This window comes from Carnobacterium sp. FSL W8-0810, assembly GCF_038007125.1.
Taxonomy (GTDB): Bacteria; Bacillota; Bacilli; order Lactobacillales; family Carnobacteriaceae; genus Carnobacterium_B; species Carnobacterium_B inhibens.
Genome location: NZ_JBBOWO010000001.1, coordinates 412,501 through 470,171, shown reverse-complemented (window position 1 = coordinate 470,171; position 57,671 = coordinate 412,501). Strand labels below are relative to the sequence as shown.

Annotated in this window: 39 protein-coding genes, 3 rRNA genes and 1 pseudogene (2 of these 43 only partly in view); 42 read left to right on the top strand and 1 reads right to left on the bottom strand. The window is 35.9% G+C overall.

What is annotated here, in order from left to right; all coding sequences use genetic code 11:
* From NST49_RS02285 to NST49_RS02215, 15 genes are all read left to right on the top strand, one after another.
* Positions 1–597, top strand: partial view of a metal ABC transporter ATP-binding protein gene (locus tag NST49_RS02285; protein WP_023176626.1) — the 3' portion only. The gene continues 111 nt to the left of window position 1, outside the view; 597 of the gene's 708 nt are visible here — the last part of the coding sequence; its start codon lies beyond the left edge, outside the window; its stop codon occupies positions 595–597.
* Positions 543–1,373 carry a metal ABC transporter permease gene (locus NST49_RS02280; RefSeq protein WP_023176627.1) on the top strand — a complete coding sequence of 277 codons (831 nt, stop codon included), beginning with the start codon at positions 543–545 and terminating at the stop codon, positions 1,371–1,373. The genes NST49_RS02285 and NST49_RS02280 overlap by 55 nt, the downstream gene beginning before the upstream one ends.
* Before the next feature lie 263 nt (positions 1,374–1,636).
* The gene (gene purR / locus NST49_RS02275) at positions 1,637–2,455 is read left to right on the top strand and encodes a pur operon repressor (RefSeq protein ID WP_023176629.1); all 819 of its coding nucleotides are present in this window, start codon (positions 1,637–1,639) and stop codon (positions 2,453–2,455) included.
* 403 nt (positions 2,456–2,858) lie between these two features.
* Positions 2,859–4,226, top strand: a complete 1,368-nt coding sequence (glmU, locus tag NST49_RS02270; RefSeq protein WP_341046808.1) for a bifunctional UDP-N-acetylglucosamine diphosphorylase/glucosamine-1-phosphate N-acetyltransferase GlmU — start codon at positions 2,859–2,861, stop codon at positions 4,224–4,226.
* Between the two features lie 105 nt (positions 4,227–4,331).
* Positions 4,332–5,321 carry a ribose-phosphate diphosphokinase gene (locus NST49_RS02265; protein ID WP_023176632.1) on the top strand — a complete coding sequence of 330 codons (990 nt, stop codon included), beginning with the start codon at positions 4,332–4,334 and terminating at the stop codon, positions 5,319–5,321.
* Positions 5,322–5,507: 186 nt separating this feature from the next.
* On the top strand, positions 5,508–5,939 hold the full coding sequence (locus NST49_RS02260; protein ID WP_023176634.1) for a NusG domain II-containing protein: 432 nt from the start codon (positions 5,508–5,510) through the stop codon (positions 5,937–5,939).
* Between the two features lie 436 nt (positions 5,940–6,375).
* The gene (locus tag NST49_RS02255) at positions 6,376–8,538 is read left to right on the top strand and encodes a glycoside hydrolase family 3 N-terminal domain-containing protein (protein WP_341046805.1); all 2,163 of its coding nucleotides are present in this window, start codon (positions 6,376–6,378) and stop codon (positions 8,536–8,538) included.
* Positions 8,539–8,547: 9 nt separating this feature from the next.
* Positions 8,548–11,901 (top strand): GH36-type glycosyl hydrolase domain-containing protein, encoded by a 3,354-nt coding sequence (locus tag NST49_RS02250; protein WP_341046804.1) that lies wholly within the window; start codon positions 8,548–8,550, stop codon positions 11,899–11,901.
* Positions 11,902–12,062: 161 nt separating this feature from the next.
* The gene (locus tag NST49_RS02245; protein WP_350452419.1) at positions 12,063–13,025 is read left to right on the top strand and encodes an ABC transporter permease; all 963 of its coding nucleotides are present in this window, start codon (positions 12,063–12,065) and stop codon (positions 13,023–13,025) included.
* 75 nt (positions 13,026–13,100) lie between these two features.
* Entirely contained in the window at positions 13,101–13,931 is an 831-nt protein-coding gene (locus NST49_RS02240; protein ID WP_251166261.1) for a carbohydrate ABC transporter permease, read from the top strand.
* Positions 13,932–13,949: 18 nt separating this feature from the next.
* A complete protein-coding gene (locus tag NST49_RS02235; protein ID WP_341046803.1) occupies positions 13,950–15,575 on the top strand; it encodes a sugar ABC transporter substrate-binding protein in 1,626 nt (541 codons plus the stop codon).
* A gap of 62 nt (positions 15,576–15,637) precedes the next feature.
* The gene (locus NST49_RS02230) at positions 15,638–16,240 is read left to right on the top strand and encodes a YesL family protein (protein WP_251166247.1); all 603 of its coding nucleotides are present in this window, start codon (positions 15,638–15,640) and stop codon (positions 16,238–16,240) included.
* Between the two features lie 49 nt (positions 16,241–16,289).
* Positions 16,290–17,252 carry a LacI family DNA-binding transcriptional regulator gene (locus NST49_RS02225; RefSeq protein WP_341046801.1) on the top strand — a complete coding sequence of 321 codons (963 nt, stop codon included), beginning with the start codon at positions 16,290–16,292 and terminating at the stop codon, positions 17,250–17,252.
* Positions 17,253–17,279: 27 nt separating this feature from the next.
* Positions 17,280–18,242, top strand: coding sequence for an acetylxylan esterase (locus tag NST49_RS02220; protein ID WP_341046799.1), 963 nt, complete (start codon positions 17,280–17,282; stop codon positions 18,240–18,242).
* Between the two features lie 574 nt (positions 18,243–18,816).
* Complete coding sequence (locus NST49_RS02215; RefSeq protein ID WP_341046797.1) at positions 18,817–20,157, top strand: M20 family metallopeptidase; 1,341 nt, start codon at positions 18,817–18,819, stop codon at positions 20,155–20,157.
* A 76-nt stretch (positions 20,158–20,233) separates the two neighbouring features.
* Here NST49_RS02215 and NST49_RS02210 read toward each other — a convergent pair whose 3' ends face one another.
* Positions 20,234–21,208 (bottom strand): L-lactate dehydrogenase, encoded by a 975-nt coding sequence (locus NST49_RS02210; protein ID WP_251166251.1) that lies wholly within the window; start codon positions 21,206–21,208, stop codon positions 20,234–20,236.
* Between the two features lie 530 nt (positions 21,209–21,738).
* On the opposite strand from NST49_RS02210, the gene pth reads away from it, so the two are divergent.
* From pth to NST49_RS12660, 27 genes and pseudogenes are all read left to right on the top strand, one after another.
* Positions 21,739–22,314, top strand: a complete 576-nt coding sequence (pth, locus tag NST49_RS02205; RefSeq protein ID WP_251166252.1) for an aminoacyl-tRNA hydrolase — start codon at positions 21,739–21,741, stop codon at positions 22,312–22,314.
* Between the two features lie 126 nt (positions 22,315–22,440).
* The gene (mfd, locus tag NST49_RS02200) at positions 22,441–25,983 is read left to right on the top strand and encodes a transcription-repair coupling factor (protein ID WP_341046795.1); all 3,543 of its coding nucleotides are present in this window, start codon (positions 22,441–22,443) and stop codon (positions 25,981–25,983) included.
* Between the two features lie 37 nt (positions 25,984–26,020).
* Entirely contained in the window at positions 26,021–27,610 is a 1,590-nt protein-coding gene (locus NST49_RS02195; protein ID WP_023176642.1) for a putative polysaccharide biosynthesis protein, read from the top strand.
* A gap of 10 nt (positions 27,611–27,620) precedes the next feature.
* On the top strand, positions 27,621–28,676 hold the full coding sequence (locus NST49_RS02190) for a MazG nucleotide pyrophosphohydrolase domain-containing protein (protein ID WP_341046791.1): 1,056 nt from the start codon (positions 27,621–27,623) through the stop codon (positions 28,674–28,676).
* Positions 28,673–28,942 carry an RNA-binding S4 domain-containing protein gene (locus NST49_RS02185; RefSeq protein ID WP_341046789.1) on the top strand — a complete coding sequence of 90 codons (270 nt, stop codon included), beginning with the start codon at positions 28,673–28,675 and terminating at the stop codon, positions 28,940–28,942. Before NST49_RS02190 ends, NST49_RS02185 begins: the two co-directional genes overlap by 4 nt.
* A gap of 117 nt (positions 28,943–29,059) precedes the next feature.
* A complete protein-coding gene (locus tag NST49_RS02180) occupies positions 29,060–29,476 on the top strand; it encodes an FtsB family cell division protein (RefSeq protein ID WP_023176648.1) in 417 nt (138 codons plus the stop codon).
* Positions 29,477–29,598: 122 nt separating this feature from the next.
* On the top strand, positions 29,599–30,093 hold the full coding sequence (locus NST49_RS02175) for a S1 domain-containing RNA-binding protein (protein WP_341046788.1): 495 nt from the start codon (positions 29,599–29,601) through the stop codon (positions 30,091–30,093).
* 115 nt (positions 30,094–30,208) lie between these two features.
* Positions 30,209–31,615, top strand: coding sequence for a tRNA lysidine(34) synthetase TilS (gene tilS / locus NST49_RS02170; RefSeq protein ID WP_341046786.1), 1,407 nt, complete (start codon positions 30,209–30,211; stop codon positions 31,613–31,615).
* 29 nt (positions 31,616–31,644) lie between these two features.
* Positions 31,645–32,190: a hypoxanthine phosphoribosyltransferase gene (gene hpt, locus NST49_RS02165; RefSeq protein WP_187948871.1), complete on the top strand. Its 546-nt coding sequence runs from the start codon at positions 31,645–31,647 to the stop codon at positions 32,188–32,190.
* Between the two features lie 104 nt (positions 32,191–32,294).
* Positions 32,295–34,457, top strand: a complete 2,163-nt coding sequence (gene ftsH, locus NST49_RS02160) for an ATP-dependent zinc metalloprotease FtsH (protein WP_023176653.1) — start codon at positions 32,295–32,297, stop codon at positions 34,455–34,457.
* 95 nt (positions 34,458–34,552) lie between these two features.
* Positions 34,553–35,434, top strand: coding sequence for an Hsp33 family molecular chaperone HslO (gene hslO, locus NST49_RS02155; RefSeq protein WP_187948865.1), 882 nt, complete (start codon positions 34,553–34,555; stop codon positions 35,432–35,434).
* 168 nt (positions 35,435–35,602) lie between these two features.
* Complete coding sequence (gene cysK / locus NST49_RS02150) at positions 35,603–36,532, top strand: cysteine synthase A (RefSeq protein ID WP_341046783.1); 930 nt, start codon at positions 35,603–35,605, stop codon at positions 36,530–36,532.
* Between the two features lie 120 nt (positions 36,533–36,652).
* Positions 36,653–37,369, top strand: a complete 717-nt coding sequence (locus NST49_RS02145; protein ID WP_341046780.1) for a LytR/AlgR family response regulator transcription factor — start codon at positions 36,653–36,655, stop codon at positions 37,367–37,369.
* Between the two features lie 3 nt (positions 37,370–37,372).
* A complete protein-coding gene (locus NST49_RS02140) occupies positions 37,373–38,095 on the top strand; it encodes a sensor histidine kinase (protein WP_341046779.1) in 723 nt (240 codons plus the stop codon).
* 86 nt (positions 38,096–38,181) lie between these two features.
* On the top strand, positions 38,182–39,990 hold the full coding sequence (locus NST49_RS02135; RefSeq protein WP_341046777.1) for an ABC transporter ATP-binding protein: 1,809 nt from the start codon (positions 38,182–38,184) through the stop codon (positions 39,988–39,990).
* Positions 39,983–41,872, top strand: a complete 1,890-nt coding sequence (locus NST49_RS02130; protein WP_341046776.1) for an ABC transporter ATP-binding protein — start codon at positions 39,983–39,985, stop codon at positions 41,870–41,872. Before NST49_RS02135 ends, NST49_RS02130 begins: the two co-directional genes overlap by 8 nt.
* 187 nt (positions 41,873–42,059) lie before the next feature.
* Positions 42,060–43,559: a lysine--tRNA ligase gene (gene lysS, locus NST49_RS02125; protein WP_341046774.1), complete on the top strand. Its 1,500-nt coding sequence runs from the start codon at positions 42,060–42,062 to the stop codon at positions 43,557–43,559.
* Positions 43,560–43,683: 124 nt separating this feature from the next.
* Positions 43,684–44,865: an AI-2E family transporter gene (locus tag NST49_RS02120; RefSeq protein WP_341046773.1), complete on the top strand. Its 1,182-nt coding sequence runs from the start codon at positions 43,684–43,686 to the stop codon at positions 44,863–44,865.
* 591 nt (positions 44,866–45,456) lie between these two features.
* Positions 45,457–47,018: ribosomal RNA gene (locus tag NST49_RS02115) — 16S ribosomal RNA — on the top strand.
* A gap of 216 nt (positions 47,019–47,234) precedes the next feature.
* A 23S ribosomal RNA gene (locus NST49_RS02110) occupies positions 47,235–50,155 on the top strand.
* Between the two features lie 91 nt (positions 50,156–50,246).
* Positions 50,247–50,362, top strand: a 5S ribosomal RNA gene (gene rrf, locus NST49_RS02105).
* The 16S, 23S and 5S rRNA genes sit together here, the layout of an rRNA operon.
* A 255-nt stretch (positions 50,363–50,617) precedes the next feature.
* On the top strand, positions 50,618–51,460 hold the full coding sequence (gene licT, locus NST49_RS02100) for a BglG family transcription antiterminator LicT (RefSeq protein WP_034538783.1): 843 nt from the start codon (positions 50,618–50,620) through the stop codon (positions 51,458–51,460).
* 142 nt (positions 51,461–51,602) lie between these two features.
* Positions 51,603–53,528: a beta-glucoside-specific PTS transporter subunit IIABC gene (locus NST49_RS02095; RefSeq protein WP_341046772.1), complete on the top strand. Its 1,926-nt coding sequence runs from the start codon at positions 51,603–51,605 to the stop codon at positions 53,526–53,528.
* Between the two features lie 24 nt (positions 53,529–53,552).
* Positions 53,553–55,013, top strand: a complete 1,461-nt coding sequence (locus tag NST49_RS02090; protein WP_341046770.1) for a glycoside hydrolase family 1 protein — start codon at positions 53,553–53,555, stop codon at positions 55,011–55,013.
* A gap of 134 nt (positions 55,014–55,147) precedes the next feature.
* Complete coding sequence (locus tag NST49_RS02085) at positions 55,148–56,575, top strand: glycoside hydrolase family 1 protein (protein ID WP_341046769.1); 1,428 nt, start codon at positions 55,148–55,150, stop codon at positions 56,573–56,575.
* 438 nt (positions 56,576–57,013) lie between these two features.
* Positions 57,014–57,295, top strand: coding sequence for a DUF1827 family protein (locus NST49_RS02080; RefSeq protein WP_034538073.1), 282 nt, complete (start codon positions 57,014–57,016; stop codon positions 57,293–57,295).
* 250 nt (positions 57,296–57,545) lie between these two features.
* Positions 57,546–57,671: pseudogene (locus NST49_RS12660) on the top strand (family 1 glycosylhydrolase); its annotated part runs 16 nt beyond the window's last position; the annotation flags it as partial.

Here is a 57,671-nt window from a genome sequence, read left to right as displayed (position 1 = left end):
AATGGGGCTGCAAAATCAACTTTGTTACGCAATGTTCTAGGTTTACTTAAACCAACTAAAGGAATGGTCAATCTATCAGCTGTAAATAGAAGAAATGAACCATTATCTATCGGGTATATCCCGCAACAAGTGGCGTCTTTTAATACTGGTTTTCCTAGCACAGTATTGGAGTTGGTTCGATCTGGTCGTTTCCAAAGAGGGAAATGGTTTAAACGATTAGATGCTGAAGACCATGAACATGTTGAACGTGCGTTAAAATCAGTAGGTATGTGGGATTTGCGTCATAAAAAAATCGGTGAGCTTTCTGGTGGACAGAAACAACGGATTTCACTAGCTCGTATTTTTGCTACAGACCCAGATTTATTTGTTTTAGATGAACCTACTACTGGTATGGATCTAGAGTCCAGAACCGATTTTTATGAATTACTCAAACACAATAGTGAATTTCATGGCAAAGGTATCTTGATGGTAACGCATGATCATGATGACATTAAAAACTATGCAGATAGACATATTCAGCTCATTCGAAAGGAGGATTCCCCATGGAGATGTTTTTCTATGGATTCATGCAGCGAGCATTCCAAGCTGCATTCTTAATTGCCATTATTGCGCCTATTCTCGGGTTATTTTTAGTTCTTAGAAGGCAATCATTGATGGCAGACACATTGTCACATATTTCTTTAGCGGGAATTGCATTAGGGTTGTTTTTAAATGTGAACCCAACTTTCATGACGTTGATTGTAGTAGTAATTGCCGCTGTGATCATTGAATATTTGCGAACGCTGTATAAATCTTATTCTGAGATTTCAATCGCTATTTTAATGTCTGCTGGAATGTCAATAGCACTGGTTCTTATGAGTTTAAGTAGTGGTGGTTCTACGTCTACGATTCAACAATACTTATTTGGTTCAATTGTTACGATCAGTCAACAACAAATTTACTTATTAGCAGCTTTGTTTGTGATTATTGTAGGATTGTTTTTAGTTTTTCGTAGACCAATGTATGTGCTGACATTTGATGAAGATACAGCTTTTACAGCTGGTTTGCCGGCACAATTAATGTCTATACTCTTTAATGTGATTACTGGAGTGACTATTGCAGTTATTATGCCAATTGCTGGAGCATTGCTTGTATCGGCTATTATGATTTTGCCAGCAGCGATTGCTATGCGAATAAGTAAAAGCTTTTATTGGGTCATTTTTGTTGGAATTATTGTAGGAATTATAGGTATGTTTACAGGATTGACCGTTTCATACCAATGGGGTACTCCTCCAGGTGCAACAATCACCTTGGCATTTATTGCGATTTTTATTCTTACGATGCTAGCAACAAAAATTATTCAACGAAAAAAATATCAAAAAAGTCGAGTTTAAAAAAGCTGAAAAAAATAGTGAGTTAGATGATAAGCAAAGGAGCCGTGATGGATAATCACCGGCTCCTTTACTTATGCAGTAATCTTAAAAAGCGAATACGAAGGTTCGTGTTTTTTTTTATGAGAAATCATTAATAAAAACGAACGATTTTATAATATTTGGTAAAAAGCTACCTTTTTATATGTAAAACGCGTATAATGATGTTTGACAGATTGGCTGCCCTGAAAAAATGAGAAAAGAAAACCATAGGAGAGGTGAAAATAATGAAAATAAAAAGAAGTGAACGCTTGATTGATATCACACGTTATATGTTGGAAAGACCGCATACTCTAGTTCCGCTTACCTATTTTGCTAATCGTTATGATTCTGCTAAATCCTCTATAAGTGAAGATTTAAGTATTGTAAAAAAAACGTTTAGAGAACGTGGGACTGGAACATTAGAAACCGTTCCGGGAGCTGCAGGAGGGGTTCGTTACATACCTGAAATCGCGAAAGATGAAGCTGAAGAATTTGCGAAAGAGATGTGTGAACGTTTATCTGAATCAGATCGGTTATTGCCAGGTGGATATGTATACTTATCAGATCTATTAGGGCAACCTAGTGTATTGCGTCAAGTAGGAAAAATTATTGCAACAAAATATTTGGAACAACCGATTGATGCTGTTATGACAGTAGCCACAAAAGGTGTGCCAATTGCTCAAGCAGTATCGACTTACTTAAATGTTCCATTTGTTATTGTACGAAGAGATTCTAAAATAACAGAAGGTTCGACTGTAAGCGTCAATTATGTTTCTGGATCTTCGGACCGGGTTGAAAAAATGGAATTATCTAAACGCAGCTTAAAACGAGGATCTCGTGTGTTAATCGTAGATGACTTCATGAAAGGCGGCGGTACCGTTAACGGTATGAAGAGCTTGATTGAAGAATTTGAGGCAGAGCTAGTAGGAATTACTGTATTTGCAGAATCAACATTTAGCGGCAATCGAATGGTTGATGATTATACGTCATTGCTATGTGTAGATGAAGTGAATATTCGTGAAAAAACGATTCATGTACAACCAGGTAATTACTTTACAAAGTAAAAATGAAAACAAAAAAATGAGGCCCTAGACTTAATAGCATTATCCTATCTCCAATACGGTTAATTCCGAAAGGATCAGATTATACCAATTTGAGTAAACAAGAATAATAGCTTGTATTGTAAAAGTAGTTTAGTTTACGATATAGAGGTAGGGACAATTTTTGAATAATAGAGGAATTAAAAGATGGGGTTGGAAATTTTCCAGCTCCATCTTTTAATCTATCTAGTTAAATAAAATTAAAAGTTAAACACTTTATCCAACATTAACTAGTATTATGGGTTGAAAACTCGCTATGTATAAGCTATCATAAAATGGGAAACCTATGTACTTAAGAGGAAAAATTAGTGAAATCTACTTAAAGCCAAATGAAATAAAAGAGACGAAAAAGATAGGAGTTTATAAAATGCCACAACGTTATGCAGTGATATTAGCAGCAGGACAAGGTTCAAGAATGAAATCAAAATTGTATAAAGTATTGCATCCAGTTGCAGGTAAACCAATGGTTGGCCATGTAGTCAGCCAAGTTGAAGCTGTAGGTGCAGATAAAATCGTGACAATCGTTGGAGTAGGTGCTGAAAAAGTAAAAGATTATCTTGGTTCTCGTTCTGAATATGCGATTCAATCGGAGCAGTTAGGAACAGGACATGCTGTGATCCAAGCTGAAGAACTTTTAAAAGATAAAGAAGGCACAACGTTGGTTATTTGTGGAGATACTCCGCTTTTAACAGCTGAAACATTGGCACATTTATTTGATAACCACCAAGAACAAGGAGCAAAAGCAACAATTTTAACAGCTCATGCTGAAAATCCTACTGGTTATGGGCGAGTGATTCGTAATGAATTAGGAAATGTTGAAAAAATAGTTGAACAAAAAGATGCTAGTCCAGAAGAAATACAAGTACAAGAAATCAACACTGGAACGTATTGTTTTGACAATCAGTTATTATTCGAAGCTCTTAAACAAGTTGGAAATAATAACGCACAAGGTGAATACTATTTACCTGATGTAATTGAAATATTAAAAAAACAAGAGCATGTTGTTTCTGCTTATAAAATGGACAATGAAGAAGAAGCTCTTGGTGTGAACGACCGTGTAGCTTTAGCTCAAGCTACAAAATTGATGAGAGACCGTATTAATACAACACATATGCAAAATGGGGTTACCTTTATTGATCCTGTTACAACTTACATTGATAGTGAAGTAATTATTGGTTCAGATACTCTTGTTGAAGCAGGAGTTAGTCTTAAAGGGACTACTATCATTGGAGAAGATTGCTTTATTGGTGCAAACTCTGAAATTTCGAACAGTAAAATTGGCAATCAAGTTCGCGTCACAAGTTCGTCTATTGAAGATTCTGAAATGGCTGACAACAGCAATATTGGACCCTATAGTCATTTGCGTCCAAACAGTAGTGTGGGAAATTCTGTCCATATTGGAAACTTTGTCGAAATCAAAAATGCGACCATTGATGAAAATACTAAAGTAGGGCATTTAACATACATTGGAGATGCTGATTTAGGGAAAAATATTAATGTAGGATGCGGGACTGTTTTAGTTAATTATGATGGGAAAAATAAACATCGTACAACTATTGGGGACAATGTATTTGTAGGTTGTAACGCCAATTTAGTTGCTCCACTTAAAATAGAAGAGAATGTTTACATTGCTGCTGGATCAACAATTACTAAAGATGTTCCTACTGAGTCTCTTGCCATTGCAAGAGCTCGTCAAGAGAATAAAGCGAACTATTTTGATCGGTTGCCACATTAAAAATCGAATATAAATTGGTGAAATACTTGATTTTCAGTAAAAAAGTGACTACTATTAATATGATATGAAGTAAATAATTTGTAATTAAAGAAAGTGGAGGTCACTATGTCAGAACAGTATTTTGATCCAAAGTTAAAGATTTTTGCGTTAAACTCAAATAAACCATTAGCAGAAAAAATTGCTAAATCGGTAGGAGTAGAATTAGGAAAACTATCTGTGGATCAATTCAGCGACGGAGAAATTAGAATCAATATTGAAGAAAGCATTCGTGGAGCACATGTTTATATCATCCAATCAACATCTAGCCCCGTAAATGACAACTTAATGGAACTATTGATTATGATCGATGCTTTAAAACGTGCAAGTGCAGCAACAGTTAATATTGTTATGCCTTACTATGGTTATGCAAGACAAGACCGCAAAGCTCGTTCTAGAGAACCCATTACTGCAAAACTTGTTGCTAATATGATTACAGCTGCTGGAGCAGATCGTATGCTGACATTAGACCTACATGCTGCTCAAATCCAAGGCTTTTTCAATATGCCTGTTGACCACTTGGTAGGTGCCCCTCTTTTAGCAAATTATTTCTTAACTCAAGAAATTGTTACTGAAGAAGAAGATGTAGTTGTTGTTTCACCAGATCACGGTGGCGTAACACGTGCGCGCAAATTAGCGGAGTTCCTAAAAGCTCCAATTGCTATTATTGACAAACGTCGTCCTAAAGCAAATGTAGCAGAAGTTATGAACATTATTGGCAACGTAGAAGGCAAAAAATGTATCTTGATCGACGATATGATCGATACTGCAGGAACTATTACTTTAGCTGCCCAAGCTCTTTCTGAAGCGGGTGCTACTGAAGTTTATGCTTGCTGTACACACCCTGTTCTATCAGGTCCAGCTATCGATAGAATTCAAAACTCAGTAATCAAACAATTGATTGTTACAGATTCAATTTTCCTTCCGGAAGATAAAAAAATTGATAAAATTGTTGAAGTAAGTGTCAGCAATTTAATGGGTAACGCAATTACGCGTATCCATGAAAATAAATCAGTTAGTCCATTATTTGAAAGAAAATATACAGACGTAATAAAATAATTTAATTTATTATACAATCAAGCGAATTAAAAAATGTGATAAGAAAAAGGAAAACTTTCTTATCGCATTTTTTTGTTGCAATAGATGAACGACACGAGTAATCATCTTGCTGTCTAAATCAAAGATTGTTATACTTAACGCATTAGCTTCCTAGTAGAAAAATGGGAGAAATGGAGTCAAAAGACAATGAAAAAATTTAAAAATCAATTAGAATTGGTTCGTCCTTTTGATGGTATTATTGTTATTTTATTATTATTAGGATCTTTTATACCACTTATTATTTTTGGTTATTCTACTAAAAATATAGATGAAGATAGTTCTATTTATGCTGTCGTTATCATTGATGGAGAACCGGTTAAAGAAATAGAACTATCAGAAGATACATCCCATGAGACGTTTACTTTCTACCCATCAGAAGGGCAATATAATATTATTGAAGTTGATGGGACAAAAATTCGCAATAAAGAAGACAACAGTCCAGATCAAATAGCGGTGAAGACGGGTTGGATTAGTAAACCTGGTGAAACAGCTATTTGTTTGCCGCATAAATTAATTATTGAAGTGAAAGCCACGGATTCTTCAAAAGAAACAGATGATGATGTGATTATTCCACTCTAAAAATGTGTGATAAAAATACCTAAGAGTTAATCGCTAGATCTAAAAAACATAGACTAGCAAATATTTTTCGATAAGTTGGCGCTGATTTTGTTTTTAGAATCCATTTAAGAAAAATTAGATATATAAGAAGGAAGCTGAGAATTTTTTGTCTTAGCTTCCGTTTTTATGTTGACGTTAAATAAGAAATAGTGAAATTAAAAGATTAAATAATCATTCGATAAAAATAATAGCGATCACTATATATAGTAAATAATTCTCCTACATAAATGAGAATAAAATTATTTTCTTCTAAAGTTAGAGTTATTGAAGAAACATAGAAATTTCCATTCATAAAGAAACTAAAAAAATAAAAGACTTGAATAAAAAAATGATAGCGCTTATAATGTTTTTGAGAGCGGTTCGAAACGTTTCGATAAATTATTGAGGAGTGATACATTTGAATAAAAAAGAATTAGTTTCATTAGTAAAAAATATGACAATTGATGAAAAAATTGGACAATTGCAACAATTAACAGGAAATTTTTATACAGATTCTGAAGCAGAAATTACAGGACCACTAAATGAAAGCGGATTAACAACGGAAATGGTAGCAAACGCGGGTTCTGTTTTAGGCTTATCTGGAGCTGAAGAATTAATTGGAATCCAAAGAGACTATTTGGAAAGTAGCCGATTAAAGATTCCTTTATTATTTATGGCTGATATTATACATGGATATCGAACAATTTTTCCAATTCCATTAGGATTAGCTAGCTCATGGGATCCTATTTTAATGAAGGAAACTGCTGAAGTGGCTGCTAAAGAATCTGCTTTAAGTGGATTGCATGTGACGTTTTCTCCGATGGTTGATTTAGTTCGTGATCCTCGATGGGGAAGAGTTATGGAATCGACTGGTGAAGATCCTCTTTTAAATCGCCAATTTGCAAAAGCAGCAGTTGAAGGGTACCAAGGAGAAGATTTACGCAATGACTTAAATCGAATTGCAGCATGTGTCAAGCATTTTGCAGCGTATGGTGCTCCAGAAGGTGGACGTGAATACAATACGGTAGACATGTCTGAAAGAATGTTACGGGATATGTATCTTCCATCTTATAAAGCAGCAATTGATGCAGGTTCAAAATTAGTAATGACTGCTTTTAATACAGTTGACAGTATTCCAGCTACTGCTAATAAAAAACTGAATCGTGATATTTTACGTGATGAGTTTGGTTTTGACGGAGTTTTAATTTCTGATTGGGCTGCAATTAAAGAAGTAATTGCTCATGGAGTTGCAGGAAATGATAAAGAAGCTGCAAAATTGGCTTTAGAAGCAGGCGTTGACATTGAAATGATGACTTTTTGTTATCAACACTTTTTGAAAGATTTATTAGCAGAAGATTTGGTTTCCATCGATTTAGTTGATGAAGCAGTTTTACGAATTTTAGAATTAAAAGAGGATTTAGGTTTATTTGAAAACCCTTATCGTGGAGCAAATGCTGAAGCTGAAGAACGCTGGGTATTTAGTCAAGAACATCAGGACGTTGCTGAACGTGCAGCAAAAGAATCAATTGTTTTATTAAAAAACAATCAACAAGCTTTGCCAATTTCTGAAACAGAAAAATTAGCTCTAATAGGTCCCTTTGTTGATAATGGTGAAATTTTAGGTACTTGGTCTTGGAAGGGTAATCCAAAAGAAACAGAAACGATTAAGACTATTTTTGAACAAGAACCCAAGAAAATAGAAGCTAGTTATGTACCTATGGCTGATGTAAATAACTTAACTAAAGAAGAATTAAATGGAGCAATTAATGTAGCTCAAAAGGCAGATAAATTAGTTCTTTTATTGGGTGAAAATTTTATGATGAGCGGAGAAGCCTCAAGCCGTACTAATCTACAGTTGCCGCAAGCTCAGCTTGATTTAATTGCTGCATTAGCTGAATTAAATAAACCGATGATCCTAGTTTTATTTAATGGACGTCCACTAGAATTAACTGCAATCGAACCACAATTTGAAGCTATTATTGAAGCTTGGTTCCCTGGAACAAAAGGAGCAAAAGCGTTACATGATATTTTATTTGGAAAAGTTAACCCAAGTGGTCGCTTAACGATGTCATTCCCTAGAAATGTAGGACAAGTTCCTATTTACTATAATCATTTTAATACAGGGCGTCCAATTGACTATGATGATTTAGAAAATAAATACGTTTCTAAATATTTAGATGTGGCTAATACACCGCTCTATCCTTTCGGTTATGGTTTAAGTTATTCAAATTGTTCTTATGGGACTCTTGCCTCAACTAAGGAAACGTACCGAATGTCTGAAAAAATTGAAATTAATCTAGATGTGACAAATAATGGCAACAGAGCGGCAAAAGAGACGGTACAATTATATACTCGCGATATAGTTGGTCAAGTAGTTCGACCAGTGAAAGAATTAAAGGGATATCATAAAATAGATTTGGCACCAAATGAAACAAAAAAAATTAGCTTTACATTAGATAGCAATGATTTAGCATATGTTCATTCAGACTTAACATTAACAACAGATAGTGGTGAATTTGAAATTATGGTTGGACCAAATAGTGAGGAAGTACAAACTATTCTTATTCATTTAACTAAGTAGGAGGATTCCATGACAATTCAAGACAATAACTATATTGAATTAAAAAAAGATAATACGACTTTTCGCTTTTTAGCAACAGGCGACCTATTTGATGCCTATCATCATGATGTAATGATTAATCAAGTGAAAAGCAATCCCATTGATGGATCAATGAATAACTTATATTTGCGCTTTTTTACGGAAAATGAAGTAACAGAAGTTTATCCACTGATTGGCGTTTCTAGTCAAAGCCAACTTAAGGTGAATCAGCAACAATTAAAATATACAGGTCAAGTTAAAGGGGTATCTTATGAAGTTCTATTTACTCTAGCTACTGAAAATACCTGGTTTTGGGATATCACTCTAAATGGCAGCAATCAAACAGTCGACATAATATACGGTCAAGATGTGGGAATGGCTTATACGGGAGCGTTACAGTCTAATGAAGCTTATACTTCACAGTATTTAGATCACAAAGTATTTGAAGAAAAAGGATATTACACAATTGCTTCAAGGCAAAACCAAAAACAAGGAGAAAATAATCCTTATCTAGAACAAGGTTCATTAACAGGAGCCATTCATTACGTGACTGATGGTTATCAATTTTTTGGCAAAGAGTATAAATTAACTAATCAGCCAGCTGCTTTAAAAAAAGAAAATTTAGTAAGTGAAGTCTACCAATATGAATTTGCTTATATTGGCTTGCAGTCAACAAAAGTTATTTTAGATCAAACGAGAAAGATAAGTTTCTATGGCTTAATCAAAGAAAGCCATCCTGAAGCAGTAACACAGTTAGAGTTTAAAGAAGAGCTAGCTAAGGCGGCTTCTATTGTAAATAACATGGAAACTTCCTTTTCCCCTGTAGAAGTATTACGCCGTAACAAATTGTTTAGTCAAGACTTGCTAACGGGTACTAAGTTTACTACAGCAGACATCGATTATTATTTTCCAAAAAGACAAGCAGAAGAAAAAAAAGACAATCAATTGCTATCCTTCTTTACTGAAACAAATGAACACATCGTTTTACAAGATAAAGAATGCCAAATGGAACGTTCTCATGGACATATCGTGATGAGCGGTACGAATACCAGTATTTATCAAGAAACAATGACAAGTACTTCTTATATGTATGGTTTATTTCAAGCGCAAATTGTTTTAGGAAATACGTCTATGAATAAATTTAATACTAATGCCAGAAATGCATTGAATTTTTTCAAAACATCAGGACAACGTATATATATTAAACGTGCAGAACAATTTCATTTATTAACCATGCCTTCAGCTTATGAATTAGGTTTTAACTACGCTAAATGGTTTTATAAGTTAGATAATGATATGTTAATAGTAACAGTGTATACAGCAACAGATACAACAGAAATCAAAATGAAAGTAACTTCAACTAAAGAAATTGAATATGAATGGTTAATTACAAATCAAGTAATAATGAACGATACAGAATACAATACAGGGTACAATCAATATTTCGATCCGGCTACGCAAACTTATAGTTTTACACCTGATTTGAACTCCGAAATTGTAAAAAAATATCCGGACTTATCTTATCAGTTACATTACAACGGCAGTCAGGCAAAAGTTTTTAAAGAAGCAGAATTTTTCGAAAATGCGCAGAAAAATCAAAATACAACTTCGCTTTTTTCATTACACTTTGATAAAACGGCAAATATAGAATTAAGCATTACTGCTAGTTTAATTGGTGATACAGTTATGCCTTCAAAACAAACGTTTATAGAATCAAAAAAAGACTATCGCAGTTATTTGTCTAGTTTAATGAACGGGTTTCAGTTGTCTAAAGCAAATGACTCTAATCTTGAAATTACCCGCTTAAATATAATTAGTTATTGGTATACCCACAATATGTTGGTGCATTATCTAGTTCCTCACGGTCTTGAACAATATGGTGGAGCTGCTTGGGGAACGCGAGATGTTTGCCAAGGACCAGCAGAATTTTTCTTAGCAAATCAAAAATACGATATTGTAAGAGAAATTATTTTAATTCTTTTCAGTCATCAATTTGTGGAAGATGGAAATTGGCCACAATGGTTTATGTTTGATAAGTATGAAAATACAATGGCTGATGAAAGTCATGGAGATATTATTATATGGCCTCTAAAACTGATTGGAGACTACTTAACCCAAACAGGTGACGTAGCTATTCTAAATGAACCACTAAATTACATGTCTAAAGAAAAACTTCAGTCAATTGGCCCTAAAGTGCCGTTAATTAACCATGTCAAAAAGGCCATTGCTTATATAAAAGATAATTTTTTACCGGGAACTTATCTTTCATGTTATGGAGATGGGGATTGGGATGATACTTTACAACCAAATAATCAAAAATTAAAAGAGAATATGGCGAGTACTTGGACAGTTTCGTTGACATATCAAGTATTAAAGAGCTTTTCTAAAAGTATCGTTTCATTAGATGCTGATTGGTCTAATGAAATGAATGAATTAAGTGAGAACATTGGAGCGGATTTCCGAAAGTACATGCTTAAAACAGAAATCTTACCAGGATTTGTTTTAATGCATGAGGACAATCAGCCAGAATATATTATACATCCAGAAGATACTAAAACAGGTATTGACTATCGTTTATTGCCAATGTCTAGAAGTATGATCAGTGAGTTATTAACGAATACAGAAAAAGATAATCATTTAAAAATAATTCAAAAAGAATTGCAAATGCCAGACGGTGTTCATCTTATGAGCCAGCCGGCTAACTATGCAGGTGGTGTGAGTACGTATTTTAAACGTGCAGAACAAGCAGCTAATTTTGGCCGCGAAATCGGTTTGCAATATGTTCATGCTCACATTAGATTCGCTGAAGCGATGGCAAAAATCGGTGAAAAAAATGAAGCTTGGAAAGCCCTGCAAACTGTGAACCCGATTCTTATCCAAGAAAATGTTCCAAATGCAGAAATCCGACAAAGTAATGCTTACTTTAGCAGTTCAGACGGAAAATTTGCTACGAGATATGAAGCAGGAGAAAAGTTTAATGAACTAAGAACTGGGGAAAGAAAAGTTAAAGGCGGATGGAGAATTTACTCAAGCGGTCCAGGAATTTACATCAATCAGTTAATCAGCAATGTGCTTGGATTTAGGATTGAACACCAAGATTTAATTATTGATCCAGTCTTACCAGATAAATTAAACGGATTGCTGTTTACTTACGCCTATTTAGGTAGACCCTTAACAGTAAAATTTGAATTAGGAACAGGAAAAGAGTTTGCTGAATTAAACGGACAGGTTCTTTCGGGCGTTTCATTGAATAATCCTTATCGTCAAGGGGGAATACGTTATTCAAAAGAAACAATAGTAGCCAATTTGTTAAAAGAAGAAAATATTTTAAAAATTGTAAGATAAAACTTGAAAACGTTTTCTTATAGAGGTATACTACTTTGTAGAAACGTTTCTATTGAATAGATTATTCTTTAAATTTTACTGAAGTTATAAGATTTGAAGGTTAATCTAATGCAGTATTACTCTCAGATAGGAAGCAAATGACTAATAAGAAAGGAGAACAAATGCATACAGTAATTAATTCTAAAAAGAAATTGAAAAAAGAGAAGGTTAGTTTCAAAACTAAGTTGAAGAATTTCTTTAGTCAATGGCAAATACAAGCTATGGTTATTCCTGGTATTTTATTCATGTTTGTTTTTACGTATATTCCAATTTATGGGTTAGTTATAGCTTTTAAAAGCTATACTGTAATCGACACTTTGCAAGATGCCCCATGGGTGGGATTAGAAAATTTTAGAATTATTTTAAGTGATCGATATTTTATACAATCTGTTATCAACACTTTGGGGATTAGTTTATTAAAACTGGCTATTGGATTTTTCATACCTATCATATTAGCGATTATGATATTTGAAGTTAAATCAGGACCATTAAAGAAACTAGTGCAAACGATTTCTTATTTGCCGCATTTCCTTTCCTGGATCATTTTAGGGGGAATGTTGATCAGCTGGATGTCAACAACAGGTTTAATGAATCAGATTTTATCTATGGTGGGTTTATCGCAAGGTGCCAATCATTTACTAGATGCCGATAAATATTGGTTGATTGCTGTCTTTTCAGATATCTGGAAAGAAGCAGGTTGGGGAACTATTCTTTATCTAGCCACAATGGCCAAAATTGATCCAACTTATTATGAAGCTGCTAGAATTGATGGGGCTAATAAGTTTAGTCAAATAAAAAATATTACTTTACCAATGCTGGTTCCTATTATTTCATTAAACTTGATTTTAAATATTAGTGGATTATTAGGCTCTAATTTAGATCAGACGTTAGTCTTGATGAATTCTCAAAACCAAGCTAAATCTGAAGTTATTAACTCTTATGTTTATCGTATGGGTCTTGTTCAAGGAGATTTTTCTTATGCAACAGCAGTTGGATTAGGCATATCCGTCATATCAATTATTTTACTTGGTATTACTAATATGGCTACTAAAAAAATGAATGATGGTCAATCTGTTATTTTCTAGAAAGGAGCGAATAGATTGAAGAAAAGTCAAACCGGAGTAAAAGTAAAAGAAGGCCGTGTATTTAATGTTATTAATATGACCCTATTGATTGCGTTCTCGTTAATTATCGTGATTCCAATTTGGAATGTCATTGTTTCATCATTTAGTTCTGGACAAGCTTTAGCAGAAGGGAAATTTTCATTCTGGCCATCAGAGTTTACTTTAGAAAATTATCAAGCTGTTTTCAGGGATACGACTATATGGAGAGCATTCTTTATTTCTATCGCCAAAACTGTAATTGGAGCCGGATCACACGTTTTATTCTGTTCAATGGTTGCCTATGGTTTAAGCAAACGAAGATTAATTGGTCGAAAGTTTTATACAACTGTGGGAGTAATTACATTGTATTTCGGAGGTGGTATGATTCCCGTATACTTGCTTATTCGCTCGTTAGGTTTATTAAATAGCTTCTGGGTCTACATTATTCCTAGTTTGCTAAGTTATTATGATGTAATTATTTTAATGAATTTTTTCCGGGATGTTCCTGCTTCATTAGAAGAATCAGCTAAAATAGATGGAGCAAGTGACTGGAAGATTTTCACGAAAATTTTTCTACCTCTTTCAAAACCTGCTTTAGCTACTATTACTCTATTTAATGGTGTTGCTCAATGGAATGATTTTATGACTACAAAAATGTATATCACAGATAAAGCATTGTATCCGTTACAAATGAAAATTTATGAAATTATAGTAGAGTCACAAATGTCTGGAATGGAGAACATTGTGACAGATGCTGTAGTCAAAACAACAACAAGAGGTGTGCAACTTTCAACAATTGTCATTACGACTATTCCAATTCTTTGCATATATCCATTACTTCAAAAATATTTTGTGTCAGGAATGATGGTAGGAGCAGTTAAAGAATAAAAAAAAAGGAGAATAAGGATGAACTCAAAAAAGAAAAAAATATTTGGTGCTTCATTATTGGCGTTATCACTATTAACTTTGGGGGCTTGTGGAAATAATGAGGAAGAAGCCACTGAAGATTTTTCAATCGAAGATCGTTATGAACTTGATGCTTCCACTCCTGCTTGGAAGTTAGATACAAAAGAAGATAACAAATTGACTTGGTATATTAATGCAGACTGGTTGCAACTTGAGTTTGGCGAAGATATGACAACCGCAAAAATTAAAGAAGATTTAAACTTAGATGTAGATATCGTTACAGGGGATGACACTAAGTTAAATACAATGTTTGCTGGAGGAGATATGCCAGATATCATTACTTTAACTGATTCTACCTCAACCACAGCAAAAAAAGCTGATACTTGGGCTTATCCTTTAACAGAACTAGCAGAAAAATACGATCCTTTCTTTAATGAGGTAGCTAAAGAACAAACCATGAATTGGTTCCAATTAGAAGATGGAAAAACTTATGGTTATCCTAACTTCTCAAATACAACTGAAGATTATGAAGATGGCATTATGCCGGTTAATACGAATTTTATTATTCGTAGTGATGTTTATGAAGCTTTAGGCAACCCCTCTATAGGAACACCTGAAGAATTTCGTGATGTTATGCAACAAATTAAAGACAAATACCCTGAATTGGAACCGTTTGGCTTTAATCCAGTAGGCAATGATGTTGGTTCTTTGGGAGATGTTCTTCAGGACTTCATTGGAGTACCTCTAGAAGATGAAAATGGAGAATTCTATAACCGTAATTTAGATGAAGATTACTTAACATGGCTTAAAACAATTAATGAAGTTTATCGTGACGGCAATATCAGTGATGATAGTTTTTCAGATGATGGTCCAACTTTTGATGAAAAAATCAAATCTGGTAACTATGCTACATTATTTGTTAATGGTGTAAGTGGATTTGGAGGACATCTTCAAACATTTATGAATAATAATCCAGGTGTTGAATATATTGCAATTGATGGCCCTCAAAGTACCGAAGGAAACCAAATTAAGCTAAACCAAACAGGATTATCAGGATGGATGGTTAACTACATTACAAAAGAATCAACAGATCCTGCTAAAGCAATTCAATTGTTCACCTACTTGTTGTCAGATGAAGGTCAAATTTTAACTAAATATGGTATTGAAGGCGAAACGTTTGAATACAATGAAGATGGATTAATTGAAATGCTTCCTGAAATTACAAAATTAAAAGAAGAAAAACCAGAAGAATATAGTAAAAAATACCGTCTGAGTGAGATTTTATTCTTTAATCATGATAGAGCTAATACATTAAAAGTACCAGATGAAAAAGGACCATTAACTCAGCTTCAAGAATGGGGTAATGGGAAATTGTATCCACATTATGTAGTTGAGAATGTAAACCCTGACCAAGGAACAGCTGAAGCGAGAAGTTACGATGCTATTAAAACAAATTGGCATACTTCATTGATCAGTATGATCCGTTCTAAAAGTGAGAAAGAGTTTGACAGTAATTTAGAAGCCTATGAAAAGTTCTTGGATGATAATAATTGGGATGATATTGTTAAAATTCAAAATGAGAAGATGGCTACAAATAAAGAAAAATTAAGTCTATCAGAAGAATAAGAATTAAACACAAAAAAAGGGGAAACCCTTTTTTTGTGTCACTCTAAAAGGAGAGAATCGAAATGCTAGGTTTATTTGATATTGATGGTCCATTATTTACATTATTAAACCGCATTGCGAGCATGTTTATTTTAAATATGTTATTTTTAATCAGCTGTCTTCCAATTTTTACTATAGGTGCGGCAGTTACTGCTTTAACGAGAGTTAGTATAAACTCAATAACGGATGCTCATTTATCCGTTACAAAAGAGTATATTAAAGTTTTTAAAGAAAACTTTAAAGACAGCACTGCTTTATTTTTTATTGATATTCTAATCGTTTTACTTTTTATGTTAACTTTCTATTATATTGGCGGTCTTCATTTGTTTATAAAGGTTCTGCTTTTATTAATAGGGGGAACAATGTTGTTGTATTTATTGTATCCCTTAGTTCTGCAAGGGGTTTTTAAAAATAGCTTAAAAAGGACAATGAAAAATTCGTTGATTTTTTCATTAAAATATGTAGCTGAATCTATTCTGATGTTTATAGAAGGTTTAGTTATTTTAATATTGTTGCCATTGTTTATACCAAAGAGTATTTTATTAGTTGGTTGTTTTGGGTTTGCTGCAATGGCTTATTTACAAGCTTTTACTTATAAAAAAATATTTTCTGATTTTATTGAATAAACCTATATTTTGATTGTAAAGATAAAAATTTAAGAAAGGAGGGGAAATAGTGGTAGGAATTAAAGATATCGCTAAAGCGGCAAATGTTTCGATTTCTACAGTCTCATATGCCTTGAATGATAGCCCAAAAGTAACAGCTTCTACACGTGAACGCATTTTGGCAATTGCAAATGAAATGAACTATATTCCCAACATGGCAGGACGAACGTTGAAGCGTCAGAAAACTAATATTATTGGGATTTATTTAACTGATTTTGGAGGATCTTTCTATAGTTCTTTATTGGAGGGGATTAATAAAAATCTTGTGAAACACGGATATGATATGATTGTTTGTTCTGGAGCTAAATCTCATCTGTTTTTACCAGAGAAATTAATTGATGGAGCCATCATTCTTGATGTGACTTTTTTGGACAAAGAAATAGAGCAGTATGCAGAAAGAGGACACCAAATCGTAGTTTTAGATCGTGAGCTAGAACATAAGAATATTTGTCATGTTTTATTAGATAATAAAGCAGGAGCAACACTAGCTCTTGATTATTTGTCGCGTCAAGATTTGAAAAAATTATATTTGATGACAGGGCCTGAAAAGACTTATGATAGTGATGTACGTTTGGCAACTGCTAAAGAAGAATTAGACCGATTTGGTGAAGTAGATTATGAAATTATAGTTGGAGATTTTACTAAATCAGCCGGAATTGAAGCAGCTAAAAAAATTGTCGATGAATGGCAAGAACCAGTAGGCGTTTTTTGTTTTAATGATGAGATGGCTATTGGAATGTATGATTATTTAGAGCAGTCTGATTTAAAAATAGGAAAAGACATTTGTATTATTGGTTTTGATAATTCTGAGGTTAGTAAATACCTTACCCCAAGATTGGCTACGATTGACTATTCTATGTATAAATGGGGAGCAATAGCGGCGAATAAAATTGTGAACCTTTTAAATAAAGAATCAGTAAAAGATGAAATTATTTATACTTCTTTAATTCCAGGTGCCTCTGTTGAACCTTGAATTTAACATACTAAGAAGGAGATAAGGATGATAGAAGAGCTTCAAGACCAATTAAAAAATTATACACCCGAGTTAACTAAATTAGTAGACTTTGATTTGTTTTGGGAGCAAACCAAACAAGAACTGAAGGGTATTCCATTAAATATTCGATGTGATTTATCTGCATATCCAAGTAGTGAAATAGAAGTATATAATATCAGTTGTCAGAGCTTATTCAATGAGACTTTAAGAGGTTGGTATATTTTGCCTAAGCAACGAAAACAAAAGATTCCTTGTGTAATTGAGTATCGAGGGTTTATGTCTTGTGTTGGACAGCCTATGCAATATTTAAATTGGGTAACTATGGGGTATGCAGTATTAGTTTTAGATATAAGAGGACAGGGAGGACAGACTAGCGATACACATCCTTATCCTGCTCCTTATTTACCACATTTACTTACGCATGGTTTATTAGATCAAACCATTTATTATCAACGCCGTTTGTTTGCAGATGCATTAAGAGCAGTAGATGTAGCAGAGGCTTTGCCTGATATTGATAACCGGTATATTGTTTTATCTGGAATTAGTCAAGGTGGTGCTTTAGCAATGGCAGCTGCTTCTTTAGCGGGGGAACGAATTTTTATGACTTTTGCAGATGTGCCAAGTAGTTCGGATGTTTTTCAGCGGATTAAAGAAGAAAAAGGCAGCTTTTCTGGGATAGCTGATTATTTAAGGCTCTACCCAGATGACTTAGAGCAAGTGATGAACGTTCAAACTTACTTTGATACGATGAACATGGCTGAATGGATTAAATGCCCTGTTGTAGCTTCTGTGGCCGGGAAAGATCAAGTTTGTCCTGCAAAAAATTATTTTGCAACATATAATCGAATCAAAAGCCAAAAAGAACTTTTTATTTATCCTTATAATGGTCATGAAGGTGGAGGAGAAACTCATATCCTAAAAAAAATGCATATCTTATTTGAGCGCATCTCGTATCATGTTAAAAAATAGTCTATTTAAATCCAAACTCTTTGGGATGTAATGTGAAACCATCTGCTCCATATTCAATAGTGAATATCGAGCAGGATAAATTAGAAATTAGTTCAGAAGAAGTTGCTTACAATAATTCTGATTTTTTAGCATCGTATGAGCTTTTACAAGTGCCAGACCGTCATTTGATTACCAGAGTATTTCATGGCAATCAATTATAAAAACCAAATGAACAAGAATTCAAAAATTTTTTTTATAGTTTTAGTAAGTGTATTGCTATACGTCTTTATTTGTTTGTATGGTATAAGCGGTTTTATGGCGATGGTGCTATAAAATTGCTTTTTTTGCTTTAATAATAGAAATTATCTTCTATGTACGTTCGTTTAAATAATCAGCTGATAATTTCTATAAATTCCTGTGTTTATGAATATATTCATTAAAAAACGTATAAAATCGTTTGTTTATTCTAAATTCGCTTTTATATTGTATGTTTATGTTTATTCTTGTATGATAGTAAAAAGTTTTAAATCAGCAGCTTACCTTTAAAGTAGGTATATGTTGAATAACAAAAAATAAAAGGTGGCTATGTATTTATATGAAAAACTGGATAACAGAAAAGCATCAAAAAGAAAGTTTAATTGCATTAAAACGCTTGATCGATATTCCATCTATTAATACAGCAGATGGAACCAACTTTCCTCCATTTGGAAAAGCAATTGAAGATTGTTTGACAGAAGCATTAGTGATTTGCGAAGAATTGGGAATGACCACCTATCATGATCCAGCGGGTTTTTACGGCTATGCAGATTATGGACAAGGGGAAGAACTAGTTGGTATCCTTTGCCATTTGGATGTGGTACCAGAAGGGAATTTAGCGTTATGGGAAACAGATCCTTTTGAAGGAGTAGTAAAAGATGGTGTGATTTATGGCCGTGGAAGTCAAGATGATAAAGGCCCTACAATTGCTGCCTTATATGCATTTAAAGCAGTTCTTGATGCAGGATTAACCTTTAATAAACGAATCCGATTTATATTTGGTACAGATGAAGAAACACTTTGGCGTTGTATGGATCATTATAATTTAAATGAAGAAGCTCCAACAATGGGATTTGTTCCAGATGGAGTATTTCCATTAACGTATGCAGAAAAAGGATTGCTGCAAGCTAAATTAATAGGTCCTGGAAGTAAAGAACTTAGTTTGAATTGTGGAGAAGCCTCTAATGTTGTTCCTGGAAAAGCGAGTTATACTGGTCAAGAAGCAGCAGAAGTTGCAGGAACTCTTGAAAAACTAGAAGTAGATTTTGAATTGGTCAATCAAACGATCACTGTAAATGGAAAAGCGGTTCATGCGAGTACAGCCGGTTTGGGGATCAATGCTATCAATCAGTTAGCTCGTGGTTTAGCTGCACATTACCCACAACCAATGTTGAAATTTTTAGCAGAAAAAGTCGCTACAGAAACAAATGGTTTTAGTATTTTTGGTGAAGTCAAAGATGAGTTGACTGGTGAGCTGACTTTTAATGTAGGTAGTATTAAAATAGATGGTTCTGGTTCTGAAATAATGCTAGATCTTAGAATTCCAGTTGAATATACGATAGAGGATATTGCTTTGACACTTGAAAAAGTAGCGGAAGAATATGGATTGATCTATCAAGAATATGATGCAGTTCCATCCTTGCATGTTCCTAAAGAAAGCCAGCTCGTTCAAACATTAACGACGATTTATCGAAATAAGACGGGCGATTTAACTGAACCCAGCACTAGTGGCGGAGCAACCTATGCTCGTAAAATGGCTAACATGGTAGCTTTTGGTGCCCATTTTCCAAATGGAAAAAGCTTAGCTCACCAAGAGAATGAAGGAATGAAATTAGAAGATTTATATTTGGCAATGGATATTTATGCTGAAGCGATTGCTCAATTATGCTGTGAAAAATAACTGAATAATTAGGAATCACTATAAAAATAAAAACAGGACTGGTTTTAAACCAATCCTGCTTTTATTTGTCTAATAATTAAAGTTCTTTTTCTAGAGCTTCAAAGGCATCAGCTGTAACTTTTTTCAATGTTGAAGCAGATAACTTCATTTTATCCATTTCAGAATCATTTAAAGGAATCTCGATGACACGTTGAATACCTTGACGGTTAATGATTGCAGGAGCCCCGATGAATACATCATCTTGTCCATATTCACCATCTAAATACACAGATAGAGGCAACACAGCATTTTCATCGTTAAAGATAGCTTTTGTGATACGAGCAAGGGATACTGCAATACCGTAGAATGTTGCTCCTTTTTTCTGAATGATATTGTAGGCTGAATCGCGTACACTGAAGAATACATCTACAAGTGCTTTTTCATCTGTTTCAGGATTATCTTTGATCCATTCATTGATGCTTAATCCAGCAATATTTGCATGAGACCATACAGGGAATTCTGTATCTCCATGTTCTCCTAAAATGTAACTGTGGACGTTACGTGTGTCAACGCCAGTTAATTCTGCTATTGCTTGACGGAAACGAGCAGTATCTAAAGAAGTACCTGATCCAATAACTCTATTTTTAGGTAGTCCAGAGAATTTCCAAGTCGCATAAGTCAAAATATCTACGGGGTTTGTGGCTACCAAGAAGATACCATCAAAACCACTAGCCATAACTTGATCTACAAGACTTTTGAATATTTTTAAGTTTTTTTGTACTAAGTCTAATCGAGTTTCGCCAGGTTTTTGCGCAGCTCCAGCTGTAATCACAACTATATCTGCATCATGGCAGTCGCTATAAGATGCTGAATAGATTTTTTTAGGTGAAGTAAAGGCTAAAGCATCTGATAAATCAATAGCGTCTCCTTCAGTTTTATCCGTGTTAATATCGATAATACCTAATTCTTGAGCAATATTTTGGGTTACGAGGGCAAAAGCATAACTAGATCCAACAGCTCCGTCTCCAACTAAGATTACTTTTTGGTGATCTTTAATTTCATGTTCAGTCATAATATAACAAACTCCTTTATGAATAATATTCTTAACAAAGATAGTGTAACACTTAACAAACTTTTTGTAAATCAAAAAATGAAAATAAATGAAAAGTTTGTAAATGTTGATACAAAGGTTTTCTTAAAATTTTTCTGACATGTGAATAAAAGTTCTATTTTAGGCGTAGATAAATTGGACATCTTTATTTTGTTAATAAGATAAAGTACTCGGCCGACTGCAATTATGATCAGTTTAACTAGTTAAACTCCATTTGCTTCTATCATACAACTAATGTAGGTCAATTCAAAATGAAAAGTAATAAGGATATGAAAACTTGGGAATAGAAAGATTAGAATCTGATATAAAAATTTTTGAAGAAGAAGTCGGTTAAGGTTAAACTTTAGAGAAAAAACAACTAAATTGTGTTATACTGTATGAAATTGTTACTGGACGAAAAAATTTTCGTGCGGCACTTTTTTGCGTAAAAAAAAGAGTCGTCTTTTACGATAGAAATAGTAGCAAAACAACCAACGGGAGCGTACTAAATAATGAAAATGATTGTTGGCTTGGGAAATCCCGGCTCAAAATATAAAGAAACAAAACACAATATTGGTTTTATTACACTAGATGAATTCGCAGTTCAACACAATATGGCATTCAATAAAACAAAATTTGAAGCTGTATATGCAGAGGGCTTTATTGGAACGGAAAAAATACTTTTAGTAAAACCACAAACATTCATGAATGATTCGGGAAGAGCTGTACGTCCGCTTATGGATTATTTTAATGTAGAATTAGAAGATTTGGTTGTGGTTTATGATGACTTGGATTTGCCAGTTGGAAGATTGCGCTTGCGTCAAAAAGGCAGTGCAGGAGGACATAATGGAATCAAAAGTATTATTCAACATATTGATACAGCAGATTTCAACCGGATTCGAATTGGAATTGATCGTCCTATGGGGAAACAAACGGTTGTTCAACATGTACTAAGTGGTTTTCCTAAAAATCAGCATGAAGAATTACTGATTGCAGTAAAAGATAGCGTAGCAGCTTTAGATTATTGGATAGAAGGACATCCGTTTCTAGATGTCATGAACCAATTTAACAAAAAAAAGAATGCATAAATGGTTAGAAATTAAAAAGAAATTGAAATTTTAAAAAGTAGTGAAGCCCAGAAAAAATCTGAGCTTCTTTTATTCATTTCATTAACGATTTACAATCAAAAAATAAAGGGAAAAGGAGTTCTTACGGTGGGAGATATAAAAAAATTATTAGCTAATACACCAGACGTTGGGGCTTTATTAAGTCAAGTAGACCAACATCAAGCTCAATTGGTAACCGGACTATCGGGATCTGCAAGAACATTAGTTTTGAGTACGCTGGTGTCAGAAAAGAAAAAACCGGTTGTGATAGTGACACATAATTTATTTCATGCCAATCAATTGATGGAAGATTTTTCAGATTGGGTACCTGAAGATCGACTACATCTATTTCCGGTCGATGAGATGCTTTATGCAGAAATGGCAGTTGCCTCTCCTGAAGCACGTGCAGAACGAGTAGCGACATTAGATTTTTTATTATCTGATAAATATGGTGTCGTGATTGTACCTCTTGCTGGAGTACGTAAATTATTGCCACCCAAAGATATTTGGACGGCAGCTAAATTTACGATTAAACAAGGCGGGGAACTTGATCTAACAAATTTGGCTCAAAGATTAGTAGATATGGGGTATACTCGCCAACAATTGGTTAATAGTCCAGGTGAATTTAGTATTCGTGGAGGAATTGTTGATATTTATTCTTTAACAGAAGAGTTCCCTATCCGAATTGATTTGTTTGATACTGAAGTAGATTCATTGCGGTATTTTGATGCCGCTACACAGCGTTCGATTCAGACTATCGAAAAAGTAACGATTCTTCCTGCAACGGATACGCTTTACACAAAAGAACAATTGATAGCTGCAGCACCAAGATTTAGTAAAGCTGTTGAAAGAAATTTAGGCTTGATCCAAGATGCCTCAGATAAACAAACTTTTATGAAGCAAGTAACGCCAATTTTGGATGCATTTCAACGAGGGGAACCCGTAGACGAATTAACGATGTTTACAGATTTTATTTATCCTGAAAAAAACAGTGTGTTGGATTATATGAGTAAAAAAAGTATTGTCGTGATGGATGAATACCCTAGAATAATGGATACCGATCGTCGTTTAAACGAAGAAGAAGCTGAGTGGGTAACAAGTAAATTAAGTGAAAGACGCATTCTGCAAAACCAAATCTTTTCAAACAATTTTCGCGATCAGTTGAAACTGTTAAACCATACGATCTTATACTTTGCTGTTTTCCAAAAAGGCATGGGCAATACTCGATTCAATCATATACATGCTTTTCAATACCGAAATATGCAGCAATTTTTTGGCCAAATGCCTTTATTCAAAACAGAAATGGATCGTTGGATAAAACAAAAAAATACTATTATTATTACAGTCCCTACAGCAGATCGTGCTAAAAAAGTACAACAAATATTCAAAGATTTTGAGATAGACAGTAAAATAGTCAAGCCTGGCAGACTTGAACTTGAAAAAGTTCAAATAGTGGAAGGATATGTTCAATCAGGTTTTGAAATGCCAACTGATAAATTAGTGGTCATTACTGAACGAGAATTATTTAATAAAGTGACTAAAAAAACAGCTAGACGTCAAACGTTATCTAATGCGGAACGACTAAAAAGCTATAGCGAACTGAATCCTGGAGATTACGTTGTTCATGTTAACCATGGGATCGGGAAATATACAGGAATGGAAACTCTTGAAATCAATGGTATCTATCAAGATTACATGTCGATTATTTATAAAGATGATGCGAAATTATTTATTCCGGTAACGCAGCTTAATTTGCTGCAAAAATATGTTTCTTCTGAAGCAAAAACGCCTAAAGTGAATAAACTAGGTGGAACAGAATGGGCTAAAACAAAGAAAAAAGTAGCCACTAAAATTGAAGATATTGCAGATGAATTGATTGAATTGTATGCTTCTAGAGAACAAGAAGTAGGCTATGCCTTTTCTCCAGATGATGCCTATCAAGAAGAATTTGAAAATGCGTTTCCTTATACGGAAACAGATGATCAATTACGCAGCACTGCTGAAATTAAACACGATATGGAGCAGAAAAAACCAATGGACCGCTTGCTTGTTGGTGATGTTGGATATGGGAAAACAGAAGTCGCTATGCGGGCGGTATTTAAAGCTGTTCAAGAAGGCAAACAAGCAGCCTTTTTAGTGCCGACGACAATTTTAGCGCAACAACATTATGAAACGATGTTGCAGCGATTTGCTGATTTCCCAATCGAAATCGGTTTGCTGAGTCGTTTCCGAACAAAGAAACAACAAACTGAAACCATTGCGGGTCTGAAAAAAGGGCAAGTCGATATTGTTATTGGAACGCACCGTATCTTATCAAAAGATATCGAATTCCAAGATTTAGGATTATTGATAGTTGATGAAGAACAACGATTTGGTGTGAAACACAAAGAAAAATTAAAACAGCTGAAAGCACAAGTTGATGTGTTGACATTGACTGCCACGCCTATTCCTAGAACCCTTCATATGTCAATGCTGGGTGTGCGTGATTTATCTGTTATCGAGACTCCTCCGGCAAATCGGTATCCAGTCCAAACATACGTTATGGAACAAAATCTAGGCGCTATACGTGAAGCGGTTGAACGAGAAATGGCTCGAGGTGGTCAAGTGTTTTACTTGTACAATCGTGTAGCTACGATTGAGAAAAAAGTAGATGAGTTGCAGCAACTGATACCAGATGCAAGGATCGGTTATGCACATGGACAGATGTCAGAAGGTCAACTTGAGAATACTTTGTTCCAATTTATTGAAGGAGAATACGATATGTTGGTGACCACTACGATTATTGAAACAGGTGTCGACATGCCAAATGTAAATACATTATTTGTTGAAAATGCAGATCATATGGGCTTATCACAGTTGTATCAATTACGAGGTCGTGTTGGGAGAAGCAATCGAGTTGCCTATGCTTATTTCTTATACCAACCGAATAAAGTATTGAATGAAGTCAGTGAAAAAAGATTGCAAGCCATTAAAGATTTTACGGAATTAGGTTCAGGATTCAAAATCGCCATGCGTGATTTGTCGATTCGGGGAGCAGGGAACTTATTAGGGTCTCAGCAGCATGGATTTATTGATTCAGTTGGATTTGATTTGTATTCTGAAATGTTAAGTGAAGCAGTAGCTCGCAAACGAGGAATGGATGCAAAAGAAGAAAAAACGCAAGTGGAAATTGATTTAGGAATCAATGCGTATTTACCAGGTACGTATATAGAAGATGAACGTCAAAAAATTGAAATTTACAAACGTATCCGAGAATTGAGATCTCACGAACAGTATGTTGAATTACAGGATGACTTAATTGATCGTTTTGGGGAGTATGCGGATGAAGTAGCAGACTTATTAACGATTGGATTAATCAAAATGTATGGCGAACGTGCATTGATAGAGACAGTAAAACGGACAGGTGAAGAAGTTGAGTTGATATTTTCTGTTATAGGTACTCAGTCGCTGCCTGCAGAAGAAGTATTCAGATCGTTAAGCGAAGTACCTTTAAGAGCAAATGTAGCTGTGAAAAAAGATCGGTTGATTGTTACACTGCAATTGAAAAAAGAACCAACATATCAATGGTTGGGATACATTCAAAAGTTTGCACAAAACATTGTAGACTATCGCACTAAAGAAGCGGACTCATCCAAGTTATCTGAAAATTAAAGAATTGAATCAGGTAAGATAAGCGAGGGCAAAAGAAATGGAAAATCAACAAATGAAAAAAATGATGAATGGGGCCGTTATTCTTTCAGTCGCAGCGTTTATTGCTAAAATTTTAAGTGCTGTTTATCGAGTACCTTTTCAGAATATGGTCGGAAATTCAGGTTTTTATGTATACCAACAGATCTACCCTATTTATGGAATTGCCATGACGGTAGCATTGAGCGGCTTTCCTATTTTCTTATCAAAGTTAGTTGCTGAAACGTCTACAACGCATGAAAGAAAAAATCTTTTAAAAAAATCATTTGTGTTGTTGAGTATTTTTTCAGGAGTATTCTTTTTAAGTATTTATTTTTCAGCCTCTCTAATTGCCACTTGGATGGGTGATGTTAAATTAGAGCCTATTATCCAAACTGTTTCATGGTTATTCTTACTTATTCCATTTTTAGCCACCAGTCGAGGGTACTTTCAAGGCACCTTTCGAATGTTGCCGACAGCTGTTTCTCAAGTGGGGGAACAATTTGCGCGGGTGGCTGTAATCTTGATAGTGGCTTATTTGTATACACGGAATCAATGGGATGAATACCAAATGGGAACAGCTGCAATGAGCAGTTCATGGGCAGCTGGTTTAGTAGCCTGTTTCATCTTAGGTATAGCTCTTTACAAACAACAAAAAACAAACTTAAGGCAAAATTCAAAACCTCTACCTTCTTTAAATGAAACGTTGAGTTATAAAACGATCGCAAAACGTTTTTTTACAGAAGGTGTCACAATGTGTTTGCTGAGTGCTTTATTGATTCTTATGCAATTGATTGATTCTTTCACTTTGTATAACGGATTGCTAGAAAAGGGATTGAGCACGTTTGAAGCAAAAAATATCAAAGGGATCTACGACCGTGGACAACCATTAGTTCAACTAGGTATGGTAGTAGCCACAGCTTTCTCAGCTAGTTTGATTCCTTTGTTGAGTAAATCTTTTGCACAAAATAATAAAGCAGCCTTTTTTCGCACAGCACAATCTTTGATGCGTATTACTGCAACATTTGCTATGCCTGCCACTACTGGAATCATCATGTTGATGCCGTATTTAAATCTCACGTTATTTGGTGACACCGACGGAAATATGGTGTTAAGTCTTTATAGTGTCTCTATTCTGTTAACTTCTTTAATTGGAGCATATAATGCTATTTTTCAAAGTCAAAACAAGCACCAAAATGCTTTAGTGAGTTTAATGATTGGGCTAGGGATAAAGATAGTACTGAATGAATGGTTTGTTGAGAAGTATGGAACACTTGGTTCAAGTGGAGCTACTATAGTGAGTTTATTCGTTATTCTATTAGTCATGTGGTTTAATTCACCAAAAGAATTAAAAGAAAGTTTATTAAAGAATAACTTCGGTTGGAAATTAGTGCTAAGTTGTGGTGTAATGGCTATTATAGTATGGGTGATCATGCAATTAATTGGACAAAATGCTCTGATTGAAGAAAGTCGTTTAGCTGCTTTTGGGTATACATTAGTAGGTGCAGTCATAGGGGTTGGTGCTTTTTTACGAATGATAATCAAATGTAATTTGTTGACGCTTCGTGAATGGCTGTCTCTTCCTTTTGGTAAAAAATTATTAAGAAAGTAGGCAAAATGAAATGGGGAAAATTAAGGTAGTTGGGCTTGGTCCAGGAGATATTGAACAGCTTCCATTTGGAGTCTATCAATTACTGAAAAAAGAAAAACCATTGTATCTACGAACTAAATTACATCCAGCAGTAGGTGATTTGGAAAAAGAAGGAATCATTTTTCAATCTTTTGATGCAATTTATGAAGAAAATGAGCAATTTGAAGATGTTTATAAAATTATTGTGGAAAATCTATTAGAGACTGCCCGACAAGAAGATATTATCTACGCTGTTCCAGGACATCCGATGGTAGCTGAAAAATCAGTTCAATTGCTGTTGGAAAATGAAGAAGGTATCTTAATCGAAATCAAAGGCGGAAAAAGTTTTCTTGATGATCTTTTTCAAGCGGTAAAAATCGATCCAGTAGAGGGTTTCCAATTAGTAGACGCATTAGATCTGAATCAAGATGAATTAGAAGCCAGTCAGCACATTATTGTTATGCAGGTATTTAATGAATACATTGCCAGCGAAGTTAAATTAACCTTAATGGAAAAATATCCCGATGAACATCTTGTAGCTTTGGTACATGAAGCTGGAAGTAAAACAGAAAAAATCGAATGGTTGCCATTATTTGAAATGGATCGAATGGAAGGTGTCCATAATTTGACCTCGTTATATGTTCCTCCGTTACCTATAGATGAGCGGACAAAATCATTTCAGACTGTCCAGCATTATATGGATGCTATTACAGGAGAAAATGGCGATGCTTGGATAAAAGAACAAAACCATGAGTCTTTAGTTGCTTATATGGAAGAAGAAGTACTAGAATTTAAAGCAGCAGTTGAAAATGATGATATTGATAATATGGTGGAAGAGTTAGGCGATGTCTTGATGCAAGTACTCTACCACACAAACTTTGGCGAGCAGTCAGGATACTTTTCATTTGAAGAAGTGATTGAGACCTTAAATAAGAAGCTTCGTCGCCGTCACCCGCATGTTTTTGATGGCATTAAAGCAGAAACACCAGAGGAAGTCGACGCAATTTGGCAAAAAATAAAAGCTGAAGAAAAGAGGAACAACGAATGAGACTAGACAAATTTTTAAAAGTATCCCGAATCATCAAACGCCGTACGATTGCAAAAGAAGTAGCAGATAAAGGCCGTATTCAAATCAATGGCATACCAGCTAAATCTTCTTCTGTTGTTAAGGTAGGCGATGAGTTAACTATAGCTTTTGGAAATAAAACGTTAGTAGTTAAAATTGATAAAATCGTTGAGACAACTAAAAAAGAAGAATCAAAAGATATGTTTAGTATAGTAAGTGAGACCTATAAAGAAGAACCAACTAATTAAATATAGAACACAGAAAAGTATAAATAGTTTAGTTGATTTTAGCTGATATATAGACAAAGTAACTGCTTTCTTGCTATAATCATTTTATAATGTGGGAATAGAAGGTGAGCGTTTATTATGAAGAAAGAAAACACAACGAATATTGCTAAATTAACTAACGAGTATACCCATAATAAAACACTTCAAGTTCTTCGAGAGCGTAAGCATAAACGCTACATGCGTAGAAGAATCACAGTCATACTTGCTGTCAGCGTTTTCTTCGTATCAGGATTTGCCATCAATATATGGACAAATACTCAAACCATTTCTCAAATGGAAGTAGAAAAAGAAGAAGCTCAAACTGAATTAAAGTTAGTTGAAAAAGAACAAGAAGATTTAAATAATCAAATCAGAAAATTAGAAAATGAAGAATACATTGCTAAAGTAGCACGGAGTCAGTATTATTTATCTGAAGATAATGAAATTATTTTTAGTCTGCCAGAAGATAATGCAGCAAATGGTATTGAAAAACCGAATGACTCTGAAAAAGAGTAGATTAATAGGTATAAGTTAAATCATTGCTTTAAATTTAAGTTTATAAAATTAAATAATCGTTTTATGTCACAAGATATCATGGTATAATAACCGTACAAGTTTTAAGGAGGAAGCAATTTTATATGTCAATTGAAGTTGGAGAAAAAGTTACAGGTACAGTTTCAGGAATTACGAATTTTGGTGCGTTCATCGATTTAGGTGATAGAAAAACAGGTTTAGTTCATATTAGTGAAGTTTCAGATAGCTTTATTAAAGATATCAAAGACGTGTTAAAAGTAGGAGAACAAGTTACTGTTAAAGTAATGTCCATTGGAGATGACGGTAAGATTGGTCTTTCAATTAGACGTGCGGTAGATAAACCAGCTGAACCAGCTGCACCTGTTCGCGAAAGAACCAGCAGTTATCAAGGTCGTCGCGATAGCAATAGCACTAATAGTAGTGGTCGTAGCAGCAGTGGTTACCAAAAAATTGATCGTGGAGCAAGAAACGCAGGACCGAAGAAAGAAGACTTCGATTCTTTGATGAGCTCATTCTTAAAAGATAGTGACGATCGATTAACTTCTCTTAAGCGCAATACAGAAGGCAAACGTGGCGGACGCGGCGGACGTCGTAACTAAAAAATAAGGTGAAAGGATAAGGAAACTTATCCTTTTTTATGTTGTAACAAATAATAGTGAATCCCTCAACAGGCAAGGGTAGAATAACCAGAATTAATGTAAAGGAGCAGTTAAAATGGATATGTATGCTGAGTTTTTAGAGAAATGCCAAAACAATCTCTATTGGAATACGACAGATCGTTTGCTGCTGGCTGTATCTGGTGGGGTAGATTCTATGGTGCTGTTAGACTTGATTCAACGGTTGCCAAGCTCCCTTCGACCTTGGTTTGGAGTTCTCCATGTAAATCACGAATTGAGAAAGGCTTCTATAGAAGAAGAACACTTTATTTTTGAGTATTGTATCAAAAAAAATATCCCTTTTTTTTCAAGAAAGTGGGATATAGATACTCATCCTGCTGAAGGAGTAGAAGCAGCTGCCAGAGAATTCAGGTATACTTTTTTTCATGAAATGCTAGAAGAACAACAAGCGACTCATCTGCTTACGGGACATCATAGGGATGACCAAGCAGAAACTATTTTGATGAGATTGGTTCGCGGAGGTCAATTAGAAAGTATTTCAGGAATAAAAAAGCAACGAGTATTTCACGGGAAACAATTGATTCGTCCGTTATTAGATTATGATAAGGAAAGTATCTACTATTATAGTCAAGAACAAGCATTATCCTTTTTTGAAGATGAAACAAATAAAAGTTTAGATTACACGAGAAATCGATACAGGCACCAAATCGTTCCATTGCTAAAGAAAGAAAACGCTCAAGTGCTGACCCATTTTTCTGATTTCTCATCTGATTTATTAGATTTGATTCAGTTAGCTGAAAAAGATATCAAAAGAAATACAGCAAATGTCTGCATTCAAAAAGGTATTAACAAATGGGAATTGGATATTCCGTTGTTTTTAACCTTTGAACCGGCTATGAGGCGTCAAGTTATGCAACTTTTATTTAATCAAGTATTCGAGACAGAAGTTCATCCTGTTGGAAGAAAGCACCAAATACAAATGATCCATTTAATAGAAAGTATCAAGCCAAATAGTCAGGTAGATTTGCCTGGAAATTGGGTAGGTCAGAAATCTTATCAAAAACTTTATTTTTTTAAAAGAACAGCCAAATTGGAAGTTAATACAAAAAAAATAGAGCAAGAACTTTCCTTGAATTTAGGGAAATGGATACAATTGCCTACAGGAGCTCGAATAGGATTATTCGAAGCTGATCAAGCATTGACTATTAAAAATAAAGATGCCCAAGTTATATGGTTAAACCCTTCTAGTATCAGTCTTCCGCTGCAAGTCAGAAATCGAAAAGCGGGAGATCGAATGACGTTAAAAGGACTAGAAACTGGGAGCAAAAAAATTAAAGATTTGTTTATTGATCAAAAAATCCCGTATGATAAACGTGAAGAAGCTATTATAGTAGCGGATAGCAGGGGAGAAATCATTTGGTTAGTAGAATATAAGGAATCAAGATTGTCTATTGTGCCAGAAACTGATAAAATACATTACATACTCATTTATGAAAATAATTAAGAGTATAGGTAATGAAAAGGAGAACTTAAATAATGAAAAATGATATTGAACGTGTGCTTTTTTCAAAACAAGAATTAGCTGAAAAAACAGTAGAATTAGGCAAACAGTTAACAGAAGATTATCAAGACAAAAATCCTTTAGTGGTTGGAATCTTAAAAGGAGCAATGCCGTTTTTATCTGATTTAGTAAAAGAAATGGATATTTATCTAGAAATGGACTTTATGGACGTTTCAAGTTATGGAAACGGAACAGTTTCTTCAGGAGAAGTTAAAATTGTTAAAGATCTAAACACAAATGTAGAGGGCCGCGATTTATTGTTAGTAGAAGATATTATTGACAGTGGACGTACATTGAATTACTTGATTGATATGTTCAAATACCGTAAAGCTCGTTCAGTTAAAATTGTCACGTTATTGGATAAACCTGAAGGACGTGTTGTGGATATTAAAGCTGATTATGTTGGCTTTTTAGTTCCTAATGAATTTGTTGTTGGGTATGGTTTGGATTATGCTGAAAGATATCGTAACTTGCCTTACATCGGAGTTTTAAAACCTGAAATTTACGAAGAGAAATAAATGGTCAATGTTGGTCAAATGTGGTACAATATATAAAATCAAGCATCATTTATAATAAAATACAGAATAGAACTTAAAAAGTTTGTTTGTAGAAGGAGGGCACAATGAAAAAAGGACTCTTTAAAAACGGGTTCTTCTATGCGATCGTTTTCTTAGTCATTATAGGAATTGTAACTTGGGCAACAGGTGGAAACTCAGGGCAAGAGAATACAAACCTTTCAGCTAGTGAATTCGTAGCGCAATTAGAAGATAATAAAATCAAATCATTTACAATTCAGCCAAATGCTGGAGTTTACCAAATCACGGGTGAATACCGTGAAGAACAAGAAAAAGCTGAAGAGGAAAGTTCTAGCCAAAGTATCGATATTTTTGGCACAACAGATACAAGTAGTACAACATTTACTACAGCAGTCTTGCAAAATGATTCCTCTGTACAAGAAATTACAACATTAGCAAACGAAAAAAATGTTAAATACACACCTCAACAGGAAGAAACAACTGGTATATGGGTTACGTTGTTGATTTCAGTATTGCCGTTAGTTATTTTTGTCTTCTTTATCTACATGATGATGGGACAAAGTGGTCAAGGTGGTGGTGGCCAAGGCGGACGAGGTGTCATGAATTTTGGCAAATCAAAAGCTAAAGAAGCAGACAGCAAAGCTAGCAAAGTTCGTTTCTCTGATGTAGCAGGAGCTGATGAAGAGAAAGAAGAATTAGTTGAAGTGGTTGAGTTCTTGAAAGATCCAAGACGTTTTGCAGCACTTGGAGCACGTATTCCAGCAGGTGTCTTGTTAGAGGGACCTCCAGGAACGGGTAAAACATTGCTTGCAAAAGCAGTTGCCGGTGAAGCAGGAGTACCTTTCTTCTCGATCTCTGGTTCAGAATTTGTTGAAATGTTTGTTGGGGTCGGTGCAAGCCGTGTTCGTGACTTGTTCGAAAACGCTAAAAAAGCTGCTCCAGCGATTATCTTTATTGATGAAATTGATGCTGTTGGTCGTCAACGTGGAGCCGGAATGGGTGGCGGACACGATGAACGTGAGCAAACATTAAATCAATTATTAGTAGAAATGGATGGTTTTGCCGGAAATGAAGGAGTTATCGTCATTGCTGCTACAAACCGTTCCGATGTCTTAGATCCAGCATTGTTACGTCCAGGTCGTTTTGACCGTCAAATTTTAGTAGGACGTCCTGATGTTAAGGGTCGTGAAGCCATCTTAAAAGTTCATGCGAAAAACAAACCTTTAGCACCTGATGTTGACTTAGCAGTTGTAGCAAGACAAACTCCAGGTTTCTCCGGAGCAGATTTAGAAAATGTATTAAATGAAGCTGCCTTAGTAGCAGCTCGTCGCAATAAAAAAGAAATTGATGCATTAGATCTTGATGAAGCTCAAGACCGCGTTATTGCTGGTCCAGCTAAAAAAGACCGTGTTATTAGTAAAACAGAACGTGCAATGGTTGCTTACCATGAATCTGGACACACAATTGTTGGAATGGTTCTAAATGATGCACGTATCGTTCACAAAGTTACGATCGTCCCTCGTGGGAAAGCTGGCGGATACGCAATCATGCTTCCTAAAGAAGATCGTTTCTTAATGACTAAAAAAGAAATGTTTGAACAAATTGTTGGTTTGTTAGGTGGACGTGTAGCTGAAGAGATGGTATTTAACTCTCAATCATCTGGAGCAAGCAACGACTTTCAACAAGCGACTCAATTAGCTCGTAGTATGGTTACTGAATATGGTATGAGTGACAAATTAGGTCCCGTTCAATACGAAGGAAACCATCAAGTATTTGTAGGTCGCGATTATGGTCAAACAAAAGCTTACTCTGAACAAATTGCTTATGAAATCGACCAAGAAGTTCGTCGTATCATTACTGAAGCTCATACTGAAGCTCGTAGAATCTTAGAAGAGTACAAAGCAGAGCATAAATTGATTGCTGAAAAACTTCTTGAGATCGAAACATTAGACGAACGTACTATCAAGAGCTTATTTGAAACAGGTGAAATGCCAGTAGCTCCTGATGCAGCTACTGAAGAATTTCCACATGAATCAGAAGGATCTTCTTTTGAAGAAGTGAAAAAAGCTCGTGAGGCTAAAGAAGCAGCGCGTCTAAAAAAAGAGCAAGAAGAAGAAGCGAAAGCTAAACATTCTGTTCAAGACGATGATAAAGATATCGTTGAAGAAGTGAAAAAAGAATTAGGTACAGATGAAGATCTTAATCATAATGATGAAGACAAATCTGATGATTCTTCAAAACGTTCGTAATCTAACAAACACAAAATTAAAAGAGGGATGCGACACTGTTGCGTCCCTCTTTTGTACTCAATTTAAATCAAAGAATTATTAAAGGAGCGAAATAAATGTCAGATTATTTATTAAAAAGTATTTGTTTTGATGGACAAGTACGAGTGTATACAATTGATGCAACAGAAACAGTGAGAGAAGCACAACAAAGACATGATACATGGAGTGCATCCTCAGCAGCTTTAGGGCGCACGATGATTGGAGCCTTATTGTTAGGAGCTACTTTAAAAGGTAATGAAAAAATCACCGTTAAAATTGAAGGCGATGGTCCGGTTGGACACATCATTGTAGACAGTAACGGAAAAGGTGAAGTAAAAGGATATATTGCCAATCCAAAAGTGAGTTTGCCACCGAATGATCTTGGGAAAATTGATGTTCGCGGAGCAGTGGGAACACAAGGCAGCTTGACTGTAACAAAAGATCTTGGGATGAAAGATACTTTTTCAGGACAAGTACCATTGGTTAGTGGAGAATTGGGAGAAGATTTCACTTATTATATGGCTACTTCTGAGCAAACTCCTTCAGCATTTGGATTAAGTGTTCTTGTAGATACTGATGATACTATCAAAACAGCTGGCGGATTCATGATTCAAGTTATGCCCGGTGCAACAGACGAAACCATTACTAAGCTAGAACAAAGTATTGCATCTATTCCGATGGTATCTCAATTAATGGAAAATGGTGAAAAGCCAGAAGAAATACTAGAACGTTTAGTAGGTAAAGGAAATGCTAAAATTTTAGAAAAATCACCAGTAGCTTTTAACTGTGATTGCTCAAAAGATCGTTTTTCTAGAGCAATTATTGCTTTAGGAGAAAAAGAAATCGATGATATGATCACTGAAGATCAAGGTGCAGAGGCGAGTTGTCATTTTTGTGGCAATAACTATAACTATACTGTAGAAGAATTAGAAGCGCTAAAAGAAAGTTCAAAAGTTTAAAGAAAGGCTTTGAGTAGTTGGTTGAAAAATCAATTGTTCAAAGCTTTTATTTTTTTAGGTCGATGTTTTATGAGTAAACCTATTATGAGAATCATTGTGCTTGATATTGTAAGCGATAAACCTTAAACTAAAAAAGACAAAGAACTTAAATTTAGGAGGTAACATAATATGGTAAAAGTAGTTCATTCAGTAACGGATTTAATTGGAGAAACGCCTATTATACGTTTAACAAAAGTGGTTCCTGCAGATGCAGCAGAAGTTTATGTAAAACTTGAATCATTTAATGTAGGCGGAAGTGTAAAGGATCGTATTGCTTTAAATATGATCGAAGTAGCTGAGCAAGAAGGAAAATTAAAATCAGGCGATACTATTATAGAACCAACAAGCGGAAATACTGGGGTTGGTTTAGCAATGATCGCAGCTGCTAAAGGCTACAAAGCTATTTTTGTTATGCCTGATACAATGAGTTTAGAACGTAGAAAATTATTAAAAGCTTATGGAGCGGAATTGATTTTGACACCGGGAGCAGAAGGTATTTCAGCTTCAATCAACAAAGCAACAGAGTTAGCAGAATCAAAAGGGTACTTTATGCCTATGCAATTTGAAAATGTGGCTAACCCTGCTGTACATGCTGCTACTACTGGACCAGAGATTTTAGAAGCTTTTGGCGGAGTTGCACCAGATGCATTTGTTTCAGCAGTCGGTACTGGGGGAACCTTAACAGGTGTTGGACAAGTCTTGAAACAAGCGGATCCTGCTATTAAAATTTATGCTTTAGAACCAACTGAATCGCCTATTTTAAGTGGCGGAGCTAAAGGACCACATAAAATCCAAGGAATCGGTACAGGTTTTGTACCTAAAGTTTTAGACACAGTACTTTATGATGAAGTCTTACAAGTATCTAGTGATGATGCATTTGATATGACACGTCGTTTAGCTGCAGAAGAAGGGTTGTTAGTTGGTATCTCTTCAGGTGCTGCAATTAAAGGAGCAATTGATGTGGCGATAAAATTAGGTCAAGGTAAAAAAGTTATTACCGTAGCCCCAGATAATGGGGAACGTTACTTGTCAACAGCTGTTTTCCCATATGTAGAATAACCAGTAAGCAACTATTAAAAGTGTCTTCACACTCTGTATCAATGGTGTGAGGACGCTTTTTTTTTGTAAATAACTCAATTTAAAATAAAATTAAGCTATAATGAGTATGAGGTGAGAAAGATGAAGAATTATTCATTTGCTATTTGTGAAAATGAACCCATCCAAGCGGAATGGTTGCAGTCGTTAGTTGAAGAATACGCTGCTAGTCAACACGTTTCTATTCAAATTAATATTTGGGAAAGTGCAGAAATTTTCTTGTTTCATTATGCTGAAAATAAGGACGTAGATATTATTTTGCTAGATATTCAAATGAATGCAATGACTGGTATGGAGATGGCACGGCAGTTAAGGGAACAAGATGATTCGGTTGCGTTATTGTTTATAACAGGATTAACAGATTATATAAGTGAAGGTTATAGCGTTGAAGCAATTGATTACTTAGTAAAGCCTTTGAAAAAAGAGAAGTTGTTTCAAGCTTTGGATCGTTTACTAGCAAAATACCCGGTTAAAGAAGAGTTCTTACTAGTGGAACAAGACGACGAACAAATTAAAATCAGTCGAGACGATATTTTATTTATTGAAGTTGAAGGACGAGAAATAAAGGTAGTGATGAAAAAACAGGTCATTTTTCTCAAAAACTCCTTACAAAGCTTTAGCAAACAGTTAAACCAAGAACAGTTTGTTCAGCCTTACCGTAATGTTGTTGTTAATTGCAGTCGGATCAAACGAATCAGAAAAGGTTCATTAATTATGGATGATGATAGTGTTATTCCGGTCTCTAGAAGAAACCAGCAAAAAGTTGTTGCTGCCTTTACTAAATATTTCCGAGAGGAGTAATATATGTCTATAGAAATGGTTGTTTTTATTTTTAGTATCCTACTTGTTGGTGTCGTTATTTTTATGCGATATTACCACCGTAAAACGATTCATCGTTTATTTCATACTCAAGCAAGTATGTTGGAAGAGCATGCAGAAGAAGTCGAAAATATTTACCGACATATGCGTGGATGGAGACACGATTATAAAAACCACATTCAAACGATGAAGGCTTATATTGAAATGAATAAAATTGAGTTGCTGCAAGAATATTTGGAAGAGTTGGACGATGATCTGGTTGCAATCGATGTTAGCATTCACACTGGAAATGTGATGGCTGATGCCATTCTTAATAGCAAGTTGTCTTTAGCTGAAGCACGAAATATACAGTTGGATGTTAAGGCGTCTATTCCATCAAACTTACCAGTTCATAATGTCGACTTAGGAACCTTATTAGGAAATTTACTATCTAACGCTATCGAAGGTAGTCAAACTGTCGTAGATCCTAGTAATCGATTTATCCGAGTGTATATTGTCGAAATGAAAGAGCAATTATATATTTCTATTACCAATAGTATGAATCAGACGATCAAGAAAAAAGGAACAGGATACCAAACGACGAAAAAAGGAACGGAACACGGCTTTGGTTTGAAGAGAATTGATCAGACTGTACATAAATATCAAGGACATGTGAACCGAAAACATGAAGAGGGAGTATTTGCGACGGAAATTTTATTGCCCTTGTGACCGTTCACGCTTAAAAAACGACCACTCATGGTCGTTTTTCTGAATAAAGATTTTTACATGCTATTGTATCCTTAGAGGTGATTAAAATGGAAAAACAACTAAAAAAGCCATTACATTTGCATTACTTATATCATAAAATGTGGCAAACAGATAAAAAATATATTGTGCTTATGATCATTCGTGCATTCACAGATATGATGATCCCGTTATTGTCTTCAGCTACCGTTGCTTTCATCATTACAATGGTAGGGGATACTAAAAATTGGTCCAATTACATCCCTTTGTTGATCAGTATTCTTAGTGCATCCTTAGTGTGCTATTGTCTTTCTCAAGCCCTGAAAAATTATTTTCAATCAGTAGGAAACATTTTTCGAATCCAAAACATGGTCGAATTGGTAGAAGAGTTATTGTTTAGAAAATATGAGCAAGTAGAAAATGCAGAGAATCAGAAATTATTTGCTAAAGCTATGACTCCAACCGACAATCCAGAAGGAGCTTTTCAAAAGGCTTTTGAGGTATTGTATCAATTTTTGAAAAATACGAGTGGGTTATTATTATATGGTTTCTTTATTGGAACGGTTCATCCTTTACTTATCGTCGTTATTGCAGGATCATCGGTTGTGATGTATGTATTTAGTTTAGGAACGAATCGTATTGAACAATCGAATAAGAATACACTGGCTCCCATCCGAAAAAAGAATAGGTATTTAGTAGATAATACGGGAGATTTTAAAGCAGCTAAAGACATGCGTTTGTATCATATGGAAGACTGGTTTATGAATGAATTTGAAGAAAATAATGATATTCGATTAAAACTTTTGAATGTTGTTAACCATCGAAAACTAAAAGGAAGTGTTCTTTCGAGTACGTTGTCATTACTACGAGATGGATTGGCGTATTGGATCTTAATTCAACAAGTACTAGACGGTACGCTGTCTGTTGCGAGTTTTTCTTTTTACTTTGGGATTATTGCTTCTTTGTCTATTTTTATGAATGGCTTGCTGACGGATTTGGCTAGTTTTAAATATTTAGCAAGTGAAGTAAACGATTTTCGAAGCTACACAGAAATGGAAGATCAGGTCAACAATGATGTCAAAGTTTCTATTGATTCCTTGAATTACCCACTTGATGTAGAATTCAGAGATGTATCTTATCGATATGAAGGTTCAGATAAAGATACTATTCATCATTTGAATTGGCACATTAAGTCAGGGGAAAAGGTTGGAATGGTTGGTATGAATGGTGCAGGTAAATCTACTATTATCAAACTTTTGTGTGGATTATATCACCCAACTTCTGGAGAAATTTTAATCAATGGTAATTCTGTTCAGCAATTTTCGAATGATGAATATGTTGAATTGTTTTCAGTAGTATTCCAAGACTACTTTGAACTGCCGCTTACTATTGAAGAAACCATCAAACAAGGAGAGACTAAACACTCTCGTGAATATGCTGAAGTCTTAGAAGAAAGTGGCATGGACATGGAAATTGCTAAGCTTTTGCAAAATGATCAAACCAAACTTGTGAAGCGAGTGAATGAAGATGCTGTTGACTTATCTGGCGGACAAAAGCAAAAATTGCAGTTGGCTCGTGCGATATACAAAAATGCACCCTTGTTAATATTGGATGAACCTACTGCAGCTTTAGACCCTATAGCCGAAAACGCCATCTATATTAAATACAATGCTATCGCAAATGACAAGACATCAATTTTTATTTCTCATCGCCTTTCTTCCACTCGTTTTTGTGACCGAATTGTCTTCTTAGAAAATGGAGCGATTCTAGAAGAAGGAACACACGAAGAATTGATGGAATTAAATGGAAAGTATAACGAAATGTATACTGTACAAAGCCGCTATTATCAAGATGAAGTGGAGGTAGTTCAAAATGCATAAGGCAAAAGAAAACTTCGCATGGACACGTAAAGGTTATCAATTGATGATCCATCTTTCTCCACGACTATTTTGGTCTAGCTTGATTCAAGGTTTCTTTGAAGCTGTTTATCCTTTTATACCATTCTTTTTTACAGGTCAAATTTTAAATTTATTGCTAAAAGGAGAACAAAAAGAAATGATTCTTTATTGGGTGATCGGTGCATTGATTACCGGCTACATCTCTTCGGTTATTGCAAATGGAATCTCGCATTACCGTTCAAACTTAATCTATAGTGCAATGGATAAAAAAGAAATGTTGTTAAACACAAAAATTATTCATATGGATTATGAACTTGTAGAAAGATCTGACATCCATGATATGAGAAATACTATTAACCAAGCAGAGAACACTGGCGGTATTGGGTTGTTCTTATTGTTGAATGAGACAAAAAACTATTTTCAACAAATTTTTTCGTTGTTGATCTCTGTTGTATTTCTATGGAGTTTATTTACCTCCACTTCTCAAACAACATCGATTGCATTTAATGCCGACTCTCCTTGGATCTTTATTGTATTTGGTGTTGCCTTAGTTCTTTTCACGGTTTTGTCGATTAAAATCAATGAACAAACACAAGAAACGATTATGAAGTTACTTTTGCAAGGTGGGATGTGGATTAATAACGCTGGGGAGTTTTTTATCAGCCAACTGATGGATTACAACTCTGGAAAAGAAATTCGGTTGTATAAGCAACAACCTATTTATCAGCATAATATGAGAAGAATGTATGACTACACGAAAAGCACACTATCTAAAATAGCACAAAGTCAGAACCGGACTATTGTGATGGTTCAAGTTATGTCCTATTTATTATTGGTATCTTGTTATTTCTGGTTGGTTGTTAAAGCAATGAATGGTGCAATTACTCCTGGTTCAATTGTTCAATATGCTGGAGCATTTACCTTGTTTATCCGTGAGTTTCCGAATCTCCTTTCTTCCATTCAAGCACTTATCAATAATGTTGAAGGACTGAAGATGTTATTTGAGTTTCTAAACTTGAAGAGCAATCGTCATGAAGGTTCCCTTCCTGTTGAAAAGCGTCTCGACAATGAATACACCTTGGAAGTGCGTGATGTGTCTTTTTCATACCCTGGTTCTAATGAGCTGGTATTAGAAAACGTGAATTTACGCTTTGAGATTAGTGAGAAAATGGCGATTGTAGGAATGAATGGTTCAGGAAAAACAACTCTTATCAAATTAATCTGTAGGTTGTATGATCCGACTGCAGGTGTCATTCTGCTAAATGGTATTGATATAAAGAAATACGATTACCAAGAATATTTAAGGTTACTATCCGTTGTTTTCCAAGACTTTCATTTGTACGCTTTTAAGTTAGGAAGCAATGTCGCTGCATCAGATGATATAAATGAAGAGGAAACGGTAGCTGCTTTAAAGAAAGTTGGTTTCTCTAAACGCTTATCCACATTATCTAAACAGTTAGATACTTATCTATACAAAAATTATGATGAATCAGGTATTGAATTTTCTGGTGGAGAAGCACAAAAAATAGCGATGGCTCGTTCTGTATATAAGGCTGCACCAATCGTAATTTTAGATGAGCCGACAGCAGCTTTAGATCCGTTATCAGAATATGAAATCTATGAGAATTTTTCAGAAGTTATAGGAAATCGTACAGCTATCTATATCTCTCATCGTCTATCCAGCTGCCGATTTTGTGATCGTATCGCAGTTCTTGATCAAGGAAAGTTAATACAACTTGGCTCGCATGATGAATTAGTAGAGGTTAAAGATGGGAAATACTATGAACTTTGGAACGCTCAAGCACAATACTATCATAAGAATCCAGATGGTAAAGTAAAAGAAGTCGTATTAGCAACAGTTTGAATCTCTACTTGGCACCTTCCAAACTGTGTGAAAATATGTTATTATATATCGTATAAAAATCGTCAAGCAATTTATATGAAAAAGTTAGGGGATTAGAAGCGCTAGTTGCTAATTGCCTTGCTTTTTTTGTGCACTCTTGGCATTATAAAGAGAGAGCTGAGAAGCTAAAAAGAATGGAGAGAAACTAATGAGCAATGAAAATTCGCATTTAGAAGAACTAAATGATCAATTAATTGTCCGCCGTGAAAAGCTTGATACCTTGCGTGAGCGTAATGTAGATCCATTTGGTGGGCGTTTTGAAAGAACCCATCTATCAAATGAATTACACAAAGCTTATGATGAGTTTACTAAAGAAGAAATAGCTGATAAAGAAGAAACAGCAACTGTTGCTGGTCGTATCATGACTAAACGCGGTAAAGGAAAAGTTGGGTTTGCTCACTTACAAGACCGTGAAGGACAAATCCAAATTTACGTACGTAAAGATACTGTTGGTGAAGAAGACTATGCTACCTTTAAAAGTGCTGATTTAGGAGACTTTATTGGTGTAACTGGAACGATCATGAAAACTGACACAGGTGAAGTAACGATTAAACCAACTTCAATTACCCAGTTGTCAAAAGCATTGCGTCCATTACCAGATAAATACCATGGATTGACAAATGTTGAACAACGTTACCGTCAACGTTATTTAGATTTGATCAGTAACCGAGAAAGTTTTGATCGTTTTACTAAACGTAGTCAAATTATTCGCGAAGTTCGTAACTATTTAAACGAACAAGATTACTTAGAAGTGGAAACTCCGACATTGCATAATTTAGCTGGTGGGGCTGCTGCACGTCCATTTATTACACACCACAACGCTTTAGACATGGAATTGTATTTGCGTATAGCTCTTGAGTTGCATTTGAAACGACTAATCGTTGGAGGGATGGAAAAAGTCTATGAAATTGGACGAGTTTTCCGTAATGAAGGAGTAGATACAACTCATAATCCTGAATTTACAATGTTAGAAGCTTATACTGCTTATACTGATTTTGAAGATGTGATGGATTTAGTTGAGGGATTGATTCGTACAGTAGCTCAACGCGTCTTAGGAACAGGAAAAATCACTTATAATGAACAAGCAATCGATTTAGAAACTCCTTGGAAACGACAACACATGGTTGATGCGATAAAAGAATACTCTGGGGTAGACTTTTGGAAACATATGACAGATGAAGAAGCGCGTGCATTAGCGAAAGAACATGATGTACCTGTAACAGAACACAGCCAATTTGGACATGTTGTCAATGAATTCTTTGAAAAATTTGTAGAAGATAAACTGATTCAACCAACTTTTATTTATGGACATCCTTTAGAAATTTCGCCGTTAGCTAAGAAAAATGTAGAAGATCCTCGCTTTACAGATCGTTTTGAAGCATTTATAGTTGGTAATGAATATGGTAATGCCTTTAGTGAATTAAATGATCCAATTGATCAACGCGAACGTTTTGAAGCGCAAATGAAAGAACGTGCCTTAGGAAACGATGAAGCTCATATGATTGATGAAGATTTCCTTGAATCATTAGAATATGGTATGCCTCCAACAGGTGGATTAGGAATCGGAATTGATCGATTAGTTATGCTCTTAACAGATGCACAATCTATTCGTGATGTACTATTATTCCCGACAATGCGTAATCAATAATAAAAAAATCAATCCCTTTCAAGGGGGTTGATTTTTTTACTTTATATATGAAGTAGTTTAAAATAAAAAGATAAGGATTGGACGGAATAATGAATGTCCGAAAATTTAAATAAGGAGGGACACAATGAAAGAGAAAACTAGGTTCATGAACTATTTAGGGGGCAATAATACTCTTTTTACATTACTGATTCTCATAATGATAGGAATCGTTATTTACGTTTATCATTCTATTGCATTTATTTTTGAGCCATTAAATGTTATCTTTTCAACATTAATAGCACCTGTTATACTGGCTTTCGTTTTTTATTATCTTTTAAATCCAATTGTTGATTGGATGGAAAGACATAAGATAAAACGGATTTGGAGTGTCATTATTTTGTTTGTGGCCATTATTGGCATTTTAATAGGTGCAGTAGCATTAGCCTTTCCGCCGATACAAGAACAAGTGACTAGTTTGGTGAATAACTTTCCTACCTATGTTGATACGATTGGGACGACTGTCATTAGTTGGGTAGATGGTACACCACTTGAAAATTCTGCAAGTGACTTAGTAGAATGGTTAAACAGCTGGGTGAGCAATATACCGAGTATCGCTGTAGACTATTTTGATACAGCAGTAAATGGATTAACAAATATTTTTTCTACGGTTTCAAATGTGGTGGTAGTTATAGTAACATTTCCGATCATTGCATTTTTCTTGTTGAAAGACGATGAAAAATTTTTCAGTTATGTAATGAAAATTATTCCGCCAAAATTTAGAAAAGATACAAAAAATATCTTTGCAACGATCAACGAGCAAGTGGGATCTTATATCAAGGGTCAATTAATGATCTCACTTTCTTTAGGAATCATGATGTTTATAGGATTTTCTATAATTGGTTTAGATTATGCAGGTGTATTAGCTATAGTTGCAACATTTACAAGTATTATTCCGTATGTTGGAGCAGCTCTTGCAATGATACCTGCGATAATAATAGCCTTGACTACCTCGTGGGTTATGGTTCTCAAATTGATCATTGTCTGGGTAGTTGTTCAATTTGTAGATGGTAATTTAGTTGAACCAAATATAATGGGCAAAAATTTAAACGTTCACCCATTAACTATTATTATTGTCTTGCTTGTTTTAGGAGATCTACTTGGTTTTGTTGGTTTAGTTTTAGGAGTACCTATTTATGCTATTTCAAGAGTAATAGCAACATTTGTCTTTAGGAAATTTAAACAACGATATAATAAATACTATGGTGATGAATCAGGCTACTATGAAGATACAGAATTTACATTAGAAAAATATCAAGATAAAAAATAAATTCGGTAAAGTATAAACTCTAACTTACGCGAAAACTTAATAAGGTTAATTAAAAGAGCATCTAATCTAGATTATTTATTTAGAATGGATGCTTTTTTTCTATAAACAAAGACTTTGTAAATAGTAAAAGAGATAATTTGCAATAAAAAGTATAAATATGTAGTAAATTGAAAAATCATTCATATTGAACGATTGATGAAATAAGATTTAAGTTATTCGTTTTTTGTTAAACAAGAACGCTTTCTCTATAAGAATGGAATTTAATAGTTCGCTTATAAAAAATAAATTATATTTTTATCCAAAAATCATTGACGATATGTTAAATCCCTGTTATATTAATACATGTCGCTGAGACAGTTTGAAATAAACCGACACAGCGAAAAAGAAAATTTGAAAAGTTGTTGACAAGCGATATCGAACGTGATATTATTAGTAAGTTGTCACAAACGAAACATTCAACTTTAGACCTTTGAAAACTAAACAAAGTAAGACGAACCAAATGTGAGGGTGACTCAGCAGTGCTGAGTCAACAGTAACAAATATAGTGAATAATTATTCGCTAGCAATCAATAATGAGCTTCAAGCATCATTTTATATGAGAGTTTGATCCTGGCTCAGGACGAACGCTGGCGGCATGCCTAATACATGCAAGTCGAACGCTTTTGTTTCACCGGGTGCTTGCACCCACCGAGACAAAAGAGTGGCGGACGGGTGAGTAACACGTGGGTAACCTGCCCATAAGAGGGGGATAACATCCGGAAACGGATGCTAATACCGCATATTTCCAATTGTCTCCTGACAGATGGAAAAAAGGTGGCTTCGGCTACCGCTTATGGATGGACCCGCGGCGTATTAGCTAGTTGGTGAGGTAATGGCTCACCAAGGCGATGATACGTAGCCGACCTGAGAGGGTGATCGGCCACACTGGGACTGAGACACGGCCCAGACTCCTACGGGAGGCAGCAGTAGGGAATCTTCCGCAATGGACGAAAGTCTGACGGAGCAATGCCGCGTGAGTGAAGAAGGTTTTCGGATCGTAAAACTCTGTTGTTAGAGAAGAACAAGGATGAGAGTAACTGCTCATCCCCTGACGGTATCTAACCAGAAAGCCACGGCTAACTACGTGCCAGCAGCCGCGGTAATACGTAGGTGGCAAGCGTTGTCCGGATTTATTGGGCGTAAAGCGAGCGCAGGCGGTTCTTTAAGTCTGATGTGAAAGCCCCCGGCTCAACCGGGGAGGGTCATTGGAAACTGGAGAACTTGAGTGCAGAAGAGGAGAGTGGAATTCCACGTGTAGCGGTGAAATGCGTAGATATGTGGAGGAACACCAGTGGCGAAGGCGACTCTCTGGTCTGTAACTGACGCTGAGGCTCGAAAGCGTGGGGAGCAAACAGGATTAGATACCCTGGTAGTCCACGCCGTAAACGATGAGTGCTAAGTGTTGGAGGGTTTCCGCCCTTCAGTGCTGCAGCTAACGCATTAAGCACTCCGCCTGGGGAGTACGACCGCAAGGTTGAAACTCAAAGGAATTGACGGGGACCCGCACAAGCGGTGGAGCATGTGGTTTAATTCGAAGCAACGCGAAGAACCTTACCAGGTCTTGACATCCTTTGACCACTCTAGAGATAGAGCTTTCCCTTCGGGGACAAAGTGACAGGTGGTGCATGGTTGTCGTCAGCTCGTGTCGTGAGATGTTGGGTTAAGTCCCGCAACGAGCGCAACCCCTATTATTAGTTGCCAGCATTCAGTTGGGCACTCTAGTGAGACTGCCGGTGATAAACCGGAGGAAGGTGGGGATGACGTCAAATCATCATGCCCCTTATGACCTGGGCTACACACGTGCTACAATGGATGGTACAACGAGTCGCAAGGTCGCGAGGCCAAGCTAATCTCTTAAAGCCATTCTCAGTTCGGATTGCAGGCTGCAACTCGCCTGCATGAAGCCGGAATCGCTAGTAATCGCGGATCAGCACGCCGCGGTGAATACGTTCCCGGGTCTTGTACACACCGCCCGTCACACCACGAGAGTTTGTAACACCCGAAGTCGGTGAGGTAACCCTTTTGGGAGCCAGCCGCCTAAGGTGGGACAGATAATTGGGGTGAAGTCGTAACAAGGTAGCCGTATCGGAAGGTGCGGCTGGATCACCTCCTTTCTAAGGAATATAACGGAAACCCACACATTCGTACTTACTTTGTTTAGTTTTGAGAGGTCTAATCTTCTCAATAGATAGATGTTGTTCTTTGAAAACTGGATAAAGTTAAAAATTGTAATTCAAGTAAGAAACCAGAAACACACCGAAAAGTTTTAAAAATGAGTTTTTTAAGGTTCTCATCGTAAGATGAGTATTGAACATTAACGATTAACCATAGGTTAAGTTAATAAGGGCGCACGGTGAATGCCTTGGCACTAGGAGCCGATGAAGGACGGGACTAACGCCGATATGCTTTGGGGAGCTGTAAGTAAGCTTTGATCCAAAGATTTCCGAATGGGGGAACCCAGCATCTTTGATAGGATGTTACTGCTAACTGAATACATAGGTTAGTAGAGGTAGACGCAGAGAACTGAAACATCTAAGTACCTGCAGGAAGAGAAAGAAAAATCGATTCCCTGAGTAGCGGCGAGCGAAACGGGAATAGCCCAAACCAGAAAGCTTGCTTTCTGGGGTTGTAGGACTGAACACATAGAGTCATAAATGGATTTGGTAGGAGAAGCGACCTGGAAAGGTCTGCCGAAGAAGGTAAAAGCCCTGTATCCGAAACCACATCCACTCTGATCAGTATCCTGAGTACGGCGGAACACGAGAAATTCCGTCGGAATCCGGGAGGACCATCTCCCAAGGCTAAATACTCCCTAGTGACCGATAGTGAACCAGTACCGTGAGGGAAAGGTGAAAAGAACCTCGGAAGAGGAGTGAAATAGCCCCTGAAACCGTGTGCCTACAAATAGTTAAAGCCCGTTAATGGGTGATAGCGTGCCTTTTGTAGAATGAACCGGCGAGTTACGATCCCATGCGAGGTTAAGTTGATGAGACGGAGCCGTAGCGAAAGCGAGTCTGAATAGGGCGAATGAGTATGTGGTCGTAGACCCGAAACCAAGTGATCTACCCATGTCCAGGTTGAAGGTGCGGTAATACGCACTGGAGGACCGAACCCACGTATGTTGAAAAATGCGGGGATGAGGTGTGGGTAGCGGAGAAATTCCAATCGAACTTGGAGATAGCTGGTTCTCTCCGAAATAGCTTTAGGGCTAGCCTCGGAATTAGAATCATGGAGGTAGAGCAACTGTTTGGACTAGGGGCCCTTCTCGGGTTACCGAATTCAGATAAACTCCGAATGCCATTGATTTATATCCGGGAGTCAGACTGCGAGTGATAAGATCCGTAGTCGAAAGGGAAACAGCCCAGACCACCAGCTAAGGTCCCAAAGTTTATGTTAAGTGGAAAAGGATGTGGAGTTGCTTAGACAACTAGGATGTTGGCTCAGAAGCAGCCATCATTTAAAGAGTGCGTAATAGCTCACTAGTCGAGTGACCCTGCGCCGAAAATTTACCGGGGCTAAACATAACACCGAAGCTGTGGATAGAACCATTGGTTCTATGGTAGGAGAGCGTTCTAAGGGCGTTGAAGCTAGATCGTGAGGACTAGTGGAGCGCTTAGAAGTGAGAATGCCGGTATGAGTAGCGAAAGACGGGTGAGAATCCCGTCCACCGAATGACTAAGGTTTCCTGGGGAAGGCTCGTCCTCCCAGGGTTAGTCGGGACCTAAGTCGAGGCCGAATGGCGTAGACGATGGACAACAGGTTGAGATTCCTGTACCAGTTTGTTTTGTTTGAACAATGGAGGGACACAGTAGGCTAAGGAATACGCGCTGTTGGATATGCGCGTCCAAGCAACAAGTTTTGAAGTGAGTCAAATGCTTGCTTCTTTAAGAACAAGTTGTGATGGGGAGGGAAATTAAGTACCGAAGTTCCCGATGTCACACTGTCAAGAAAAGCTTCTAGTTAGAAACAAACTGCCCGTACCGCAAACCGACACAGGTAGTCGAGGAGAGAATCCTAAGGTGTGCGAGAGAACTCTCGTTAAGGAACTCGGCAAAATGACCCCGTAACTTCGGGAGAAGGGGTGCTGACCAATTGGTCAGCCGCAGTGAATAGGCCCAGGCGACTGTTTATCAAAAACACAGGTCTCTGCAAAATCGTAAGATGACGTATAGGGGCTGACGCCTGCCCGGTGCTGGAAGGTTAAGAGGATGGGTTAGCTCTCGGGCGAAGCTCAGAATTGAAGCCCCAGTAAACGGCGGCCGTAACTATAACGGTCCTAAGGTAGCGAAATTCCTTGTCGGGTAAGTTCCGACCCGCACGAAAGGCGTAACGATCTGGGCACTGTCTCAACGAGAGACTCGGTGAAATTATAGTACCTGTGAAGATGCAGGTTACCCGCGACAGGACGGAAAGACCCCATGGAGCTTTACTGCAGTTTGATATTGAGTGTTTGTACAGCTTGTACAGGATAGGTAGGAGCCATTGAAGCCAGGACGCCAGTCTTGGTGGAGGCGTTGGTGGGATACTACCCTTGCTGTATGACCACTCTAACCCACAGCCCTTATCGGGCTGGGAGACAGTGTCTGACGGGCAGTTTGACTGGGGCGGTCGCCTCCTAAAGTGTAACGGAGGCGCCCAAAGGTTCCCTCAGAATGGTTGGAAATCATTCGCAGAGTGTAAAGGCATAAGGGAGCTTGACTGCGAGACCTACAAGTCGAGCAGGGACGAAAGTCGGGCTTAGTGATCCGGTGGTTCCGCATGGAAGGGCCATCGCTCAACGGATAAAAGCTACCCTGGGGATAACAGGCTTATCTCCCCCAAGAGTCCACATCGACGGGGAGGTTTGGCACCTCGATGTCGGCTCATCGCATCCTGGGGCTGTAGTCGGTCCCAAGGGTTGGGCTGTTCGCCCATTAAAGCGGTACGCGAGCTGGGTTCAGAACGTCGTGAGACAGTTCGGTCCCTATCCGTCGCGGGCGTAGGAAATTTGAGAGGAGCTGTCCTTAGTACGAGAGGACCGGGATGGACACACCTCTGGTGTACCAGTTGTTCTGCCAAGGGCATTGCTGGGTAGCTATGTGTGGACGGGATAAACGCTGAAAGCATCTAAGCGTGAAGCCCCCCTCAAGATGAGATTTCCCATCACGTAAGTGAGTAAGACCCCTGAGAGATGATCAGGTTGATAGGTTGGAAGTGGAAGTCTAGCGATAGATGGAGCGGACCAATACTAATCGGTCGAGGACTTAACCAAAGAATAAACGGTGTACGACGGTTTCTAAACGAAGAACAAACTTTTAACTTATCCAGTTTTGAGAGAACAACGTTCTCTAGATTGAAATTTGTGTGGTGGCGATGGCAAGAAGGTCACACCTGTTCCCATGCCGAACACAGCAGTTAAGCTTCTTAGCGCCGATGGTAGTGAAGGGTTTCCCTTTGTGAGAGTAGGACGCTGCCACGCAAACAAAAAGACATCATCTTCGGATGGTGTCTTTTTGTTTAGCATTTGCAAAAAAATAAAATAGGTGACTAAAAAAACGCTTGCAAAAACAAAAAAGCCGTGTTATATTAGTTTTAATAAAGGATTGTTACTGCATCAGCAGGCAAAACCTAAATTGATTCGAAATCGTTCTATTCCATTTGAGATAGAGCATTTGGAATGAGTTTAGGTTTTTTATTTTTCTATAAGACGAAAGTTGGTGAGCAAAGCGATAAAATGAGAATAGAAAAAGTATTGAATAATAATGTTGTGATTACCTTAACTGATACTAATGAAGAAATGGTAGTAATGGGAAGAGGGATTGCCTTTCAACGAAAAGTTGGAGATACAATTGAAGTCGAAAAAATAGAAAAAACTTTTGTACCAGAAGGAAATGAAGGTATTGAAACTTTTTCTACTTTGTTTAAAGAAATCAACCCAGAAATTATAGAAATAGCCACCGATACAATCAAATACGCTCAAACTATTTTAAAAACCAAATTAAGCAATAATATTTATTTAACATTAACTGATCATTTAGATTATGCTATAAAGCGTACTAGTGAAGGAATAGATATAAAAAATCCGTTAACTTGGGAAATAAAGAAATTTTATAAAGCAGAATATGAAATCGGATTAAAAGCATTAGAACATATTAAAACTAAACTTGGTGTGATCATGAATGAAGACGAAGCTGCATCCATTGCTTTGCATATTGTGAATGCTAAACAAGAAGGACAAGAAATAGGAATTACAGTGAAGATGACTGAAGTTGTGCAAGATATTTTAACAATTGTACGGTTACAATTTGGAATCACTTTTGATGAAGATTCATTTAACTATTCCCGTTTTGTTACTCACCTGCAATATTTTGCTCGTAGAATGTTGGAACATGATAACAAAAATTCTAATGATGATTTTTTGTTTGAACAAGTAAAAATAAAATATCCCAAAGCTTTTGAGTGTACAAACAGAATTAATAATTACCTCGAAAGTAAACATCACACGTCACTGTCGAAAGATGAACAAGTTTACTTAGCTATTCATATCCAACGAGTAACGAGTGAAAAAATAAAATAAAATAAACACTTCAATGATGGATTGTTACTGCGTAAGCAGGCAAAACCTAAATTGATAGCTGAAATGTATTCTGTAAAGATGCATCTTGCTATTGATTTAGGTTTTTCTTTTTTAAAAAACTAAAATGAGAGAAGGACTTAGGATGAAATATGAAGCATTAGCTAAATCAATAATTGAAAACGTGGGCGGAACAGAAAATATCAATAGTTTAACTCATTGTGTAACAAGATTAAGGTTTAAATTAAAAGATGAAAGTAAAGCAAATACTGATGTACTAAAGAAAATGGACGGAATTGTAACCGTAATCAAAAGTGGCGGACAGTATCAAGTCGTTATTGGAAATCATGTACCGGATGTTTATCAAGAAGTCGTAACTGTCGGAAATTTAAATAGTAATGATTCTTCTGAACAAGAATCAGATGAGAAAGTAGGTCTGTTCAATAAGTTCGTTGATATGATTTCAGGAATTTTTGCACCAACTTTAGGAACATTAGCTGCTACTGGTATGATCAAAGGATTTAATGCTTTGTTTGTAGCACTAGGCTGGCTAACAGTTGAATCAGGAACGTATCAAATATTAAATGCTATAGGTGATTCATTGTTTTATTTCTTCCCTATTTTCCTAGCATTTACAGCCAGTAAAAAATTCAAAGTGAATCAGTTCACGGCTATGGCTATTGGTGCTTCACTCGTTTACCCGACTTTAGCTGGAATCAGAGCAGGAGATCCTCTTTATACACTGTTTTCCGGATCCATTATTGAGTCCCCAGTGCACACCACTTTCTTAGGACTTCCACTTATTCTAATGGACTATTCGTCAACCGTTATTCCGATTATTGTTGCTATTTTTCTAGCATCTAAAGTTGAAAAAGGATTGAAAAAAATCATTCCAGACGTGGTCAAAACCTTCTTAATTCCTTTTTTTACTCTTTTGATTATTGTCCCAGTAACTTTCATGATCGTTGGACCAATCGCAACATGGGCAGGTAGCTTAGTAGGAGCCGGGACTTTAGCCGTTTATAACTTGAGCCCAATCTTAGCAGGTGCAATTGTAGGTGGTTTCTGGCAAATATTTGTTATGTTCGGGTTGCATTGGGGTCTTGTGCCAGTAGCTCTGAATAACTTAGCTGTTTACGGATATGATCCTATTTTAGCAATGTCATTTGCAGCTTCATTTGCCCAAACTGGAGCAATTATTGCAATTATGGTAAAAACAAAAGAGAAAAAGGTTAAGTCTTTAGGTATTCCTTCTGTAATTTCCGGTATGTTCGGTGTAACAGAACCAGCAATTTATGGTATCTCTTTGCCTCTTAAAAAACCTTTCATCATGAGCTGTATCGCTGCCGGTGTGGGTGGAGCAACTCTAGGATTAGTCGGAGCCAATGGATACGTTGTAGGAGGACTAGGAGTATTTGGAATCACCAACTTCCTGAATCCTGCTGAGAGTGGCTTAGGTAATGTGCCTATAGTAATAGCCATTATCATTGGAGCTATGATTCTTGGTTTTGTATTAACTTATATTGCTGGTTTCGGAAAATTGTATGAAGATGATGCAGTTGTGGCAGAAACAACTAATGATGGAATCATTGATTCAGGAAATGAAGTTTATATTGGAAAAGATACTATCGAAAGCCCATTAAAAGGATCTATTATTCCGCTTTCTGATATTCGAGATGAAGCTTTTTCATCTGGAGCTATGGGAAAAGGTTTGGCAATTGAACCAACTGAAGGGAAATTAGTTTCACCAGTTAATGGAGTTGTCACAATGCTTTTTCCAACGTTTCATGCAGTGGGTATAACGTCAGATGAAGGAACAGAAATCTTGATCCATATTGGTATGGACACTGTTCAAATGAATGCTGAAGGATTTGTTCCACACATTAAGCAAGGAGACAAAGTAACAAAAGGTCAGCTTTTAATTGAATTTGATATTGCCAAGATCCAAGCAGCCGGTTACAGCGTGGTTACGCCTGTAGTTATCGCAAATTCACAAAATTATTTAGATGTCATCACGACAGAGAAATCAACTGTTTCTTCTAACGAACAATTAATGACTGTAGTCATTTAAAAAATAAGAAAATGAGGTAATCAGATGAAAAATAGTAATGGTTTTCCAGAAGGATTTTTATGGGGAGGCGCAACTGCAGCCAATCAATTTGAGGGTGCATATAATGAGGGAGGAAAAGGCCTCTCTACAGCCGACATGGTAAGATTTATACCTAAAGAAGAACGAGGAGAAGGGTTTTCATTAGACGTTTCAGGTAAAGAAATTGAAGCGATTTTAGCAGGAAAAGTAGATGCTGTTTTCCCGAAACGTTTTGGGGTTGATTTTTATCATCATTATAAAGAAGACATCGCTTTGTTAGCAGAAATGGGCTTTAAAGTATTCCGTTTATCGATTAACTGGGCACGAATTTTTCCTAATGGAGATGACACAATTCCAAATGAAGAAGGACTAGCTTTTTATGATGATGTGTTTGATGAATGTTTGAAATATGGTATAGAGCCGTTAGTAACCTTATCTCATTATGAAACACCTTTGAATCTTACATTGAAATATAATGGTTGGGCTGATCGCCAAGTCATCGATTTCTTTGTTCAATATGCTGAAACGGTTTTTAAACGGTATAAAGACAAAGTGAAGTACTGGCTAACTTTTAATGAAATCAATATTATAGCGTTGAGCCCGTATACTGGCGGTGGGGTGCTAGTAGAAGAAGCAGAAAATCCAATGGAGTTGTCTTATCAAGCAGGACACCATCAATTTGTAGCTAGCGCATTAGCGACAAAAATTGGACATGAAACTAATCCTGAATTTAAAATAGGATGTATGTTAGCGCGTATGACAACTTATCCAGAGACGAATAATCCAGCTGACATCATTAAAGCCCAAGAAAAAAATCAACAGAACTTGTTCTTTACAGATGTTCAAGCACGCGGAGAGTATCCGGCCTATATGGATCGTTACTTTAATGAAAATAACATAACAATCCATAAAGAACGTGGAGATGATGAAATTTTAAAAGCTTATCCTGTTGATTTCATTTCATTTAGTTATTATATGTCTATTTCGACTAGTTCAAACCCTCAAAAAGAACAAGTAAGTGGAAATTTCATTGAAGGTGTAAAAAATGAATATTTGGAAACGTCAGATTGGGGCTGGCAAATTGACCCAATTGGATTGAGATGGACACTGAATGACTTTTACGATCGTTACCAATTGCCGTTATTCATTGTTGAAAATGGATTAGGAGCTTATGATAAAGTAGAAGAAGATGGCAGTATTCATGATGATTACCGAATTGATTATCTGCAAAAGCATATTGAACAAATGAAAGAAGCGGTACTAGATGGTGTGGATCTAATGGGTTACACGAGTTGGGGAGCGATTGACCTAGTTAGTGCTTCCACTTCAGAAATGTCTAAACGCTATGGATATGTTTACGTTGATCAAGATGATGAAGGGAAAGGAACATTAGAGCGTTCTAGAAAAGATTCATTCTTCTGGTATAAAAAAGTTATTGAAACGAATGGAATGGATTTAAGTAAATAAATAAAGCAGGCGAAAGAAGGGGCTTGTTTTGAGCGAGTTCTTTTCTAGGCAACTGCTGTATCCTTTATTAAAAAAACATATGCTATACTTAATAAAATGAAGAATCTAAAATAATTGATCGAAAAAAGGAGAAGATGACTTTGACAGTAGAACAATTTCCAAAAGATTTTTTGTGGGGTGGAGCAGTAGCTGCAAACCAATTAGAAGGAGCTTACAACGCAGATGGTAAAGGGTGGTCTGTCCAAGATGTAACACCTCAAGGCGGATTTGGCCCGATAACGGACGAACCGACAGAAGATAACATGAAATTAGTCGGGATTGATTTTTATAACCGCTATAAAGAAGACATTAAATTATTTGCAGAAATGGGATTTAAAACATTCCGTACGTCAATTGCATGGTCTCGCATCTTTCCTAATGGAGACGAAGCTGAACCAAATGAAGCTGGATTAAAATTTTACGATGATTTATTTGATGAACTTCTTAAGTACAATATTGAACCATTAGTAACACTATCTCACTATGAAACACCATTACATTTAGCCAAAGAATACGACGGTTGGGTTAATCGCAAAATGATTGGCTTTTATGAAAATTATGTACGTACTGTCTTTACACGCTATAAAGGGAAAGTGAAATACTGGCTGACCTTTAATGAAATCAATTCCATTTTACATGCACCATTTATGAGTGGTGGAATAGCTACTGCACCAGAAAAATTGACACAAAAAGATTTGTATCAAGCGGTTCATCACGAATTAGTAGCGAGTGCATTGGCTACAAAAATCGGGCATGAAATTATGCCGGAAGCACAAATCGGATGTATGGTTTTAGCTATGCCGACATACCCATTAACTCCAAACCCAGATGACGTTATTGCTGTAATGGAAGCAGAGCGTAAAAACTATTTCTTCTCAGATGTACATGTTCGAGGAACTTATCCAGGTTATATGAAACGTTTCTTCCGTGAAAATGCGATTGAGTTAGATTTTGGCCCAGAAGATGAAGAGTTGTTGAAAAATACGGTCGATTTCATTTCATTTAGTTATTATATGAGTTCTACAGAAACAGCTGATGAAAGCAAACGAGAAGCTGGTAAAGGTAATATTTTAGGCGGTATCCCTAATCCGTATTTAGAAGCTTCAGAATGGGGCTGGCAAATTGACCCTAAAGGATTGCGAATCGTATTAAATGATTTCTGGAATCGTTATCAAAAACCATTGTTTATTGTTGAGAATGGTTTAGGAGCTAATGATGAACTGATTACAGATGAAAATGGAAATAAAACTGTGAACGATGATTACCGTATCGATTACTTGAATGATCATTTGGTCCAAGTTGGAGAAGCCCTTAAAGATGGTGTAGAAGTTATGGGATACACAACTTGGGGTTGTATCGATTTAGTCAGTGCTTCAACAGCAGAATTGAAAAAACGTTATGGATTTATTTATGTTGATCGTCATGATGATGGAACAGGAACGTTAGAGCGTTATAAAAAGAAAAGTTTTTCATGGTATAAAGAAGTCATTGAAACAAACGGAACAAGTCTTGTTGAAAAATAAAAAAACTTATATGATTAATAAAATGGACCCTATAGAATGGACACTAAAAAAAGTGCCCTCTATAGGGCTTATTTTTGTATACTTATATAGAAAAATATACGCATGGTTGATGTAAGGTTGTACAGTCCATTAAGACCGTATTACACATTGACTACACTCTAACTGTCAAAGTTAGCATTTACACCCAAACAAACACCAATTTGTAAAGACAAACCCATATATAAAAAAATGTATTAAAAAAAAGCAATACTTATTACGATGAATTCAAACGCCGTTTTGTTTCAGAATCATTGGACTCAAACACTTCTTTTAGATATAATCACTCTTTTTATTTTAAAGTTCAAGATTTTTTACTTATTAAAAGTAAAAAAAGCTTTAAATAGTATTTTTTTAGTTATATAATACATTGTACTAACTAAAAGTAAGAGGAGTGAGATGATGAAATTAATAGATGTTACTAATAATCATTCGGAACTTGTGATAGAACAATTGGAAAATACTAATGCCAATTTTATAAAAGTGTTCTCTTTAGGTCCAACCACTGTAATTTGTTCAGGCTCTTCAAACAGTAAAGATATAATTTTATTAAATAAAAGTCGCACTATAAAAAAATCAGAAATTAATTTTGTGCTAAAAAACATACTAGATACAACTCTTGACAACGTTGAAATTATCTATGCTCCTAATATTGTCGAGTTATCCATTCCTGTTGAAGTTTAATTTTTCATGCTTCATTAAAGTAGTAGTAGCGCTTGTTATAGTGAATATCTTTTATTAAGCTCTCTTTTAAATAAATCATTTTTCTAATGCGTCAAATTGACAATGAATATCTTGTTTATCTCTCTGATACTCGGGCATAAACAATCCGAATATTTCACCTCTTCAGAGAGTTTCTTCTATAATATTAAACGTTTAGTTGTAATAATATTGGATAATAATTATGGGAACGTAATTTAGTAATTTTAATAAATCTGAATTAAAAAAACGGTATGGTTTTATTTACGTTGATCAACATGGATGATGGAACAGGTACATTAGAACATTATAGAAAGAAAATTTTTCCATGGTACAAAGAAATTATTGAAACAAACAAACG

What these genes read in the sequence shown, in the direction of transcription:
- NST49_RS02280 (WP_023176627.1), top strand. Translation starts at nt 543, where the DNA reads ATGGAGATGTTTTTCTATGGATTCATGCAGCGAGCATTCCAAGCTGCA.
- purR (WP_023176629.1), top strand. Translation starts at nt 1,637, where the DNA reads ATGAAAATAAAAAGAAGTGAACGCTTGATTGATATCACACGTTATATG.
- glmU (WP_341046808.1), top strand. Translation starts at nt 2,859, where the DNA reads ATGCCACAACGTTATGCAGTGATATTAGCAGCAGGACAAGGTTCAAGA.
- NST49_RS02265 (WP_023176632.1), top strand. Translation starts at nt 4,332, where the DNA reads ATGTCAGAACAGTATTTTGATCCAAAGTTAAAGATTTTTGCGTTAAAC.
- NST49_RS02260 (WP_023176634.1), top strand. Translation starts at nt 5,508, where the DNA reads ATGAAAAAATTTAAAAATCAATTAGAATTGGTTCGTCCTTTTGATGGT.
- NST49_RS02250 (WP_341046804.1), top strand. Translation starts at nt 8,548, where the DNA reads ATGACAATTCAAGACAATAACTATATTGAATTAAAAAAAGATAATACG.
- NST49_RS02245 (WP_350452419.1), top strand. Translation starts at nt 12,063, where the DNA reads ATGCATACAGTAATTAATTCTAAAAAGAAATTGAAAAAAGAGAAGGTT.
- NST49_RS02240 (WP_251166261.1), top strand. Translation starts at nt 13,101, where the DNA reads ATGACCCTATTGATTGCGTTCTCGTTAATTATCGTGATTCCAATTTGG.
- NST49_RS02235 (WP_341046803.1), top strand. Translation starts at nt 13,950, where the DNA reads ATGAACTCAAAAAAGAAAAAAATATTTGGTGCTTCATTATTGGCGTTA.
- NST49_RS02230 (WP_251166247.1), top strand. Translation starts at nt 15,638, where the DNA reads ATGCTAGGTTTATTTGATATTGATGGTCCATTATTTACATTATTAAAC.
- NST49_RS02220 (WP_341046799.1), top strand. Translation starts at nt 17,280, where the DNA reads ATGATAGAAGAGCTTCAAGACCAATTAAAAAATTATACACCCGAGTTA.
- NST49_RS02215 (WP_341046797.1), top strand. Translation starts at nt 18,817, where the DNA reads ATGAAAAACTGGATAACAGAAAAGCATCAAAAAGAAAGTTTAATTGCA.
- NST49_RS02210 (WP_251166251.1), bottom strand. Translation starts at nt 21,208, where the DNA reads ATGACTGAACATGAAATTAAAGATCACCAAAAAGTAATCTTAGTTGGA.
- pth (WP_251166252.1), top strand. Translation starts at nt 21,739, where the DNA reads ATGAAAATGATTGTTGGCTTGGGAAATCCCGGCTCAAAATATAAAGAA.
- NST49_RS02195 (WP_023176642.1), top strand. Translation starts at nt 26,021, where the DNA reads ATGGAAAATCAACAAATGAAAAAAATGATGAATGGGGCCGTTATTCTT.
- NST49_RS02190 (WP_341046791.1), top strand. Translation starts at nt 27,621, where the DNA reads ATGGGGAAAATTAAGGTAGTTGGGCTTGGTCCAGGAGATATTGAACAG.
- NST49_RS02185 (WP_341046789.1), top strand. Translation starts at nt 28,673, where the DNA reads ATGAGACTAGACAAATTTTTAAAAGTATCCCGAATCATCAAACGCCGT.
- NST49_RS02180 (WP_023176648.1), top strand. Translation starts at nt 29,060, where the DNA reads ATGAAGAAAGAAAACACAACGAATATTGCTAAATTAACTAACGAGTAT.
- NST49_RS02175 (WP_341046788.1), top strand. Translation starts at nt 29,599, where the DNA reads ATGTCAATTGAAGTTGGAGAAAAAGTTACAGGTACAGTTTCAGGAATT.
- tilS (WP_341046786.1), top strand. Translation starts at nt 30,209, where the DNA reads ATGGATATGTATGCTGAGTTTTTAGAGAAATGCCAAAACAATCTCTAT.
- ftsH (WP_023176653.1), top strand. Translation starts at nt 32,295, where the DNA reads ATGAAAAAAGGACTCTTTAAAAACGGGTTCTTCTATGCGATCGTTTTC.
- hslO (WP_187948865.1), top strand. Translation starts at nt 34,553, where the DNA reads ATGTCAGATTATTTATTAAAAAGTATTTGTTTTGATGGACAAGTACGA.
- cysK (WP_341046783.1), top strand. Translation starts at nt 35,603, where the DNA reads ATGGTAAAAGTAGTTCATTCAGTAACGGATTTAATTGGAGAAACGCCT.
- NST49_RS02145 (WP_341046780.1), top strand. Translation starts at nt 36,653, where the DNA reads ATGAAGAATTATTCATTTGCTATTTGTGAAAATGAACCCATCCAAGCG.
- NST49_RS02140 (WP_341046779.1), top strand. Translation starts at nt 37,373, where the DNA reads ATGTCTATAGAAATGGTTGTTTTTATTTTTAGTATCCTACTTGTTGGT.
- NST49_RS02135 (WP_341046777.1), top strand. Translation starts at nt 38,182, where the DNA reads ATGGAAAAACAACTAAAAAAGCCATTACATTTGCATTACTTATATCAT.
- NST49_RS02130 (WP_341046776.1), top strand. Translation starts at nt 39,983, where the DNA reads ATGCATAAGGCAAAAGAAAACTTCGCATGGACACGTAAAGGTTATCAA.
- lysS (WP_341046774.1), top strand. Translation starts at nt 42,060, where the DNA reads ATGAGCAATGAAAATTCGCATTTAGAAGAACTAAATGATCAATTAATT.
- NST49_RS02120 (WP_341046773.1), top strand. Translation starts at nt 43,684, where the DNA reads ATGAAAGAGAAAACTAGGTTCATGAACTATTTAGGGGGCAATAATACT.
- licT (WP_034538783.1), top strand. Translation starts at nt 50,618, where the DNA reads ATGAGAATAGAAAAAGTATTGAATAATAATGTTGTGATTACCTTAACT.
- NST49_RS02095 (WP_341046772.1), top strand. Translation starts at nt 51,603, where the DNA reads ATGAAATATGAAGCATTAGCTAAATCAATAATTGAAAACGTGGGCGGA.
- NST49_RS02090 (WP_341046770.1), top strand. Translation starts at nt 53,553, where the DNA reads ATGAAAAATAGTAATGGTTTTCCAGAAGGATTTTTATGGGGAGGCGCA.
- NST49_RS02085 (WP_341046769.1), top strand. Translation starts at nt 55,148, where the DNA reads ATGACTTTGACAGTAGAACAATTTCCAAAAGATTTTTTGTGGGGTGGA.
- NST49_RS02080 (WP_034538073.1), top strand. Translation starts at nt 57,014, where the DNA reads ATGAAATTAATAGATGTTACTAATAATCATTCGGAACTTGTGATAGAA.